The sequence below is a fragment of the Achromobacter sp. Root83 genome (assembly GCF_001428845.1).
GTDB lineage: Bacteria > Pseudomonadota > Gammaproteobacteria > Burkholderiales > Burkholderiaceae_B > Achromobacter.
On the sequence record NZ_LMIU01000023.1, the window covers coordinates 282,308 to 338,990 of the forward strand.

Below are 56,683 nucleotides of genomic sequence, written 5' to 3' on the forward strand. Positions count from 1 at the left end.
CGGCGTGGCCTCGACCAAGGCCTTCACCACCCAGCTCACCGCGCTGTTCCTCTTGACCCTGGCGCTGGCGCAGACGCGCGGCAACCTGACGGACGAGCAGGAAGCCGAGCACCTCAAGGCGCTGCGCCACCTGCCGGCCGCCATCGGTTCGGTGCTGGCATTGGAGCCGCAGATCATGGCCTGGGCCGATCGCTTCGCCTCCAAGGAAAACGCCCTGTTCCTGGGCCGCGGCATGCACTACCCGATCGCGCTGGAAGGCGCGCTCAAGCTCAAGGAAATCAGCTACATCCACGCCGAGGCCTATCCGGCCGGTGAACTCAAGCACGGTCCTCTGGCGCTGGTGACCGAGCACATGCCCGTCGTCACCATCGCTCCGAAGGACGAGCTGCTGGAAAAGCTGAAGTCCAACATGCAGGAAGTGCGCGCGCGCGGCGGCGAGCTGTATGTCTTCGCTGACGCGGACAGCAAGATCCAGAGCGCCGAAGGCATGCACGTGATCCGCATGCCGGAGCACTACGGCAAGCTGTCGCCGATCCTGCACACCGTGCCGCTGCAGTTGCTGTCGTATCACACGGCGTGCGCGCGTGGGACGGATGTGGACAAGCCGCGGAACCTGGCCAAGAGCGTGACGGTGGAGTGATCTATCTTCGAGAAAGGCCTGCGTTAAAAACGGGGAATAAAGCCGGTATTAAGGAATAAAGACGGTATATCGGCAACTCTCAGCAGAGTCTCGTTTCTGCATCCGAAAGTGAGCCATTTCGTGTTTGTGAGCCGCCCTTGAGGCGGCTCTTTTCTTTGCGTTTGACTAAGGTGCAGAAGGCATGCCACCAATCCCGTCCATGTGTGCAGCCCTGCGGCGCACTGCCGAAATGGATTCCCCCTTGCTAGCCAACTCGGCGCCGGTGGCACGCATTTAGAACTGGCTGCGCAGTGTCAGCATCACATTTGCCTGCTCGCCATATACGTTTTGACCGCGGTCGTACATTGCCATGTCGGGCTGAAATGCCCATGGTGGACGTGCGTTGCGCGAATTCTCGCTATCATTCGCGACACCATGCTGACCAAAAATCTACTCCCTGCCGCCTGCGCCGTCGTGCTGTGCGCACTTTCCCTGACCGCCACGGCGGCGTCCGAGGCCTTGCCTTCGTTCGACTGCGCCAAGGCGCGCACGGGAGCAGAAAAAGCCATCTGCGCGAACCCGCAACTCGCAGCGCTCGACGCGAGCATCGCCAAGCGCTACAACGACGCACGCAAATCCCTGGACGCCAACACGGCCGAAGCGTTGTTGCGCGACCAGCGCTATTTCACCAAGGTGCGCGACGACGCCTTCGAGAAGCCGTTCGACAAAGACAAACCGATCGAGGAACTCGCGAGCCGCCTGAAATACCGAGACGCGTTCCTCGCCTCGCTGGACTTGGCCGAACGCAAGGGCTTTACCGGCAGATGGCGCAACCTCTCCGGCGAGATCACGCTCTGGAAGCAGCCCGACGGCGACATCCTGTATGAAGGTTCGGCCGCACAGCCGCACAACGGGCGCTGGTCGTGCAACGTGGAGGCCGCCGGCAAGGCCAAGGGCGAGCGCCTGCGGGTCCAGAGCGTCGACACCGAGGGCTGGGTACTGATCCTGCACCGCCAGGGTGATGGGCTGGTCGTCGAGGAACAGTCGCCCGGCGCGGGTTCATCTGGTCCGCCCTATTGCGGCATGAACGGAACCTTGGCCGGCACGTTCTTCCCGATCCGCTGAGCGATAGCCGAAATGAGTGCCTGCGGGTAGTGGCGGAACCGCCGTACCCGGCACAAGGTCATCGCCAACGCGCGGATTCGAGGCCGGAGAGGCATACGCAATCTTAGGTATCGATGGCGCTTCAATTTCTATTAGTTAGAACTAATCAGGTCATCTGATACGTAAGGGGCGAAAATTCGCGCTCGTTGCACGCATCATCACTGCTTTTTTACTGGGTAAGCATGGCGCGATTGGCGGTTCCCGGCCGGAAGTGGAGTCTCCCTGTTCACGTATCGCTTCTGGTGGGCGAAGCAGGGCCGAGTTCTCTGCGGGATCCATGCGCTTCGGCATAAACGCGGGTAAATTCCGCGCCCAGCAGAAACACCTGGGCCGCGTAATACACCCAGATCAGCAGATCACAAGCGAACCCGCCGCAGCATACGAGGATGCGACGGACGCCTTACCCATGTACAGGCCGATCAGGAACTTCCCGATTTCGAACATGACGGCGGTGACGAACGCCCCTGCCCATACGTCTCGCCACGCAACTGAGACTTGGGGCATAAATCGGTAGATCATCGCAAAAAGCAGGGTGAGTATGCCCAACGTAACCGCTGCGTTGACCGCTTGGAGCAGCGTCTCCCAACCCGGGATGCCGCCGCCCAGCCAACTGCCCAGTGCTGCCAACACTGTGCTGACGACAAGCGAGACAATCAATAAAAACGCCAAGGTCAAAATCAGGCCAAAGGAAAGCAGTCGCGCGCGGATCACGGCCCAGATGCCGGACTGCTTCTTGGCGTTGACCTTCCAGATGCGGTCCAGCGCGCTTTGTAGTTCCGAAAATACAGTCGTCGCCCCGACCACCAACATCACGACGCTGATGACCGTGGCCGCGATGCCCTGCGCGGGTTCTTGCGCGCCCAATACGACGCTTTCGACCGCCTTCCCGCCCTCTGCGCCGACCAAGGCGCTGACTTGGTCCAACAACTGTCCCTGCGCGGCTTCGCGGCCCCAGAAGAACCCGGCGATACCGATCACGATAATAACTAGTGGCGCCAGCGAGAAAACCGTGTAGAACGCGATGGCGGCGCCCATGCTGGGGGCGTAGTCGTCCAACCAGTTCGTTACCGTTTGCTTAACTAACGCATAGAACCGTTTGATAGCCATCTTCCACACTCCCGGCGCATATAGAGACGCAGCAAGTGGCGTGCCGCCCCCTTATCAAACGCCGCTTGGCAGGAGTACGCCGCGGTTCAGGTGCCGCGCGGGGCGGCACCCCACCCGTCAGCGCCGCTCGAACTTCGGCGCGCGCTTTTCTTCAAATGCCTTGCGGCCTTCCTTGGCGTCGGCGGTGGCGAAGCAGATCGCCTGCAGATCGCGCTCGTATTCCACGGCCTTCTCTAGCGGCATCGACAGCGCGGCGCGCAGATTGACACGTGCCGTCTCGGCCGCGATAGGCGCGCGCGAAGCGATGGTGGCGGCAAGCGCCTGCGCGCGCTCGCGCAACATCTCCTGCGGCACCACCTCACTCACCAGGCCCCAGGCCAGCGCCTGCTCGGCGCGGATGGGATCGCCGGTCAGCACCATCAGGGCGGCGTTGCTCGGGCCGATCGCATGGACGAGCTGCGCTGTCATGCCGCCGCCGCCGATCCAGCCCAGCTTGATCTCGGGCGCGCCCAGGCGCGCGTTGTCGGAGGCGATGCGGATATCGCAGGCCAACGCCATTTCCAGGCCGCCGCCGAAGGTATAGCCGTTGATCGCCGCCACCGTGGGCTTTTTCAACATGCGCACGCAGTCGCAGTAGTCGAGCCGATTGCGAAAATCCCAGGGCGTGGCGTAGCGGTCGAGCTCGGTGATGTCCGAGCCGGCGCAGAAGGCCTTGGGGCCGGCGCCGGTCAGGATCACCGCGCGCACCTGCGAGTCGGTGTTGCATTGCTCCACCGCCGCGATCAGCAGGTCGGCCATCTCGGGCGTCATCGCGTTCAGCTTTTCGGGACGGTTGAGTTCGATGATGGCGACATGGCCATCGATACTGAGATTGACGAGTGCGCTCACGTGGAAATCCTTATTGCGGAGTGCTTGGGGCGGCGGTCAGGCTGGCCTGGAAACGCTCGGTCAGGCCGCGCGCCAATGCGTGGGAGGATGCGCGGGCGGCGACGCCGTCGCGCAGGAACTGCGAGGCCTCGGTCTGGAAGGCGATGTAGCCGTCGTGCCGCGGCCGGATCGAGGCGGCTTCGAGCGTGCGGGCCGTGTTGGCATAGAAGCTGCCGCTCGCTGCATTCACGTCCGCATCGGCCCAGCTGCCGCGATGGCTTGGCTGTCCTTCGTGCTGCGGGATGAAGCGGCTTTGGGTATCGGCCGCGAGCAACCACAACAGATGCGCGCGCAACTCCGGCCCCATGATGCAGCGCCGGGATATCGCAATGCCGGTGCCGCCGAGGATGGAGCCGGGCCTGCCCGCTTGGGCCTCGGGCGCGTCGCGGAACGCGAGCGGTTTCGCCACCGCGGAGGTGGCGTAGTTCACATAGCCATAGACGAGCGGGCAGAGCGCGATGTCATCGCGCGAGCTCATGTGGCCGAGCAGCGCGATCGGGTTGTAAGCCAGGGCGTGCACGGGCGTGAGCCGCGCCAATTCGCTGAGCACGTCGCACGCGCCGGCGAGCGTCGCCTCGTCGTGCCAGGCGCCGTGCGGGCGCAGGTCGGTATCGGGCGCGATGGCGGCAGCGATCGACAGCAGCGACAGGAACGGGTGCGGACCGCCCCAGCTGAGCGCGACCGCGCCACTGCGTTGCGACAACGTCAGTACCTCGCGCCAGGTGCGCGGCACGGGGCCGTCGAGCCGATCGGCGCGCGTGGCCATGACCTGCGTGGCGGCGTCCAGCGGCAGCGCCCATTGGCGATCGGCCATGCGATAGCTGTCGTACGACAGCCCGATGCTATCCCGCGCAATCCGCGCCAGCTCGTCGGGCGCGAACACGGTGTCCAGCGCTTGCAGGCAATCGTGCGCCAGGGCTTCGCCCAGATGGGGGTGATCCAGCACCACCAGGTCATAGCGGGCGCAGAGTTCGGCGATGGGCGCCGATTCGAAGCCTTCGAGCGACTGCTTGTCCCAGTGCACCAGCGGCGTATGGGCGGTAGCCGCGTTCAGGGCGTTGAAGCCGCGCGGATGGTCCCAGGTGAGGCCGCGATAGGGCAGCGCGGGTTCGCTCATTCCGAGACCCCGCGCAGCACCGCGCCAGAGGCCGCATGCGCAGCGATCTCGTTGTCGCTGAAGCCAAAATCGCGCAGCACTTCGTCGGTGTGCTGACCGGTGAGCGGCGCGCCGCGCACCACTTGGCTCGGGGTCTTGGAAAAGCGGATCGGAAAGCCCGGCGTCTTGATCCGGCCTTCGGTCGGATGGTCATACTCGACGAACGTGCCGTTGTGCGCGATCTGCGGATCTTCGACCAGATCGGCGTAGCCATACACCGGGCTGCACCAGATGCCGGCGGCATCGAGTTTGGCGAACCAATCGGCGGTCGAGGCTTTTGCCAACGTGTCGCGCACGAGCGCGTAGATCTCGTCGCGCTTTTCCCAACCGTCGCGCTCGGCGGTGTACTCCGCCAGGCGCGGCTCTTCGGTCACGCGCGCCAGCACTTTCATGTCGGGCATGGCGAGCGCCAGATAGCCGTCGCTCGTCGCGAAGGTGCCATAGGGGGCGCGGATGTACACGTGGGCATGCGGCTCGGCACTGCGCACCTGCGGTTTGTGCCCGACGGTATACACCGAGAGCTCCTGCATCTGGATCGTGGTGATCGCATCCAGCATGTTGACCTCGACCTTCTGACCTTCGCCGGTGCGCTCGCGGTGCAGCAGCGCGGCCAGCACGCCCTCGAAGGCGCAATACGCGGTGACGGCGTCCACCACATACTGGCCCGCCGCGCGTGGCGCTTCGCCGGCCCGGCCCGACGACAGCATCGCGCCCGACATCGCCTGCAACAGCAGATCCTGCCCAGGGCGCGTGGCATAGGGGCCGTCTTCGCCGAAGCCCGACATCGATACATAGATGAGGCGCGGGTTCAGCGCCGACAGGGTCTCGTAGTCCACACCCAGACGGCCGGCGACGCCCGGACGGTAGTTCTGGATAAACACATCGGCCTGCGCCGCGAGCTTCTGGATGATCTCCTTGCCGCCGGCACTCTTCAGATCGATCGCGAGCGAGCGCTTGTTGCGGTTCAGCGAGAGAAAGGACACGTTGATCTTGTTGCCCGTGATGCCGCCGGCTGGCGCGTGCCGCTGCCATTCGCCGGCGGGGGGCTCGATCTTGATCACGTCGGCGCCCAGGTCGCCCAGGCGCTGCGCCGCGAACGGCCCCGCCATGGCGATGGAGCAGTCCAGAACCTTGTAGCCAGAAAGAATACTCATGCTTCTACCCTCTGCGTGCGCCGATGCGCGTCAATGCATGACCCAGCCGCCGTCAACTGCCAGCGTCTGTCCGGAAATGAAACCCGCCTCGTCCGAGGCAAGGAAAACGATGGCCGCGGCAATGTCGCCTGCGTGCCCGCGGCGCTTCACCGACTGGCGTTCGAGCACCATGCGGTTGTAGCCCTCGGGATCAGGATGGATCTTCTCGGCGTCGGTGGGAAACGCGCCCGGCGAGATGGCGTTGGCCGTGATGCCCCACTTGCCGAACTCGCGGGCGAATGCGCGCGTGGCGCCCACCATCGCGCCCTTGGATTGCACGTAGGGCAGCAGGTTTTCCCAGCCGCCGGACAGCGTGATCGACGAGATGTTGATCACGCGGCCCCATTGCTGCTCGCGCATGCCGGGCAGCGCGGCGCGGACGATCTGAATAGCCGCCTCCACGTTCACGCGGTGCACGCGCGCCAACTCTGCGTCGCTGTATTCCTCGAACGGGCGCGAGGGGTAGATCGCCGCGTTGTTGATGACCACATCGATCGTGCCCTCGGCGGTCAGCCGCTCAAGGTGCGATTGCAGCGCGCTGGCGTCGGCGAGATCGGCCTGCAGGATGTGGAGGTGGTCGGAAAACCGCGCCGGCACGGTGCTGCGCAAGCGATCGATATGCCCGGCGTGGTTGTCGAGCGCGATCACGCGGGCGCCCGCTTCCAGCAGCGCAATCGTGGTGTCCACACCAAAGCCGCCCGCCGCGCCCGTGTACAGCACGCGACGGCCTTGCAATGAGAAGCGCGCGCTCATGTGCGCCCCGCGATGGGCGCGAAGCGCCCCGACAACGGCGGATAATCGGCCTCGGGCTGCACCGCGATCGCGCGAATGCGTTCTTCGCAGGCCGCGATGTCGGCGGCCGAGCCCAGCACGCTGAACGTGGTGTCGTAGCGGCGCTCGTCGCCATGCTCGAGCCAGATGAGCTCATTGCGCTCGCGCGCCGCGCCCTGGCCCAGCACATGGTTGGTCGAGGGCTCGATGCCCATCGCATACTGTCCCGATTGCAGGTTCTGCCATTGGTACTGGCAAGGGAATTGATGCTTGTAAGTGCTGACCTGCATGCCCAGGGCCAGCTTATCGTTCACCAGGGCCACCGGGACGCTGCCGTCGGGGGCGGCGGCCATCTCGTGCTGCCACACCTGCTCATGAAAGCCCAGCTGCGGCGCCGGCATGCGGCGGTAGCCAACGCCCTGCTTGCGATAGTTCTGCTCGTGCGCGGCCCACACCACATCGCGGATCGGCGCCAGATAGCGCGAGTCGGCGTCCAGCACTGGATAGCCCAGGTTGATGTGATAGCAGAGCATGTGCGGCGTGCGGTAGAAGCCGCGATTCACCACGCGATCCGACAGTTTGATGTCGTTCGTGCCCACCTCGATCTCGATGCGGCGGTGCAGCTCGAGGTGCTCGCCGAACACGGTGCCCTGGCTGACCACGCCTTCGGCCCACAGCACGCAGCGATCGCCGTCCCAGCGTTCGCCGTAGCCGGTCAGGCGCGCGGGAATGGTGCCGACGCGGCCATGGATGGATTGCTTGGCGGTCTTGCGTGGGCCGTACACGTAGTTGCCGGCCGGCGCGTCGTACATGAACAGGATGTGGTCCAGTCCGCAGGTGATCATGAGGCCCGAAAACGAGCGCATCCAGCCCAGCCCGCCTTCGCCTTCGTAGTCATGCAGTCCGGGATGGCGAAAGCCCGACGGCGATTGCCATCCCATGGCGAAGCCGCGGTATTCGCAATCGGCGATGTCCATCGCGCGATCCACCAGCACCGTAAAACGCAGGCCCGTGCCGCTGCGGAACTCCAGCATGCGGATGCCGCGCTCCAGCCCGTCGTCCAGCGTCATCAGGCGTACGCCGGCAAACTGCGCAAGCTGTCCGGTGCGCGCCTCTACGTCGCGGCGCGTCATCCAGGTCCCGTAAATGTCAGGCATGAGTTCTCCCTGGCGGATGCGCGGGCGCGTCCGCCGGTGTCGGTGTTCAGAATCGTGTTCTAGAGGCGCGTCGCGGGCCTTGTTCGAGGATGGCTTCGCGGTGCGCCGGTAGTCTTGTGCCGTGCCGGCCTACAGACCGTTCGCGCGCAGCCGCTCGTCGAGGAATTGCTTGGCGCGCGGCACATCGTCTTCGGTCAAGTGTTCGATGATGATGGGAATGTTGGGGTGCTTCTTCGCCAGGCGCTGCAAATACAGGTCGTAATTGAGCGCGCCCAGGCCCGGCGCCGGCAGTTCGATCTCGCCCACCCCACGGAAGGTATGGCTTTCGGCCGCGCCCTCGTCACCAATGTCGCTGTGCTTTTCCGACTTGTCATCGCCCGAACGCTTCACGTCCTTGGCATGCGCGATGCAGATCTTGTCGGAGAGCGCGTCGAACACCTGATTGAGCGTGCGGTCCATCTGATCGATGTTGTGCGCTTCGAAGTAGTTCGTCGGATCCATCAAGAGGCCCAGGCCTGGGTGATCCACCTCGGCGAACATGCGCAGCGTTTCCTCGACCGAACCCACCACGTTGTTCACGTAGGTCTCGAGGAGGAACACCGCGCCATGGTCATAGGCATGTTGCGACAGCTCGGCGATCACCGCGCGGCACTGGTTCCAGCCTTCCTCGGTCTTGTTCTTGGGGTGATGCACCCAGTCGCTGTCGGTGTCGAACGTGCCGGTTTCCGAGATCACGTAAGGCGAACCCAACTGGCGCGCGTGTGTCAGGATCTCTTTGAGATAGCCGTTGCGGCGTTGGCGCTCGGCGGGATCCGGATGAACGATATTGGTATAGGCCGAGATGCAGGACACCGGCAGGTTGTAGTTGCGGAAGGTGTCGCGGATCTGTGTGCATTTCTGCGCGGTCAGCTGCCCCGGGCCGAGCTCCATGTCCTTGAAATGCAGGTCCAGCTGCACGGTGTTGAAGCCGTGCGAGCGGATCACCTTGGCGGTGCGCTCCAGTTCATAGGGAAAGTAGCCCGAGAAGATTCCGGTCTGGATCATGATGGTTGTCTCCGTCTGTTTTTCTGTCTGGTTATTCAACAGCCGGCAGCCGTACTGTGCGGCCTTCGGCGATGGACGTATACGCGGCCTCGACCAGCGCCATCGTGCGTACGTTGTCGGTCACGCTCAACGCAGGCTCGGTGCCGCTGGCCAGCGCGTACTGCAACTGCTCCATCACGCCGATGAAGGCATGTGGAAACCACATCGTGTCCCACGTCGGAGTCACCCAGCGCCCGTCGGTATGGCCCTCGGCCGCGCGCGAGGCGTAGCTCAGGGTCGACGGCTCGCCGGTGGGCCAGCCGATGGTGCCGCGCGCGACGCCCTCGGTGCCTTCCACGCGCCAGCGGATGTGCTGGTCGTCGGGGTATCCCTCGGCCCGCGGGCCTGACCACACATCTTCGAGCGATAGCGCGAGCAGGCCGTTGCCAAAGCGCAGCATGGTGGTCACCAGCCCATCCTGATGCGCGAACTCGGTGCGCGGATCGGGGCGGGTGACGCTGGTGATCTCGGTGGGCTCGCCAAACAGATAACGCAGGGCGTCGAGGTGATGCACGCTCATGTTCGAGAGCGTCAGCCGGTCATAGCCGCGCAAAAATTCCTGCCAGTGCGGGATCGCGTGCATGTCGATCTGCGCGAACACCGGCGTGCCCAGCACGCCCTGGTCAAGCAGCTGTTTGAGCGTGCGCATCGATTGGTCGTAGCGCATGTTCTGGTTTACCGACAGGATCTTGCCGGCGGCCCGTGCCTCGTCGCGCAAGGCGCGGGCTTCGTCCAGCGACAGGGCAAGGGGCTTCTGTGCCAGCACGCCACGCACGTGCGGGGCGCGCAATGCGGCGCGAATCAGCGCGGGCTGCAGGTCGGGCGGGTACGCGATGTCCACGATCTCGATCTGCGGATCGGCGATCAGGGCCAGGGGGTCCTCATGTACACGGGGGATGCCGTAGCGTTCGGCGACCGCGGCCGCTTTGCTGCGGGTACGCGACGCGATCGCCGCCACCGTGAAGCCGGCCTGCTGGTAGGCCGCCAGGTGGCACTCGGCCATGATCATGCCGGCGCCGATGCAGCCTATGCGAAAGCGCCGTTCCCGAACGGGCGGGTCGGGCACCAGGGTTGGGTGCGACATGTGCTCCTCCTGCCGGCCCGGTATGCACTGTCGACTGCCTGGCATCCTGCCGTGCGGTGTTTGATGTTATTGAGCAGCGATAATCACATCAAAACAATCAGGGGTAAAGGCGGATGCCGCTTATAGGGCAGCAACGTTACCTTTTTGATCTCGAATGATTGCAAATGATTGGTTATGATGGCCTCGCTACCATCGTCCTGATGGTGTCTTGAGAGCCTGGTCCCGCATGCGCCCCACCATTTCCCTCATTGCCCGTGAAGCCGGCATGTCCACCGCCACCGTGGACCGGGTGCTGAACGACCGCGACGGCGTGCGCGGCAAGACACGCGACCGCGTGCTGGCAATCGCCAATCGCCTCGGCTACTTCGTCCAGGGCGCCGATGCCGCCAGCCAGGATGTGCGGGTCGATTTCGTTTTGCCCGCCGGCACCAACAGCTTCATGACCGCGTTGGGCCAGCATCTGCTCGAAGAAGCCGCCACCCGCCCCGATGTGCGGGCCCGCCTGCATCTGATCGAGGGATTCGACGCCAATAAGCTGGCGCAAAAGCTCTACGAGCTGCGCGAGCAGACGCAGGCCGTCGGCCTGGTCGGGCTGGACCATCCACAAGTGCGCGACGCCATCATGGCGCTGCGCGACAGCGGCGTGCATGTGAGTACCCTGGTGTCGGATATTCCGATCTCGGCGCGCCTGGGTTACGTGGGCATCGACAACCGCGCCGCGGGCCGCCTGGCCGCGCTGTTGCTGGGCCGGTTTCTGCCACAGCACACGGAGCGGAAGGTCGCGGTGTTCGTGGGGTCACTGGCGTATCGCGGCCACGAAGAGCGGGAGATGGGCTTTCGCTCGCTGCTGAGCGAAGAGTTTCCGCACCTGCGCATCGCACACATTCTCGAGATCGGCGACGACCGCGACCGCGCCTTTGCCGTCACGCAGGATCTGCTGCGCAAAGATCCGCCGCACGCGATTTACAACATCGGCGCCGGCAATCAAGGCATCGCGCGGGCGCTGAAAGAGGCGCGGCCGGCTGAGGCGCGGCCAAACGAGGCTCGCTCAAGCAAGGCAGCCGCCGCCCATCGCATTGTCTTCGTGGGCCACGACCTCACCGAAGCCACGCGCCGCCTGTTGCTCGATCGCACGATGGACGCCGTGATCGACCAGAACCCGCGCGTCGAGGCGCGCGAGATCGTCAAGCTGCTGGTGGCGGCCGTGAAGGGCGCGCCCGAACCCAGCTACCTGCCGCGGCTTCAGGTCATCTTCCGGGAAAACATTCCCGAGCCGTGATGGTTTCGCGACGGCGCCCAAGGCCGCCGAACCTATGGGCACTGGTGGGGGCGGGGCTGACGTGGTGGTATCGGCGCCGTACAACTCTAACTTTGTATCCTCTTTTTACAATCTAAATTGCGTATTTCAATTTTACGCAGTAGAGTTTGTAAATCTGCATTACAACGTGAGGCTTGTATGTCCGACTTCACCGTCCGCACCGCGGAGCAGCTGCCGGCACTGCTTCAGGCTTTCCGCAAACAGTCCGGGCTGACCCAAGCGGATACCGCCATGCGCCTGGGCATCAGCCAGCAGGCCTTGTCTAATATCGAGCGCCATGCCGACAAGGTCAGCGCCGACCGGCTGCTGAAGCTCCTGAGCATCCTGGGCGTCGAACTCGTGCTGCGCAAACCCGGCGAATCGCCGGCGCCCACGCCGTCGGCCAGCCCCAACTGGTGAGTCCATGGGTCGGCGTTCACACACTCGCACCCTGAATCTCTGGATGAACGGCGAATTCGTTGGCACCTGGAGCGTGCAACCACATGCCGGAGAGGTCCTGCAGTATGCCGACGCTTGGGTGGCATCTCCCCAAGGGCGTCCGCTGTCGCTGTCCCTGCCCTTCACCCCAGGCAATCCGCTGCAGCGCGGCGAGGCCGTGCGCACTTACTTCGAGAACCTGCTACCGGACAGCAAGGAAATCCGGGAGCGCGTCGCACGCCGGTACCAGGCCGGCTCGACCAACGCGTTCGCCCTGCTGGCTGAAGTCGGCCGGGACTGCGTCGGCGCGCTGCAGGTGGTGCCGGGCCCTGAGGCGCCGGACGGCGTTCAAGAGGTGAACGCGATTCCGATGTCCGACGCCGAGATCGCCCAGCTGCTTCGCAACACCTTGGCGCCAGGCCCCCTGGGCCGCGACGCCGCCGAGGACGAAGACTTCCGCATTTCCATTGCCGGCGCGCAGGAAAAGTCGGCCCTGCTCTGGTACGACGGGCGGTGGTGCCGGCCGCATGGCGCGACGCCGACCACTCACATTTTCAAGCTGCCATTGGGCCGGGTCGCGAACATGTCGTTCGACATGAGCGATTCGGTAGAAAACGAGTGGCTGTGCTCGGAAATCCTGCGCGCCTACCAAATGCCTGTGGCGACCACCCAGCCCCTGACGTTCGAGGACATGAAGGTGTTGGCCGTCGAGCGCTTCGACCGGATGTGGTGGGAGAACCCGGAAGGCAAGCGCAGGCTCATCCGGTTGCCGCAGGAAGACATGTGCCAGGCGACGGCAACCCCGCCGCATTTGAAGTACGAGTCCGACGGCGGGCCTGGCGTGCGCCAAATCATGAAGCTGTTGGCCACGTCGCGCGCTCCTGACCGCGACCGGCGCACGTTCTTCCAGGCCCAGGTCCTGTTCTGGATGCTGTGCGCCACGGATGGCCACGCGAAGAACTTCAGCCTTTTCCTGCGCCAGGGCGGAACCTACGAGCTCACCCCGCTGTACGACGTGCTGTCGGCCTATCCCATCATCGACAAGGGGGCGAATCAGCTGTCTCCGTACAAGGCCAGGATGGCCATGGCCGTACGCTCGAAAAACCCCCATTGGGCCATGCACGACATCCTGCGCCGGCATTGGATTGCCGTGGGCACCGAGCACGGCGTGGTGAATCACAACGGTCAGGGGGTGGAAAATGTCCTTGACGACCTGGTGGCGCGCACGCCCGGGGTCGTGAAGACCATCCGCGCGCTACTGCCGGCCGGATTCCCCATGCACGTGGCCGAATCCATTCTCAATGGCCTGCAGGAGGCCGCCGACAAACTGGCGGCTTAGCGAGGTCTCCATTACGGTCCTTTCATCTCCTCCCTCTTCTCCTTCTCCTTTCTTGCTCCATCGCGATGAGACTTGATGGCAAGGAACATGCAGGTGCCCAACACGAGGAGCTTGAACGTACCGAAGACTAAGGGGACCCAAAAATCCATCATTTCCTCTAAACGCTGCTTCCGCAGCTTCATTTACTACTCGTGGGCCAGGCAAAGACGTGGATTGCTTGAAGGACTGGCAACGCCGAACGAGGTCAGGAGTGGTCGGAGCGAACCTTGTACCCCTACAAACTTCCAAATTTTACCGCTAAAATCCATACAAGAAGTTGAATCCTCCAGCTTGTACGTTTTTTTGCCGTGCAAAATTGGTGAAAAACCCATACATCAAGATAAAGACATGTCTCTCTCGCGTCGCCTTAAAAAAGCAAACATGTCTTGGGTGCGCCCCATTACCGCACGCTCGGGCTCTCGATACCAGCAAATCGCCACGCAAATCCTTACCGCGGTGGAGGACGGTGTGCTTCGGCCAGGCGACCGCCTGCCCCCGCAGCGCGAACTCGCCCAGACATTGGGAGTCGACCTCACGACCGTCACTCGTGCGTACGCGGAAGTTCGCCAGAAAGGGATCTTGGAAGCCCAAGGGGCTGGTGGGACCTATGTGGCCTATTCCGGGTTGGAAGCAGGCGGGACGATTGATCTGGGAATGAACATCCCTCCATTGCTCAACAGTGCCGAGTTTTCGCACATGCTTGCGCAAGGCAGTGGCACGACGCAGGTAGCGGCAAGCTCGATGGATCTGATGAGCTATCACGTGGGTGCGGGCGCCCATCGGCATCGTGTGGCCGGGGCGAAATGGCTGCAGCCGATGACTGGCAACACGGACATCGAGCGGATCGTGGTTTGCCCTGGCGCTCAAACCGCTATCGCGGCACTGCTTCTGGCCAAGAGCCAGTCCGGAGATGCCATTGCTTGCGATGAGTTGACCTACCCAGGCTTCCTGGCCGCAGCCCGCTTGCTCCAGCGCCTGGCCGTAGGGGTGAAGGCAGATGAGTTCGGAATGGATCCCGTCGACCTCGAGCGCGTGTGCGAACAACATCGTCCCGCAATGCTGTACTTGAATCCGACGATTCAGAACCCGACTGCGCTGACGCTCTCCACCGAGCGGCGAACAGAGCTGCTGCGTGTTGCAGCGAAATATGCGCTGCCCGTCATTGAAGATGATCCTTACTGGCTGTTGGCCGAGCGTCCGCCGAGCACGATGTTTTCATTGGCCGCCAACACGTCTTCGACTCCGGTTTACTACGTCTCGACGCTATCTAAATGCATAGCACCAGGCCTTCGAACCGCTTACCTGGTCGTACCTGCCGGTGAGCCGTTAAGTCCAGTGCTTGATGCCCTGCGTTCACTGGCGCTGATGCCCACGCCCTGGATGACTGAAATGGCGTCGACCTGGATCGAGTCGGGCGCTGCCGTTCAATGGCTGGCACAGGTCAGGAGTGAGCTGCGGCATCGGCAAACCATCGCAGCATCGATCCTGCCGGGCAATATTCAGGCCGACCCGAATGGGCTTCACCTCTGGCTCCAGTTGCCGCGGCATATCGACTTCTACCGACTGACACAGACGGCGCTACAACAAGGTGTGAGTGTCACCGACTCGGAGTCATTTTCCACGGGGTCCTTCAGCCCCGTGGCGCTTCGTGTGTCATTGGGAGGAGCTATTGATCGAACTCGCCTGACGCACGGGCTGACGCGGCTGGCGGAGTTGCTCAAGGGCGATCTTGCCAGGCGGGTTTCAAGCGTTGTCTGACTTGCCTGGACGTTCAGTGTCACCCCCGCGACTTCGCGTGGCCGATAGATGCAGTGGCGCTGAAGGCCCTACTTCGTCGCGAGGAATGCCGCAACTAAAGCGTTCGCGTGCCCGTGACCGATCTGGTGCTGCGTCTTCAGGCGGTTGACGAGTTCCATGTGCTTCAGCGGACCCGCTTTCTGAAGAATATCCATCCAATGCGCTATCGGCTTGTCGTAGGTCTTTTCGATGGAAGGAAAATATGACGCAGGTCCTTTTACCTTGGATGTCTCGGCCATCGAGGGCTCCTTCAAAGGTGAGAATGGGTTCGTCCAAGGCTTGAGACCAATGCCCTGGCTCGCGGTATTCTGACCGAGTTGCGTGCCCCTGCCTAGGTGACTAGTTTCTTGGTCGACGACCGGCCTTATTTCACGCTCAGGGTCGGCTATCAACCCGCCACCGCGGTCATTCTCGATCTAAGCAGCCTGCAGCAAGTCCACCGCCAGCGCGTCGTCGAACGGAACCTCACCGAGAAACCCGCCACTGCTCACGGCGTCGCGCTGGTCCTCGATGGCGTGCGCGAAGATCACCGCCGGATCCGCCTCCAGCCTGTCGTATAGCCGCTGCAGGTTGGGATAGTCGCGGCGGTCGACAACCTGGTGGTATTCGTTCCATCGTGCGATGCCGATGAAGTACGCGTCGGCCACGGTGCGGTGGTCGCCCATCAGCCAGGGCTGGTCGCCCAGCATCGTCGAAAGATCGGTGTGAACCTTTTGCACCTTGGCGCGGGCGAACTCGGTCAATACGCGCTTCTCGGATTCATCGCTGCCATGCTCCAGCGCATACCACAGGGGCACGTACGCGCCGAAGAAGGACGTGTTGAGGAACGCCAGCGTCTGATTCAACTGATCGAACCCGGGTGTCCCTTGCTTATGCCCCAGGCCGAGGTCGATCCCGAGGGCGCCCAGGTGGTTGAGGATGGACATACTCTCGCTGATCACATGGCCGCTCTCGGTTCGCAGGGTCGGCGTCTCGCCCACCGGGTTGATCTGCCGATAGGCGTCGCTGGTGACGGTTTCGGGCATTTCGATGCGGCTGAGCTGGTAGGGCCGGCCTAGCCATTCGAGCGCGACGATGGAACCAAATGAGCAGCCTGACGGCACGCCGTAGAAGAGGATGGGAGTCATATCAATGTCCTTGGTGAGTGAGCGGCGTTGTCATGTACCGCCCGGACAAGATATCTGAGTAGACTTTGGCCGTGTAGATGGCAATAATTGGACTTATCGTCCACATACAGAGACTTTGTCTTGCTCAACCTCAACGATCTTGGGCTATTCGTGGCGGCGGTGGAACACCAGGGGTTTGCCGCCGCGTCGCGTCGTTTGGGTATTCCCAAATCCACCATCAGCAAGCGCGTGGCGATGCTGGAAGACGAGCTTGCCGTGCGGCTGATTCACCGTACCTCGCGCAACTTCGTGCTGACCGATCTGGGCCGCGACTTCTACGAGCATGCGCAGGCTGCAATGATCGAGGTCGAAGCAGCCGAGGGTGTTGTGCGTCGCCGTCAGGCCGAACCCAGCGGCAGAGTGCGCATGACGGCCTCCGTGCCCGCCGCGCAGCTTTACCTGGCCGATAGCCTCCCGCTGTTGGCGGAGAAGTATCCGAAGCTGCAGTTGCAACTGCACGTCTCGGATCACTTCGTCGATATGCAACAGGGCGGGTTCGACATTGCCGTGCGCAGCCACTTCGCAGCCTTGCCCGATTCGGGCCTGGTGCAACGTCAGCTGATGATCGAGCCCATCATTCTGGTGACGTCGCCCGGCTACCTTGCCGAACACCCGCCGCTGCAGTCGCCTGTTGATCTCCAGCACCACGCGGGATTGATGGCGGGGCCGGGGGTGACAAGCTGGACGCTGTTCGACGACGGCGGGGAGCCCACGCAGGTATCCCCGCGCGTGGTCATGATCGCCGACGAATCCACGGTATTGTCCGGCGCCGCGGCCCGGGGCTTGGGGATAGCGTGCCTGCCCGAGCGGATGTGCCGGGATTTGATCGCGTCCGCGAGACTCGTGCGAATACTTCCGCAGTGGAACGCCGGCAGCGTCACCACCACACTGCTGATGCCGCATCGGCGCGGACAGCTTCCGGCCGTGCGAGCGGCGGTGGAGTTTCTTGTGGATCAGTTCCATCAGTTGCGCTGATCGGGGTGCTGGCGATTTTGGCGACGGGAGGGTTTTTCTGTCGGGCGGGCTCTTGGCGCCGTGCCTGCCGATCTGTGTCGCAATCGCGCACGCTCACAGCTTCTGACGCGTCCCAGCCAAGAGCAGCACGATCAATGCGATGTCCACCAGCAGCAGGTTGCGCAGCAGCAGCCACGCCGCGTCAGGAGTCGTCGGCTCCGCGGTCTGGAACCGGGGTATCCGGGAAAAATCATCCTCCGACAATCCGCGATAGCTCATCACGCGCGGCACGAAGAATTCCCGCCACTCCTGTTCGTATCGGTCGACGTCGTCCATGAACGCGGCATGCCGCGCGACGCTGATGCCGGCGAGATGATCCGCCATTCCCAGCAGCGCCACCGGCGGAGCCAGCCAGATCCAGCGTTCCAGGAACGCTCCCTGGGCAAGGCGCTGTTGATCGAAGCTGCGCATCAAGGGGCGCAACTGCTGGTCCTGATGTTCGAACCTGGGCAGGAAGGTCACCGGCCAGGTATGGCCGTGCGAGATCAAGGGCGCTGATTCGGGGTGGCGGCCATACCAGCCTGCAAGCAACTCGGGCATGCGGACTTCCGCGTTTTGCTGGGCCCGGCGCAGGTCGACGATAGACGCCAGGCGCGAGGGCATCGGATGACGGGCGGCGGCCAGGCTTTCGAGACTGGCTGGCACCGCGTAGGTCAGCAGTAGCCACGTCGTCAGGGCAATCAGAAGCGCGGCGGCGGATGAAACCGGAAAACGCGCCAGCAGGCCGCACAGGGCGATCCAGAAAATGGCATAGGCCGCCAGGCACAACGTCCACCACACCATTGCCGGCCAGGCCGCGGCGCCCGCGTCGAGGGCCATGGATAGGCCGCAAGCCAGGGCGGGCGGCAGGATCAAGGCCGTGGCGCGGATGGCCAAGGCGGCATGAAAGGCCATCCAGGGCCGCGCTGCCTGGGCGCACACGGCACGCCAGACTCCTTGTTCCCGATCTTCCTGCACGGTGCCGGCACACCATCCGATCGCGACCAGGGGCAACAGCAGCGTGACGACCACGGCAAGATCGAACGCGCCATATTGACCGAGCGCGGGGTTGGATAGCGCGTCGCTTCGCCGCCCGTCCGCGTGGCGGCTTTCCACCGACACGGCGACGCGTGTGTTCAGGGTGTCATACCGGGACAGGCTGAGCGCCAGTCCCGGGGCCGTCGGCAGCTGGGCCAGGCCCGCCATGGAACGTCCCAGCGTAAAGGCCTGCATGGCAGCGCTCTTGTGATCCGGGGTCGCGCCGGGCTTTGCGGCGGCGTGTTGCGCCTGTTGAATCAGCGCGTCGCTGGCGGCTGCTTGCCGGACTTGGTCTTGTCGATGCTGTTGCGCGCCGAGCGTTGCCCAAATCGCGCTCAAGGCCAGGATGACCGAGTAGGCCGCCAGGATGGCCATGTTGGCGCGGCTGCGCCGAAAGCGCAGCCATTCCGCCCAGACAATGAGCCTCATGCTTTCCATCTCCGTGCCGCCAGGCATAAGGCGCCACCCGCCACGGCAGCCCACGCCGCCAGCCCCAGCAGGTCCAGCCAGGAGGCGCGCAGAGAGAACGCCAACGGGGGCGCCGTGTAGTGAAAGGGGCGCACGCTTTGCCAGACCGAATCCGCCGCGTACTGTGTTTCGAAAGAGACCTGCCCGGCCGTGTTGTCCTTGTCCCATTCGTCGATGGCGGTGTTGAAGTAACGGCGGTAATGTTCCGCCGCGTCTTCAAAGTGCCGTTGATGGGCAAGCGACGTTCCCGCCAGCGATGCGGAAATCGCCGCAACGGGGATGGCCGGGCTGAACAGGCTGGCCGACCGCAGTATGTTCTGTTGTTGCGTGTAGCGCGCCCACAGTGCATCGAAATGGTAGGCATGGACCTTGTCGGCGTAGGCGTCGCGTTGCAAGCGCCGCGCGGCGTTCACGCCGACCGGCACCTCCTTGAGGGACGTGACGCCGTACTGGTGCAACAGGCCGGCGTCGAAGTCGCGCAACTGCGTGGCCAGGTCCGGGTCGCCCGGCAGTCCGTGTTTGTAGTCGCGAGCGATGGCTGCCCAGAACGCTTGCGCCGAAGGCAGGGGAACCGCTCGCTGGGCAATGGCGCTTGCGGCGCGAGGCACTGCGAACACCGCAACGGCCCACACGATGATCAGCACGAACAGTGCGCCTCGCGTGCCACGGCTGAACGCGCCGATGGCCAGGCCGATCGCCGCCGAGAGGATGTAGTAGCCGGTGTAGACCAGCGCCACCCCCGCGACGCGAGGCAGCATGTCCGCCGTTTGTCCGTGCCACAGCGCATCCGCGCCCAGCAACGCGAAGATCGGCAGGGTGATGGTCAGCAGGCCTGTGACAATGGCAAGCAGCTTGCCCGCCAGGATGGCGCGGTTGGACACGCCCATGCTTTGCAGCATGCGCAGGGTGCCCTGTTCCCGCTCCTGGGCGGCCAGGTTGAAGGCCAGCGCCATGAACAGCAGGGGAAACAGGCTGATCAACAGAAACGCCGGGACGATCTGGCCGAAGCGGATGCTGGGCCCGCCGTCGGCGGCCGGGTCGAAGCGGGCCATATTGCGCCGATGGGGCTCCATCCAGATGGCCTGGCCCACGTAGGGCTGGATGCCGGGGTCGAAGGCGGACAGCGGCGCGTCGGGCTGGAACGCGTACATGCCAAAATGCGCGCCGCGGTGCGGATGCTTGATGCCCTGGCGGTCCCATTGCTCCCGGGTCGTTTCGCCGATGGCGGCGCGCTCGGCCCGCAGCCGTTGTTGCTGCCCCATCGCGGCCAGGTAGACCATGATCCACATGGCCAGCAGTGCCAGGCACAGGATCAGCACGCGGCGGTCGCGGACCATGCCGGCCAGTTCTTTTCGGGCGATGGTGACGATCACGGCAGTTCCCGCGCTTGGGCGAGATAGGCGGCCTCTAGCTCCGCGTGGCTGATGCTGTGCTTGTCGAACTCGCTCACCAGGCGGCCAGCCCGCATGATGCCGATGCGATCGGCCACCTGAATGGCATTGAACAGATCATGCGTCGCCATGAGAATGCCCATCCCGTTCTGCGCCGCACGCTTGAGGTGAGCCGAGAAGTCGTTGGTGGCGGCCGGGTCCAGGCCCGACGTGGGTTCGTCCAGCAGCATGGCGATGGCGCCCTTGGCGTAGGCGATGGCCAGTCCCACCTTCTGCCGCATGCCCTTTGAATAGGCCTGCGTGCGCACGGCGTGGGCGTCGGCCTGCAGACCGGCTTGCGTCAGTCTGGCCGATGCGTCCGCCGTGGAAAGGCGCAGGCCGGCCAGCGCCGCAAAGTAGCGCAGGTTCTCCAGCCCTGTCAGGTAGGGGTACAGGGCGACATTCTCGGGCAGGTAGGAGACCAGGCCGCGGGCGGACCGGGGCCGTTGGTCGATCCGGGTTCCGCCGGCATGGACTTCGCCCGCGCTGGGTTGAACAAAGCCCAGGAAGACACTCAAGGTGGTGGACTTGCCGGCGCCGTTGCCGCCCAGCAGCGCATAAATGCAGCCGGCTGGGACGGTCAGGGAAAGACGGTCGATGGCCTGTGTGGCGCCGTAGCGCACCGACAGATTCCGCGCCTGCAGCGCGGCGGGCGTCGAGGAACTCATACGCGGTTCAAAAGAAGTAGCGCATGTTGACGCCGACGATGTGCTTGGGCTGGGGTGAGATCCACAGCCCGGCGCCGGTGGCGTAAGCGGCTTCGCTGGCATAGCGCTGCGGTTGCAGGATCCAATAGGCGGAAACCTGGTAGCGCTGATAGTCGTAGGTGGCGCGGAGGTCGTAGCGCATGTAGGTGGGCATCGTCTTTTCGCGGAGTGGCGAGCCGCTGTAGTACGGGATGTCCCGCGTCAGGTAGGCATCGGCATTCATGGTCAGGCGCCCCGGCCCCAGCAGGGTGCTGTATTCGACGCCTGCTTTGAGAATGTCCCGGGGCACCGACAGGCGCGCGCCGGTTCCCGGAAGCGGGTTCTTGATCTCCGCCTCCATGATGCGGCCATAGCTGGCGTACAGGCTGAATGCCGAACTGAAGCGATAGCGGGTTTCGAGCTCGTAGCCCACACGGGTGGTTTCACCCACCGATGAATAGGTGTCGGGCGCGGTCAGGACGATCTCGTCGTCGTTTTCGATGTAGTAAACCGATCCCGCCACGCTCCAGTTGTCGGCGGGCGAGGCGGTAAAGCCCATGTCGTACGAGCGCACTTTGGAAGGCGCGATCGATGTGTTGGCCGCCCCGCCGGGCGCGCCCAGGGGGCCCAGCGTGCCGCTCGGGCTGATCTGCTGCGCGGCGGGCGAGCGAAAGCCCTCGGCCACGTTGGCGTAGACATCCAGCGTAGGCAGCACGCTCCAGACGATACCGGCCTTGGGCGTCACGACGGAATCGCGGTATTGGGTCGAAGCGTCCGGCAGCTTGCGATTGCCGATGCTGTAGTCGAAGGCGTCGTACCGAAGGCCGGCCAGCAGCTTGACGTTGTCCACCGGCTTGTATTGCGCTTGCGCGAACACGCCGTAGGTGACCAGGTCCATGTCGAGGTTGACCAGGTAGTTGCCGGTGGGCGTTCCATCGACATAGCGCTGGCGTATGCCGTCGCCTTGGTCGCGCCGAAAATCCATGCCCGCGAAGAGCGAGGCCTTATCGCCGAACACGAAGTTGTTGGCGATGCGGCCGCCATAGAAGTGCCGATCGTCGCTACCCACATTGTGCTGGTCCACGGCAGAAGCGATGCCGCGTTCGCGCTTCAGGTCTTGCGCATACAAGGTGGTGTAGAAGCCTGCCTCGCTGTTCAGGGGGCTGCGATTGAAGACGATGCCGGTTTGCGTGTTCTTTCCAAATCCGGGGGTGTCGTATTGCACATCCCGGGGACCGGCCTTGCCCGATTCCAGATCCGAATGCAGCAGATAGCCTGCGGCGTGGAAGTTTGCATGGTAATGATTGACGCTCAGGCTGTAGCGCCCGCCGTCGAAGGGCGTGGACAGCTTCAGGAAGAAATTCTGGCGCTCGGTGTCGGCTGCCTTGCGGTAGCTGTCGGTGCGATAGACGTCCGCGACGAACAGGGACTGAATGTCCTTGTGGCGGCCCGAATGGACCAGTGTGGCGCGCCTGCCGCCGTAGCTTTCGACGGCCACCCCAACGCTGGACGGCACCTCTTCCCAGGGCGAGCTTATGTCGACCGCGCCCGCGCGGTGCTGGTCGCCGTACAACGCGGAAACAGGCCCTTTGATGACCGTGATGTTGCCGATCATGTCGGGGGTGAGCCATTCCAGAAAGGCCGGGCCGTGCCCGGCGCCTGCTTCGCTGGACGGCAGGTTCTGCGGCACGCCGTCCACATACACGGCGGTGTCGGCGCCGTGCGTGCCTTGCGTGGCAAAGCCTCGCATGCGGAATCCGTTGCCGGTGTCGCCCTGGTCGATATTGTTCGCGACCACGCCGGGTACGCGGCGGAACACATTCGAAATGTCGCGGCCGACGTTGATGGTTTGCAGCTCGGCCGGCGTGATGACGGTCATCGCCGCGGGCAAGCCGGTGCTGTCCAGGGTCAGGCGATTGCGTTCGCCTATCAGGTCGCGCGCCCAGCCTTCGCCGGCGACCTCGATGGGGGCCATGGTGGCGGCCGGCGCCAGAGGTTCGCCAGAGCTCGCATTGGGGTCGGTTTCGGCGGCGCGCGCTTCGTTGGACACCAGGCCGGCCGTCATGGCCAGGGCGGTGAATGCGGGACGCCAGTTACGGTAGGCGGGGTGGGGGGCGTGCGGGCGGCTCGGTGTGTCGGAGCGCAAAGGCATGGGTGAAGTCCGGGGCTGAAACAACGTAGAAAAGCGATGCCAGGACGCGCGGCCTATGCCAAAGGCTGACCACCTCCTGAATTTTGCGAATGATATAACATTTCATAAAATTCAGGGGCGCATTGCTTACCGGTTGGGTTTCAGGGTGCGATTGTCGTCGGCGGCGGAGGACGATGGCCCCGCCGCCGCCGAGGTCCCGGGAGGACGCCTGCCGGTTGCTGCGATGCGTTCCCGGGCCGGCCATTACTGGCCGGAAGGATCAGGCGCGTGCCGGCGCCACCGCGGCGCGCGGGCGCAGCGTCGCCATGATCAGGTAGGTGCTGCCGCCAATCCCAACGCCGAAGAACCAGCCGTAGGTGTTCCACCAGACGGGCAGCAGGCTGGTGAAGTTGGGCAGGAATGTCGAGAACAGGCTGCCGATCCCGGCGGCAATCAGCGCATTGACGTTCCATCCGCCTTCGTAGCGGTATTCGCCGTGCTCGTCGTACAGCGCGGCGACGTTGATGTTGCCCCGGGCCACCAGGTAGTAGTCGACCAGGATGATGCCAAGCATCGGCCCCATCGTGGCGCCGATGGCATTCACGAAATTGGCGGCGTTGCCTTCCCAGGGCGCGAAAGGATAGAGCGCCAGCGCGATGGCCGCGGCGATGTAGCCGCCCTTCTTGAAGTTGATCTGCCTGGGGAACACGTTCGAGATGTCGAACGCCGCCGAGACGAAGTTCGCGACCACGTTGATGCCCAGCGTGGCCACGGCGAAGGTCAGCGCGGCAAGCAGGCCCAGCACCCAGCTATCGAACTTGGCGGAGATCTGTTCGGGATGCAGCAGCACCTCGCCATACACCCTGAAGGCGGCGATCGTGGTCACGCCCGCTACCAGCGAGAAGGCGATCAGGTTGACCGGCAGGCCCCAGAGATTGCCTTTCGTCACGGCCGCCTTGTTCTTGGCATACCGGGAGAAATCGCAGAAGTTGAGATACAGCGCGGCGAAGTAGGTGATCCAGGTGGCGGCCACGGCCGTCAATGCCCAGAACGAACCGGGTTCGCCGCTGACGCCGGCATCCTTGGTCTTGTCGAGCAGCACGCTCATCGGAATGCCGTGGTCGAATGAAAAGCCGCCTGCCTTGATGCACAGGCCCACGGCCAGCACCAGCATCGCGATCCACACCGCGGGGCCGGCCCAGTCCTGGAATTTGCGCACGGTTTCCATGCCCTTCTGGATGATGAGCAACTGCAGCGCCCAGATCACCACGTAGCAAATGACCTCCAGGCCCGAATGGCCGAGGAGCTGGGTGTCCTGGTGGAAGGCCAGGAGGCTGTCGTTGCGCACCAGCAGCGCGACCATTGCGCCTGAAGCGGCCGCCGTCTGCGCGCCGTACCAGAAGCAGGCCACCACCGCCCGCACCACGGCCGCCAGGTTTGCGCCCCACACGCCAAAGGACGCGCGCGCCAGCACCGGATACGGCACGCCGGTCTTCTCGCCGGCGTAGCCGATGAGGTTCATCAGGAAGAAGATCACCAGCGAACCAAGCCCGATCGCCAGCAGGAAGTTGGTGAAGCTGCCGCACAGCAGGAAGAGGCTGGCGGCCAGGTAGTAGCCCCAGAGGCTGTGCACGTCCGATGTCCAGACGTTGAAGATGCTGAATGCCCCCCAGGTGCGCGTTTTGACGGGCGCAAGGTCGTCGTTGTACAGGGCGGGGGAAGGATTGCGAAGCTCCATCGGCGGTCTCCTGAAACGCTTTTTTGTATACAGAGACTGTATGCGTTTTTGACCGCGAATCGTGTACGGATTAACCCGGGGTAGCTTCGAGCCCGCCGGGGGCCCCGGGGGGCACCTCGGTTCAATGTTCCGCTTCCCTCTTACGGTGCGCGAAGTTGAGCGTGACCACCAGGCCCGCGATGACGGAAAACAAGTGTTTGATCGTGTGGCCACTGAGATAGGCGAAGTTCTGGAATATCTGGTGGTCCAGCAGTTCCGACGCTTTGGCCAGTACGTAGAACCCGATAGCCGCGGCGAAATACCAGCGTTCCCTGGCCGGGGTCTTGTTTTGCCATTGCAGCAGCGGAATCAGCAGCAGCGGCATGAACTGCACGTACAGGTACGGGCGCAGATCGCCCGTCTGGTAGTTGTCCGTGTACCACCACCAGGCCACGCTGACGATGGCGGCGGCGGCCCAGAGCACGTCGACCCAGGGGCCGTCTTTCAGGGTGTCGCGCCATACGGCCGACAGGATGCCCGCGCAGGCAAGGGCAATGGGCAGGCGGTCCCAGATCAGGCGGGCGTTGTCGGGCAGCAGGTGATACCAGCCCGACCCGAACGCCGTGAGCACCAGGGCGAAGAAGAACAGGGCGTAGCCCGGGCGGATGGCGTCCAGCGCGTGGTTGTAGCGGCTGTGCAGCACCAGCGACAAGCCATACCAGCCCACCACCGCGAATCCCAGGTTCGACAGGACATCCGCCGCGTTGGGAATACCCAGCCAGGCGCGGTGGTCGGCGAAGTCATGGTAGTGCTCGAGCTGGGCGATCGGCCCGTAGAGGGCCAGTCCCACCGCGACCAGCACCACCACGGCCCAGGGCAGCAGGCGGCGCGCGTTCATCGGGGTCTTGAGGGGCGAACTGGCCTTCGGGAGATCTGACTGATTGCGCATGGGATCCACTCCGCACCTATGGGTTGCCGGCTAGGGATGATAGTAAGGGCGGTCATACCCGCCCTCTACGCATTTATGGGCATTTCTGCGGTTTTTTATGTCCTTGTGTATCCGGCCGCGAGTCCGGTACATACGCACACCCAAGCCGCCGCGGTTTCCGACACAGTCACCTGCAGCAGTCATGTTTCTTTCCTGAACCCGAAGTTTTTTGGAGATCACCATGTCGGATCCGGTAAACGTCCAGCGGCGGCGCCTGTTGGGCACAACTTCCTCGCTGGCGGGCGCCAGCCTGCTCGGCCTTGCGCTGGGTGGAAATGCCCTGGCCCAGTCAGTGGCCCCGGGAGGCGGCGGGGTGGCGCCCGTGATCGGCAACATCCGGCAGATCAAGGCCGGGGGCCTGGACATCGGCTACGTGGATGCCGGGCCCGCGGGCGGGCCGGTCGCCATCCTGCTGCATGGCTGGCCGTACGACATCCACAGCTTCGCCGACGTGATTCCCCGGCTGACCGCCGCGGGCTATCGGGTCGTCGCCCCCTATCTGCGGGGCTATGGGACCACCCGGCTGTTATCGCCGGACGCGCCCCGCAACGGGCAGCAAGCCGTCGTCGCCGTGGACACCATCGCGCTGATGGACGCGTTGAAGATCCGCAAGGCGGTCGTCGCGGGCTTCGACTGGGGTGCGCGCACCGCCTGCATCATGGCCGCCTTGTGGCCCGAGCGCTGCGAGGCGCTGGTCTCCGTCAGCGGCTATCTGATAGGCAGCCCGGCGGCCAACCGCAAGCCGCTGCCTCCGCAGGCGGAACTGCAGTGGTGGTACCAGTTCTACTTCGCCACGGAGCGCGGCGCGGCCGGCTATGCAGCCAACGTCGACGGCTTCAACCAATTGATCTGGCGGCTCGCGTCGCCGAAGTGGCAATTCGACGATGCCACGTACCAGCGCTCGGCGCGCGCGTTCGACAATCCCGATCACGTTGCGGTGGTGGTGCACAACTACCGGTGGCGCCTTGGGCTTGCGCAGGGCGAGGCGCAGTACGACGAGCTTGAGGCGCGCCTGGCGGCGTCGCCCAAGATCGGCATTCCGGCCATCACCATGGAAGGTGACGCCAACGGCGCCCCGCACCCGCCGCCGGCCGCCTACGCCGGCCAGTTCACCGGCAAGTACCAGCACATCGACGTTGGCGGTGGCATCGGGCATAACCTGCCGCAGGAAGCACCCAAGGCTTTCGCCGATGCGGTGCTACGGGCTTCCCGGCTGTAGGTCCAGGCCCTTGGCGGGATCAGCGGGCGCCCGCCAGCCAGCCTGAGACGGTGTCCAGCACACGCTCGGGCTGCTCGCGATGCGGCACGTGGCCGCAATTCGTGAAGATGACCCGCTGCGCGCCCGCGAGCTGTTCAATGCGGTCGGGGTGCACCGTCGATCCGTATTCGTCGCTATCGCCATGCAGCGCCAGAGCCGGGCACTTCACTTTGCGCAGCTGCGCGTCCAGCGTCCAGTCGGCAAAGCCCGGCGATAACCAGGTGTCGATCCACGCGCTGAGCACCCAGGCCGCCTTTTCGCCGTGGTATTTCTTCAGGCGGTCCAGTTGCCCCGGCTGCGCGAAGGATACCCGGGCCTGCGCGATGCCTTCCAGCGTGCGGTCTTCGGCAAAGACCTGCGCAGATTCGGTGATCAGGGCCTGGCAGGAATCGACCGAGGCCGCGGCGCAGGCAATGGCCATGCCCCCGCCCACGCTGTGGCCGAAGGCCGCGAACCGCTCCACGTCCAGGGCGGCAAGCACCGAGCGGAATCCTTCATGGGCCTCGCGGTCGACGAAATCCAGCCCCAGGCGGCCGCCGTGGGGGTCCGAGCGGCCAAAGCCCAGGCGGTCATAAGCGATGACGGTACGCCCCGTCGCGCCGGCGAGTTGCTGGGGAAAGTCGCGCCACAGTTCGACGCAGCCCAGCGAATCGTGGAGCAGGACGATGGGCACGCCCGCCGCATCGGACGCGGCGGGCACCCACCGCCGTGCGAATAGCCGGCCGCCTTCGGCGGGAACGAGAATATCTTGGGATACGACGGACGACATCACGGGTTCTCTCGGAAATGGGTGACGCGGGACGCCTGGGGAAGGCGCCTTGTCTGGCGCTTGCTGCCCGGCAGGCAGACCGAAATAGTAGCGTAGGCGTCGCGGCTTCGGCCGGCGCCGTGCCTGCGCGCCCGCTTTCGTTCGGACCGGTCTGATGCGCATCGCCCACGTATCCAACCCGTGACGTTGCGAATGCAATTGCTACGGCCCGCGGGCGCGCGCGGCGTGAAGTACATGATTTGTCGCATTGAGCGCCGCGCGCGCGTGCCGCTTGCCTTGTGATCCGCCGCTACGCGCCGCTACGATGACCGCACGCATTTTCAGCATCAGGAGAGAAACCATGAAAATCAATGCCCGTCATGCCGCCAGTGCGGCCGTCCTTGTCTTGACGCAGTGCTTCGCGGTTGCCGCGCACGCGCAATTGCTGGACGCGGTGAAGGGCCAGATGGGCGGCGCGAGCCAGGGCGGCGGCGCGGGCAGCGCCATTCCGGGCCTAGGCGGCCTGTCCCTGTCGTCGCTGAGTCCGGCCACCGTCGGCAATGCGGCAGGCGTGCTGGAATTCTGCATGAAGAACAACTACCTGGCTGGCGGCGACGCGCAGGCGATCAAGGACAAGCTGATGGGCAAGGTGTCCGGCGAACCGGCCAAGGCGAAATCCGACTCGGGATACCTGGCGGGCGTGCAGGGCATGCTCAATGGCAGCGACGGCAAGTCGGTCGACCTGAGCGGCGGCGGACTGAAGGAAGAAATCACCCGCAAGGCGTGCGATCAGGTCCTGAAGCACGGCAAGTCGCTCTTGTAAGCGTCTTGCGCGCTCGCTGGCAGGCGTCACCCCGTGGCCTGGCGGCGTGCCGTCCGCCGCGCCGGACTGAAGATGTCTTCCCGGGCCGCCCTGCTCAGCGCCAGCACCGCCGGATGTTGCAGCCGCTGGTCGGTGGTGATGGCATAGAACTGTTCCTTTACCGACTCGGCGGCGCCGATGGCGCGCACCCGGTACTGCTTGCACAGATAGGCCGCGGTGGCCGTGGGTGCGACGAAGAGTCCGGTTCCGGTCTGGCCGAAGGAATTCATCAGCGCGCTGTCGTCGAATTCGCCGACGATGCGCGGGCGGACATCGTGTTCGTCGAACCACTGCAGCAGCCGCGGCCGGATCGCGGCGTCTTCTCCTGGCAGCAGGAAGGGCGCCTCGTCGAGCAGCGCGGGAAAGCGCTTGGGCAGGCGGTCGAGCAATAGCGGCGATCCAAAAAAAGTCAGGCCGCATTCGCCGAGCAGATGGCTGAATCCCCGGACATTCAGGTTGTGAGGCATGGGGCGGTCGGCGATCACCATGTCGAAGCGGTGCACGGCCAGGTCCGCGAGCAGAAAGGGAAGCCGCCCCTCGCGGCAGATCAGACGCACGTCTTCGGCCAGTTCGAGCGCGGGCTCGATCATCCGGTACACCATGGCCTTCGGCATGCCTTCGGCCACGCCGACCTTGAAATCCAGGGCCCGCCGGGCGGGACGCTCGCGCAGGTCGTCCAGCAGTTCGTCGCCCAGGGTGTAGATGCGGTCCGCGTAGAGCAATGCGTGGCGGCCGACGTCGGTGAGCTCCAGGCCGCGGCCCACGCGCCGGAAGAGCTCGGTGCCCAGGGCGGCTTCCAGTTCCTGCAGTTGGCCACTGATGGACTGGGGCGTGCGCTGCAATTGCTGTGCCGCGCGGGCGATGCTGCCGGCCTTGGCGACCATCCAGAAATAGCGCAGATGCTTGTAGTTGAGAGTGACCATGGCTGATCAATCCAAAAAACCTGACTATCGCTTCATCATAGGCGAATTGTTCGAGGAATTAAGCTGATCTAGACTGGTTTCGTGCAGGTTCCCAGCATCACGGGCCGTCGCGCGGCGGGCATGGGCGCGATGGCGGGAGGCGCCAGATGAACCAGGTCGAGACCTTTGCCACGCTGCCGATGTGGGCGGGGTTCGTGGCTTTCGTGCTGGCCGTGCTGGCGCTGGATCTGTATGCGCTGGGCGGGCGCCGCGCGCACCGCGTGTCGTCGCGGGAGGCGCTGGGCTGGGTATTTGCCTGGGGTGCGCTGGCCACCTTGTTCGGCATCCTGATGTGGTGGTTCCTGGATGCCAACCTGGGCCGCGCCGTCGCGCATCAAAAGGTGCTGGAGTTCTATACCGGCTACCTGATCGAACTGTCGCTGTCCGTGGACAACATGTTCGTGTTTTCATTGATCTTCGGCTACTTCGCGGTGCCCCTGGAGCTGCAGCGCCGCGTGCTGTTATACGGCGTGCTGGGCGCCATCGTGATGCGCGTGGGCATGATCCTGGCCGGCGTCTGGCTGCTGTCGAAGTTCGTGTGGCTGTTCTACGTGTTCGGCGTGTTCCTGGTGTTCACCGGGATCAGGATGCTGTTCACCGCGGGCCGCCAGCCCGATATCGCGCGCAATCCGCTGGTCCGCTTCCTGCGGTCCACCATGCGGATCACCAAGGACTATCACGGGCAGTCGTTCTTTGTCCGCATCGGCGGGCTGCGGTATGCGACGCCCATGTTCGTCGTGCTGCTGGTGATCGAGGCGACCGACGTGGTGTTCGCCGTGGACAGCATCCCCGCCATCTTTGCGGTCACGACCGATCCGTTTATCGTATTCACTTCCAACATCTTCGCCATCATGGGCCTGCGGGCGCTGTACTTCCTGCTGGCCGGCATGGTGGCGCGGTTTCACTATCTCAAGTATGGCCTGGCTTCGGTGCTCGTGGTCATCGGCGGCAAGATGCTGGCCGCGCCGTGGGTCCATGTCCCGGTGCACTGGTCGCTGGGGGTGGTGGGGCTGATTCTGCTTGCGTCGGTCGGCGCCAGTTGGGTGCTGCCCGGAAGGGCCGCGGAGAACGCCGCGCGTCCCAAGGTCAAAAAGTCACAAACCGGAGGTCTGCCATGAACACGATCATTCTTGCCACCGATGGGTCGGAATACAGCAACAAGGCGGCCCGCTATCTGGTGGAGAGTCCTTTGCTGAACCGCGATTTCGTGGTGCACGTGGTGCATTGCGAACCCGATGTGGGCGGGGACGTGAAGTCCTTCATCGGCAAGACGGACATCGACGCCTGGCATCACGAAGAGAGCGGCAAGGCGATGAAGTCGGTGGTGGACATCCTGACGGCGGGCAGTGTCGGGTTCGAATGCCACGAGCTTGTCGGCTTCACGCCCGAGAAGATCATCGAATACGCGAAACAGGCGGGGGCGTCGGCGATCGTGATCGGATCGCACCATCACAGCTCGCTGCTGAATGCCATCAGGGGGTCGGTGAGCGGACGGATTCTTGCGCATTCCCCCTGCCCCGTGCTGCTGGTCTAGCGGCGGGCTGGCGGATGGCATGGGAACGGGGGATGGTATCTTCTGCACATCTTTCCGCTACCCGCATCCGACCATGTCCGACGTTACCGTGCCCGCCGATCCGCCGTTTTCCGATGAATCGGCGGGCGTGCACAGACCTTTCATCCAGAACGCCGGCACGCGCCGCACCCTGCATTTCACGCAGAAGGAGATCCAGAGCAGCATGTCCGTGCTCAACCCGGATGCGCTGGAGATCGAATACACGCGCATGATGATGGGCTTCGTGCTGTTCAAGCCCGAGCCCGCGCATATCCTGATGGTGGGCCTGGGCGGAGGCTCGCTGCCCAAGTTCTGCCATCGCTATCTGATGGGCGCGGAGATTTCGGTGGTCGAGATCGATCCGGCCGTCATCGCGCTGCGCGAAGCCTTCATGGTGCCGCGCGACAGCGCGCGCTTTCGCGTGATCCAGGCGGACGCGGCCGACCACCTGCGCGGCCTGTCGGAGCATGCCGACGTGATCTTTCTGGATGGGTTTGGCGTGGGCGGCATACCGGGTGCGCTCTGTTCGGCGGATTTTTACGCCGACTGCCATCGCGCCCTGCGCGACGATGGGATCCTGGTGATCAATTTCCACGTGAATCATCCGAAGCACCACGAATACCTGGACCGCGTGCGCGCGTCGTTCGGTTCGTCGATGTTCGAAGTGGTCGACGACGACATGACCAACAGCATCGTTTTCGCCTGCAAGGGCAGGCTGCTGGACGACCCGGCCGCGGCGGAGCTCAAGCGGCCGGCGTCCATCCCGAAGGACGCCTGGCGCCAGTTGATGCCGACCTTGCGCGTCATCGGCGCGACGCTCGAGCTCAGGTAAGGCGGGGTCCGGGCGCCGTGTGGCGTGACCGCGCGCTAGGCCGGTTCGCTCAGCATGATCGACAGCAGTTCGCGGGTGGCGCGGGACAAGTCGCCGGGCGCCATGGCGTTTGGCTTCGCGCCCAGGGCATGCACCACTGACGACATGGCCTGCGCGACAGCCCTGTCATCCAGCGCCGCCTGCGCCTGCCCGGCCGTGTCGCCCGGCGCCCTCTGGTTCTGCCCGGCACTGTCTTGAAGCACGGGAGGCGGCGCGAGCTGCTTCTTGGCCGTCCTGATCAGGTCCGCCACCGGGTCCGCCTTGCCGCGCGCGTTGGCCCGGTCCGTCATTGCCGTCGCCAGGCTTTTGCCGCCGCCTCGCGTCTTGAGGCCGCTTTGCTCGCTGGCGGCCTCCCAGGCGCTGCGTTGCGCGGCGTAGGCCGTGATCAGCGCGAAACGGTCCGCGTCGATGAGCAATGGCGACTCGGCGACCGCGATCAGCAGGGACTGGTAGGCGGCGTGCGCCGCCGCCGCGTTGTTGCCGATCAGGGCCGCCGACACGTCTTTCCACAGGTGATGAAACGGCAGCGCCGTGGCGGCGGTGAACATGTCCGCGCCCAGCGTGGTGCGCTGTTCGAATGCCATGACGAGGTAGTCGACGTCGTCCACTGCTTCCAGTTGGCCGGACGCGCCCTTGCGGTGCAGCACGCCGTCGACAAGCTGCAGTTCGGACAGCTTGTCCTGGGAGTCCGCGCCGGCCAGCACGCGATACCCGCTGCGGCGCAGCGCGTCGCCGTCGAAAACGCCGAAGCGCACGCTGACGCCGTCGGTGCCGAACAGCTTGGCCAGCGGCTTGAGCAGGCTTTCGCCGGTCTTGACGATGACGCCGCCGGCCGGGCCGCCCAGCATGGTGACGGCCGTGGCGACAAAGTCCAGAATGCCGCGGCTCAGGCTGCTGTCGGCGAAGCGGCACAGGGCGGCGTACATCTCCAGCCCGTCGCTGTTGAATGGAACGTTGCGGGCGACGTAGACGTCGCGAAAGACCACGCGGCTTGCGCCGGCCTGCGGCGCGGAGGCGCCCAAGGCCTGCTGGATCAGGTCATAGCCCACGATGTATGGGATCTCGCGCTTGGCGCCCGCCACGCCATAGCGCAGGAAGAAGGTGCAGAGCGGCAGGAATTCGCTGAGATAGTTGCCCGCCTGGCTCAGCCGCATCTCCACCACCCGGACGCTGAAGTAGCACTGGCCGGGCACGAAGGCGGCGCCATCCAGGCCTGCCAGCGCCTGGCCGCCGCCGGGAGGCGCCTCGATCTCCGCGTAGTAATTGCGTCCCGCGGGCACGGTGGGCAGCAAGGCGCCGGCGCCGTCGCCGGTGGTGGCCTTGATGCCGATGCCCTTCAGCATGCCGAAGAGGGATTCCATGGCGCCTCCTTGAGAAATTTGCGGGCGAGGCCGGCCGTGGGCGCCTGCCCCGGCGGATTCAGTCCCGAACGATCGCCATGGCCGACGCCCAGGTGGGGAGGTCGCCGGCGTCGCCTTGCGCGGCCTTGCAGGCGTAGCGATAGGCCTCGGCCAGCCCTTTCGGCTGGGCGGCGTCCAGATACACGTCATAGAAGCGCTCGATGTACAGGGCGCACGATTCTTCCTCGACCTGCCAGCGGAAGGCCAGCACGCCAGCCGCGCCGGCCCGCATCACTTCCAGGGCGGTGCGCACCGATGCCCCGCTGCATGAGGACAGCACCAGCAGCTTGCATTTGCCGGCCTCCATCCACTGGCCGATGAGCCGGATCGAAAGCTGCCAGCCTTCGCCGTCTTCGCCGGGCAGCACCAGCATCGTGCTGTCGCCCAGCGAAACGGAGTGCCCGGCGAAATGGAAGATGTCGTAGTTGCCTGTTTTCAGGCGTTCTTCGATGCGTTTCTGCAACTCGGCGCCCACCAGCGCGGACTCCTGCTGGTCGCGCACGTCGTCGATGTGCAAATGCCCGGGTGCTTGCGCGGCCAGATCTCTGAGGTGCTGGCGTTCCTTGGCGACGGACCGCAGGGGACCGAACTCGGTGGCCGGCAGCGCTGGCCCGCCGTCTTCCCGCCTGAAAGACACGGTGCCGTAAACCGAACTGGCGTCCATGAACAACAGCCGTACCGGCTGCCCCGGGGCGCGGGCGTCCTGTTCCCAGCGCAGCGCGGGCGCCGTGCCTTCCAGGTGCAGCCGCCTGGCCATGGGAAGCTCCAGGCACAGATAGCGGCCGCTGTCGGCGCCGAATTCCCGGCCCATCTCGAAGGGCAGATTGAACAGGCGCGAGACCTCCTGGCTTGCCAGGTTGAACTCGAACCGCAGATCCAGTCCCGCGAAGGCGCCGGCGCCCGGCGACACCTCTTCGTCGCGCGCGCGCTGGATCAGCTTGGCGATCGGCGCGCCCAGGCTGTGGGTGACCATCGCGCTGAAGACGTCCTCGCCCACGCCGCTCAGGTCTTTCAGCCATTGCGGCGCCTTGGTTTCGCCCGAGTAGGGGCTGAAGGTTTCAATGCGCCCCACCAGCGCGGATATCCGGTCGCGCTCTTTGTAAGGCATGTCCTGCGAGGAGTATTCGTGACGCCCCATCTGCATGCGGTAGGTGATGGAGTGTTCGCCCACCCTGATGATCAGCCGCCGCCGGCGCTTGGGCGCCAGCGGGGTCAGGCAGGTCAGGACGATGGCGACCTCGGCGCCGCTATTCGATACGTTGCTGGGATCGCTGGTCCACATGAAGACCTCGGGCCGTTCCAGCACGTAGCGCTGCACGATCTCTGGCGGGTCGACCGCCAGGACCAGCACGGGGAGGTTCGAGCGCTTCGCGATCCATTCCAGCAGTTCGACGGCGGCGGCGCCAGGCTTGCCGCGCTTGTTCGCGGACCCGAGCCGCGCATCGATGATGGCCAGCCTGGGTTCGATGGGCGGGTCGGATTGCTCCCAGCGCTCCAGCAAGGCCTTCGCGCTTTCCAGCGTGGTCCGCCGGCTCAGCCTGGCGCCCACGAAGGGCGCGATGGCGGGGTACTGCTGCACATGCCGGTGCAGTTGCGCGAGGTTCGTCGCCCAATCGTCTTCGTGCTCGTCGTTCATGCTGACCAGCAGAATCGCATTCGTGCCTGTCGCGGGCTGTTCCATGATGCCTATCCCCCTGTTTCCATGCGCCGGGATGCGCTAGTCGATCCTTAGCGGGAGGATCAGCGTGAAGGACCGCCAGGGCGGCGTCACCGATTCATAGGCCTGCGGCGGCGGCAAGTGCATGTCCGGCAGCGGCGGTTCCGTGACGAGCGCGCCGCCGTGGTCGGCCATCGCCTTCTGGATCTGTTCGATCGCGATGCTGGCGCCGTCATGCGCGGCGCGTTCGGCATTCAGCAGCGCGTCGTCGGGCACCGCATGAACGGGCTGGCCGGTGTCCCAGATCTGTTCGGCGCTCAGCCCGAACCGCACCGTGCAGCCTTCGGGGCCGGCGGCGATGTCGACCGTGAGGCTGGCCTCGTCCGCATTGCGGCAGCGCAATAGGTAGTCGAGCATCGAGCGCGACGCCGCGCTCAACGATTCCGCGTCGCCGGACACGGTCGGCCCGTCCTTGGACGCCGTATTGTTCTGCAGCACGATGCGCCGTTGATCACGCGCGGGCAAGGCGGCGATCACGGTGTTCAAGAGGGCGCCCAGTTCGATATCGGTATGCGAAGCCCGCGCGCGGCGCCGCGATTCGCTGGCGCCGGCCAGGCGTTCGAAAGTGATGTCGGCCTTGCCGATCTCGGCGACGATGCGCTGGCCCAGATCCTGCGCCTGAGCGGCGACCACGTCGGCCGGCGTGCCCTGCTTGGCGTCGTCGTGCAGCAGCACCGTCTGCGAGGTCAGGCTGCACGCCATCGACAGCGAGGTGCGCGTCTGCCGGGCGACCTCGGCCACGGTTTCCCTCAAGTAGCGCAGGTCTCGCGCCCAGTCCAGGTCGGCGATATCCGTGAAGAACCAGATGGACATGTCCAGGCTGGAATCGAGGTCGGTCCGGGTGGCCAGGACGGACCGGGGTTTGCCGCCGCAGCCCCGCAATTCGATGCGCTCGCGCTTCACCGAAAAGCTGGACGTGAGCACCGCCAGCGCGGCCTCGTCGCCTTCTATGACGAAGCCCGTGATCAATCCGGGTCCTCGGCCGCCGGGCGGGTTTTCCGGCTCGCCGCCCAGCATGTCGGTCGCCACCCGGTTCATTTCGATGATCGCCCCTTCCCGGCCGACGAAGACCACCGCTTGTTCGGTTTCGGCCATCAGGCTTTGCTTGGTCTGTCTGAGCAGATGCTGGTCCAGCCCTGCCTCCAGCGACGCGATGATCTCAAGCAGGTCGTCGATGTCGGGGCCCTTGAAGGCATGCGATACCGAGGACTCTACGTCGAGCAGCCAGCGGATGCGGCCGTTCAGATGGATGGGAACGGTCATCGCCGAGCGCAGCGGCCGACTGGGGCCGGTGTAGCCATGCTGCGCATAGGCGGGGTTGCCGATGTCGTCGACCGCCAGCAGGGAGCCTTGCGCCAGCGTGGCGCCCAGCATGCCGCTGCCGGTGGGCTGCTGGTAATTGGCCGGCATGGCGTAGGCGGACGCCAGGCTGTGCTGCGTCACCACCTCGAAGCGCTCATCCAGCCGGTTCACGCGGAACAGCGCCACGTGGTCCCACGAGAAATGCTGAGCCAGCCTGACGATGATTTCGTCGGCCGCCTGGCGCAGCGAGGCAGCCGTCATCACAAGCTGCCGCAGGGCGTCCGCGAATTCGGCCCGTTCGTCGTCGCGTTCTTTCTCGAAGCGCATCAGCACCGGTTCCAGGTCCAGGGAACGCAGGATATCCAGATGCCGCTCGCCATACGATCCAGGCTCGCGCGAGCACAGGCTCAGGGCGGCGCTGTAGCCGCCGGGACGCGTGACCGGCAGCGTCACCGAAGCCTGGATGCCCATGTCCTGGTAGCAGCGCACCACCTCGTTGCCGGGCTCCGGCATGTTCCGCCTGACGAACGCGCCGATCTCTTCAACCCAGGTCCGGCCCGAATCGAGAAAAGTCCGGATGGTGGGCGGCAGGTCCATCCAGCGCGCCGGCCACAGCTCCACGCCTTCCGGCCGCACCGCGATCGCGCGAAACAGCGATACGTCGCAGCCGTAGATGCCGAAGACGGCGTGTTCGAAGGGCACCAGGCGCCGGATCTGCTCCAGGATGCGATCGAGCTTGACCCGCCATCCGCCGATGGAGGGGTCCAGCGCGATGCGCCGGATCTCGTCGCGCGCGGATTCCAGCGTGCGCGACTGGATGACGGCGATCACGCCCAGCAATTCCCCGTTGGGCGCCGGATCGGGCGTCATGACCAGCTCGAACTGGCGGTCGCCTTCGTCGGGCACGGGGATGGCGATGGTCACCGCCACCATCGCGTCGCCCTCCGTGTCCTGCGCGCAGCGCAGGATCGCGCTTTGTACCGGCGGCCCGTCGCTGGAGCGAAAATGCGCCGCCAGCCGGGTGCCGCAGAGTGTCTCGCGCGACAGCCCGAGCGTGCGGGCCGCTTCGGGATTGGCGAACCGGATGACGCCTTGCAGATCCAGCCGGAACACGGCGTAAGGCGTGCGATCGAAGCGCTGCGACTCGGCCTGGCGGAATGGGGCGCCGTCGTTCACCAGCACGATGAGTTCGCCGCTATCCAGCGTGGCGATGGGCACCAGTTGCGCCGGCATGCGTGCGCCGTCCGTGGCGCGATAGACAACGTCGACCGCGCCGTCGCCCATCCGCAATGGCGCGCGCAGCCCGTATACCTGGCCGACGTGGCGGCCCGCGATGTCTTCCGGGTCCAGGGACAGCACGCTGCTGGCCGCCACGATTTCGCCCGACGCATCCTGCAGGATGCAGGGGACGCCAGCCTGGGACAGCACCCGCGACACGTCGTCGGCGTCGCCGGACATGGCGAACTCCCGTGCCGTTGGCGCGGCCTCGCGCGGCATGGCCGGAGCCGCCGGGGCGGGGACGCGCGGCTCGCGGGGCATGGCGGGGACGGCCGGAACGGCGGCGCGGGGCTCGTGGGGCATGGCTGGGGCGGCCGGCGCGGGCGCGCGCGGGCCGTCGTCCCGGGCGGCGGCAGCCGCGCGCAGTGCTGGCGCGGCGGGCGTCTGCACGGGGTCCTGGGCCGCTTGATAGGGTTCCGGCCGTCTCTCTGTCATGTTGAAGCCCTCCAGCCAGGCATCAGCGTTTGATGAACGCGATGACCTGTTGCTGCGTGCCCTTGTCGTTATCGAATCCGCCATGCGTGCTGGACGCCACGGGCTGGATCCTGGACGCGGCGGAATGGCTGCCCGCGGGCGAGACATGCACGGCGTCGCAGGGGATGTTGGCCTTGCGGAAGTACTTTTCCATGCCCAGCAGTTCCGTCGTGGTGCCCCCTTCGAACGACTCGCTCACCAGGTACAGCAGCGAGCGGCGATAGGGTCCGCAGGTGGGGTCGTCTTCCTCCGCGCGATCCGACAGGTGAAACTGCTGATAGCGCTTCACCCGCGTTTTCAGATGCGGAACAACCAGTGTTTCAAAGGTCTGCAGCCTGACCGCGGGGGCCATGAGGCTCAGCGATTCGAGTTCACCGCCGTCCGCCACAAGCCGATGCACGAAGTGGCTGGCGACGATGGCACCCGCCGAATGGCCCACGATGTGCAGGCGCACGCGGCCGCGGCTGACGTGCGACTTGAAGTGCTGGTAGAGCATGATCATGGCGGCCTCGTTGTCGTCACCTTTTCTGGCCGGTTCGCTCATGGCCTCGGCGTTCTGCTTCATCTCGCCCCAGATCACCGTGCCCGGGCGCGCCAGCCAGCGCTCCAGGCGCTGGTTCCACCAGCGTTCCAGCCGTTCGCCTATGCCGCCTGTGGTCCGGGGCACGCCGCTGGCGGCGTCGCGGATGATGTTCCGTACCGTGGTGATGAAGTCGGTTTCCCACATCAGGAAGACGGGGAATATCTGATTCTCGTAGAGCAGAGGTATCCATTCGGCGGCCGCTTCCGCGGCATCGTCCTCGCCCACCAGCCCGCCATGTGCGTAGACGCAGACGTCCATCGGCTTGTCCTTCAATCCCCACTTTTCGCGCGCCGCATTCATGTGCACGTCCACGATGGCCCGCAGGTCGTCCGGGGTGGTTCTGAAGGCGCCGCTGCCGCTGAGCTTGCCGTTATTGCCGACGTTGACGATGAAGGGGGATATCTCGCGGTCGCGCAGCACCTTGCCCGCGGCCAGCGTGACTTTCTTTCCATCGGTGCGCAGGGTGATGCTGTTGGATATTCTTTCGTGTTCGTGGGTGACGACGCCAAGCTGGACCACCCAGCAATCCATGGCGTTGCGCATCCAGTCGTCGTAGGTCAGCACGGCCATGCCGTGCGTGCCCCACGCTTCGCCCCATGAATTCTGGATCAGGAATCCGTCCTGGGTATATCCCACGATCACGAAGGCGTGGCCCAGCACGGCCGTGTCCTGGCCGGCGGTGGGAATGACCCAGAACGGCTGGGTGATGGGCGTGGCGGCCGCCTCTTCCGGAGTGAGGCCATGGCCCGCGTCCCAGCCGTCATGGCACCCCGCGCTGGCATAGAGGATGCCAACCTCGTTGAGCGCCGCATGCATTTCGACGATGCTGCGCGTATCGATGCGGTAGTAGGCGCCCAGCGGCCGCTTGACGGCGTCCAGCCACCAATCGTCTTCCGTGCGCTTGGCCGCGGGAGGCATTTTCATGCCGGGAAACAAGGCCTGGGCGCAGGCGCCGTGCCGGAACCAGCCCTTCAGCGCGCCGCGCAGGCTGGAGCCGCTGTCGTCCTCGGAACCTGGAAATTCATCGTAGCGCCGGGCCATGGAATACAGCATGAAGGGCGAGATGGCGGGCCGAGGATCGCGCTCCGACTTGCGCAAGAGATACTCGACGACGGTGGACAGCGCGAATCCGGTGCAGGCGGATGTCTCCCCCTGATGCTTCACGGTCAGGCCCATCACCGGAACCATTTCCGATTTCGGGGTAACGGAGATATTTGGGCGGAACAGCATGTCGCGGGCGTCGAAGGCATCCGGCTTGGCGGAACGCTCGAAGGACGCCTCGGATGGCGCGCGCTGCGATTCGCGGCGTTTCCTGGTCCGGGGCCGGGCTTGCTTCGCCGGCGGTTCAACGGCGGCCGGCGCGGCCGCTTTCGCGGCTTGCTTTGTCTTTTTCCTGGTCGTGGACTTCGTGGCCGTGCGCGCCGCCGCTTTCCGGGTTGCCATGTGGGTCTCCCCTCTTACTGGGTGCTGCTATGACGTCAGCGCCGGGCTGGCGATGGCCAGGTTCGTGAGCGCGGCTGTCCTTGGGTGGATGCGGCGTTGCGCAGGGCGCGCGCGCCTTCCCCGGTGTCGATATGCTGAAAGATCGTGTTGGCATCCACTGCGAAATGCGGGTCCGGGCGGTTTCTGCGAAACGCCTCGAGCGCGCCCTCGGCGCTGCTGCCTTCCGTTGCTGGATATATATGCGGACCTCATCCGGCTTGCTAGTAGCCGAAAGTATTACTCCGTGAATTTGCAATGGTGCTTTCGCATCAAATCGCCAGGGTCCGTCCCCATCCGTTCGGATGAATCAGGCGCCGTGTCCTGAGTCCAGCGGATAGAGGTTCTTCGCCTCGGGGTAATACACGCCGACCGAGCCCTCCGCGATGTCATGGGCGATTGCCGTCAGGCGCAGCCGGTTGTCTTCTGTCATGCAGATTTCCGTATCAGGATACGCGGCGCATGGCGCCGTCGGTAGAGCCGGCGTGGGCCGCGCAGAGGCGGCTGGCCAGCACGGAGCCGGCCACGGCCACGATGATGGGCACCAGGAATGCCTGATCGACGCGAGTGAATTCAAGGATCAGCACGATGGCCGTCAGCGGCATGCGCATGGACGAAGCCAGAAAGGCCGCGGCGCCGACGATGGCGAAGGCCCCGGGCGGCGAAGCGGGCCATGCCAGGCTCCACACGCCGCCCAATACGACCGCCAGCGACGCGCCGATGGCGATGGCGGGAGTGAGCAGGCCGCCCTCCGCGCCCGCGCGCAGCGTGCCGGCGGTGACCGCCACCTTGAAGACCAGCAGCGTGGCCGCCAGCGCGATGGTCAGTTCGTTGTCGAAGCTCAATTGGGCGGGGCCCTTGCCGTTGCCCAGCAGCGCGGGCAGATAGATCGCCAGCACGCCAAGTATCGTGAAGTTCAGCAGACAGGCCACCGGCAGGCGCCAGCCCCGGGCCGCATTGCGCCGCGCGGCGGCGGTCAGGCGCAGGAAGCCGTGGGCGGCGCATCCGAATACCGGCCCGGCAAGACTGGCCCAGGCGACCAGGCTGACGCTGATTCCCATGGCGGGAACGGTGTACTGGATTTCATTGCCCAAGCCCGCCCAGGCCACGACCGCGCCGATGCAGCAGGCGGCCAGCGCCATGGCGGCGGCGGGCCAGGCAAAGGTGCCCAGCAAGACCTCCAGCACGAAGAGCGCCGCGCCCAGCGGCACGTTGTAGACCGCCGCCAGGCCAGCGCCCGCGCCGCAGGCCACGATCAGGCGCCGCTGTTCGGGTGGGAGGCGCAGCAGCGAAGCGAATCCGCCGCCGGCCAGCGCGCCGACTTCGCGCGGCGCGACTTCGCGGCCCAGCGGAGAACCGAGAGCGACGGTGGCGATCTGCAAAATGGCGTGCGCCAGCGTGGTGGCGGGCGGCATGCGCGACGCCGGATCGCTCACCGCCTGCTTGACGCTGGTCAGAGGGCGGCCGTACCGATAGATCAGCCACCAGCCGCCGCCGGCCGCCAGGCCGCAGAGGACCAGTGCCAGCACGCGGCGCGATCCGCTTGCCGCCTGGACACCTTGCAGGAAGGATTCGCGGCCGATCGCGGGATCGGCGCCGTAGCCGTAGGCCAGATGCTGGACCGCGTGCAGCAGCATTCCCAGCAGCATGCCGCCCAGGCCGGCGAACAGGCCGGTCAGGACCGCGGCGGCAAGCAGCCTGGGGCGCAACCACGACGGATCATCGGGCGAAGCATCGTTCATACCAGGATCGGCTCCCCTCATTCGGCGCCGGACGATGCCGGGGCGCGCGGCGATGAGGCAGTGTATGTCGCCCTTCACGGCGTTGCGCGCCCACACCCCGCAGACCATACCTATTGGTTAGGCGCTAATCCTCGAATTTCTTGTGAACCGTCAAATTGGCCGAAAATTCGGTCTTATTTCAAATAGTATCCAAGTAATTCATTCTATATACTCGCCGTTCTATTCAATGGCGAGAGATGCCGGCCCGCGCGATGGCGACCGGGTCGGCTGGAGAAAATGATGTTGAACAAGGTCGTGAAGATCGGGGCGTTGGCAATCATGTCGACGATCATCGCGGGATGCGCCACCGAGCGCTCCCAAGCCTTGGCCGTGCCCGCGGTGGCGGCGGCCAGCAAGCCGTATGAAGGCGTGCGAAGCCCGATTTCCGTGGGCAAGTTCGACAACCGCACCAACTATCTGCGCGGGGTGTTCTCCGACGGCGTGGATCGTCTGGGTGGCCAGGCCAAGACCATCCTGATGAGCCATCTGCAGCGCAGCGGCCGCTTCCAGGTGATGGACCGCGACAATCTGTCCGAGATCGCCCAGGAAGCCGCATTCAACAAGAAAGCGGCCCAGATCAAGGGCGCGCGCTATGTGGTCACCGGTGACGTGACCGCCTTTGGCCGCAAGGTGACGGGCGACCAGCAGCTTTTCGGGATTCTCGGCCGTGGCAAGGAACAGGTGGCCTATGCCAAGGTGGATTTGAACGTGGTGGATGCCACCACGTCGGAAGTGGTCTATTCCGCCTCGGGCGCCGGCGAATACAGCCTGTCGAACCGCGAAGTGATCGGCTTCGGCGGCACCGCCGGTTACGACTCGACGCTCAACGGCAAGGTCCTGGACCTGGCTATCCGCGAAGCCGTCGACCGCCTGGTCGACGGTATCGAACAGGGCGCCTGGCAGCCCGCCAAGAATTGATAGGGGAATCCCATGTCGAATCAACCTGAATGCCGCCCGGCAGCGCTGGCACGCGTGGGCCGCGGTCTGGCGATCGCGGCGCTGGCGGGCCTGTTGTCGGCCTGCGCGCAGCAGCCCAAGCCCATGTATAGCTGGCAGTCCTACCAGGGCTCGGTCTACACCTACCTCAAGGACGACGGCGCGGACTACGCGACGCAGACCCTGGCCCTGGAAAAGAACATCGAGACCGCCCGCGCCTCCAACACCGAACTGCCGCCCGGGTTCCGCGCGCATCTGGGCATGCTGTACATGAAGATGGGCGACGGCGACAAGGGCGTCGAGCAGATGCAGGGCGAGAAGGTGGCGTTTCCGGAGTCCGCCCCGTTCATGGACTTCCTGCTGCGCAACGCAGGCAAGCCGCAGGCGCAGCAGGCGGTCGCTCCGCAATCGGCTGTTCAGCCCGCCGTGGGTTCGCCCGCCGCGGGTTCGCCGGCCGCCAAATCGCCCGACGCCGGGCAGGCCGCGCCCGCGCAAGCCGGCACATTGAAGAAGGGATCGTGATGATGAGCAGAATTTTCCGCGTGGGCTTGCTGGCGGCCGTCGCGCTGCTGGCGGGATGCGTGGCCCCGCCCCAGAAGCACCTGGACTACACGGCCTTCCGCGAAAGCAAGCCCGCTTCGATCCTGGTCCTGCCGCCCTTGAACACCTCGGTGGACGTCGCCGCGTCCGCGGCGGTGCTGTCGCAGGCCACGCGTCCGTTGGCGGAATCCGGCTATTACGTGATACCGGTGGGCGTCATGGACGAGACCTTCAAGCAGAACGGCCTGATCTCGCCCGACGATATCCATGAGCTTCCCGCCGTGAAGCTGCGTGAGATCTTCGGCGCGGACGCCGCGCTGTACATGACGGTCAAGCAATACGGATCCAGCTACGCCGTGGTGTCCAGTTCGGTGACGGTGTCGATCGATGCCGAACTGCTTGATCTGCGCAACGGCGCCAAGCTGTGGAGCGGCAGCAAGCAGGTGGTGCATGCCAACAACAACAGCGGCGGCGGCCTGCTGGGCATGCTGGTCCAGGCCATGGTCGACCAGATCGTCAACAACCTGTCGGACCGCAGCTACAGCGTGGCGGGCATGACGAACAACCTGCTGCTCACCGCCGGCCAGCCCGATGGCCTCTTGTACGGTCCGCGTTCGCCGCGCTACGAAGGGCAGTAGCCCGCCTCTCGCCGGATGACGGCTTTCCGCCCGCGCGCCAGGTCTTTGGCGCGCGGGCGGTTTCGTTTTGGGGGCGTACCCTTCAGCCGCGCCGGATCAGGGGGTGCAAGCGCTGGGCCCAGCCGAGCAAGGCATGGTCCTCGTCCGGCCGAGCCACCCATTGCACGCCCACCGGCAAACCGTTATCCGCCTGGCCGGTGGGCAGGTGCAGCGCGGGCCAGCCCAGCAGCGACCAGACGCGGTTGAAGAGCGACGATCCGGTCGAGTGCATGTCCGCGGGGGCCTCGGACGGCGCGCTGGGCGTGACGATGAAATCAATCTCTCCAAAGCGCTCCCGCCAATCGCGCGCGAGCCGTTCACGGCTTCGCTGCAGCGACGCGTATTCGGTGTGCGATATGCCCAGGCCGCGCTCGATTGCCTTGCGCAGCGCGGGCGAAAGCAGGCCGGCCCGCGGGCTGTGCAGGATGGGCAGCAGGCCGCGCGCCAGCTCGGCGTGCATGGTCTGGGCATGGATGTGCAGCAGCGTTTCCAGATCCGCGTCCAGCTCGGGCGAGACGACAGTCGCGCCGTGTTCACGCAATCGGGTGACGCAATCCTCGAGCGCCCCGCGGGCGGCGGCGCTGAGCTCTCCAATCGCGCCGCAAGGCAGCAGCGCGACGCGCGGCGAGCCATCGGGCGCGTCGCCCGCTCGTTCGCCGCCGGCGCGCATGCCGCCCGCGCGTACTCCCGATTCGGGCAGCAGCACCGATGCCACCTGCCGGGACTGTTCCACCGTGCGGCTGAACCAGCCGATGGTGTCCAACGAATCGCACAGCACGCTCATGCCCAGCCGATGCACGCGGCCAAAGGTAGGCTTGAAGCCCACCACGCCGCAGAACGCCGCCGGCCGGATCATCGAGCCGCCCGTCTGCGTGCCCAACGCCAGGTCCACCATGCCCGCGGCGACCGCGGCCGCCGAACCGCTCGACGAGCCGCCGGGCGTATGCGCCAGGTTGTGCGGGTTGCGGGTCGGGCCCGGCGTGACGTAGGCGAACTCGGCGGTCACCGTCTTGCCGATGGGAACCGCGCCCGCCGCGCGCAACTGCGTCACGCAACTGGCGTCCCATGTGGCGGGCGCGGGCGGTTCCAGGGCCGAGCCGGACCGCGTGGGCATGCCGCCGACATCGATGACGTCCTTGACGCCAAATGCAGCGCCGGCGAGCGCGCCCTGCCCGGCTGGCGCCCGCGGCACGCTGGCTTCATCGGCCAGGCACACCCAGGCCTGGATACGCGCATCGCCTGTCTTGCTGCGGACATACGCCTCTTGCGCGCTCAGCATTATTGGACCTTGATCTGCTTCTGGCGGATCAGTTGGGTCCAGCGCTCGCTTTCGCTGGCGATAAAGGCCTGGAACTGTTCGGGCGTGCCGCCGGCGACCTCGCCGCCTTGCGACTCCACCACTTCGCGGTACTGCTTGTCCTGCAGCGCGCGATTGATGTGCTCATTGAGCGTCTTGATCACATCCGGCGGCGTGCCGGCGGGGGCGATCACGCCAAACCAGTTGGACACGACCATGTTGGGCAGGCCCAGCTCCTTGAAGGTCGGCACGCCGGGCAGCCCGGGAACGCGCTTGTCCGAGGCCACGGCCAGCATCTTGATGCGGGGGGCGGGACCGCTTGCGTGCGGCAGGAACAGGCTGGGCAGTTCGATGTAGAAGTCGACGTTGCCGGCGATCAGATCGTTGACGGCGGGCGCGCCGCCCCGGTAGGGCACGTGCGTCGCGTTGGCGCCGGTCTGTTCCTTAAACAGTTCCGTGCTCAGGTGCGATGCGCTGCCGGCGCCCGTGGACGCGTAGTTGAGCTTTTCGGGATTGGCCTTGCCGTCGCTGACCAGCGCGGCCGGATCCGCATAGGGCGACTTGGCGCTGACGCCCAGCGCCATGGGGCCAAGTTCGATCAAAGCGACGGGCGCGATGTCCTTCGCGGGGTCGAAGGGCATCGCGTAGAGCGCCTGGTTGACCGCCATGGGCGCGAAGTTGCCCAAGCCTATCGTGTAGCCGTCGGGCTTGGCCGTCGCGATCTGGCCGGTGCCGATATTGCCGCTGGCGCCGGGCTTGTTGTCGACGACGACCGGCACGCCCAGCGTATCGCTGAGCTTCTGCGCCAATTGGCGCGAGCGCGTGTCGGAGCTTCCGCCCGCCGCGTAGGGCACGATGAACTTGATGGCCTGGGTGGGATAGGCGGCTTGCGCCCAGGCGCCGGCCGAGGCCAGGCACAGGCCGGCGGCAAAGGCCCCGGCCAGGAGTTTGATAGTCGTGGATGCAGCAGGCATGGCATTTCCCTTGTCGTGGGGGTGCGGGACCCCGGCGTTGATTGTCAGCGCATAGTAGGAAGACGCCATTAGGATGTCTAATACCTTATTCTCCCGATATTGATTCGCCAGGAAAATAAATGCTGATCGATAGCCGCTTGCTGCAGGTGTTCTCGGTGGTCGCCGAGGAATTGCACTTTGGACGCGCCGCGCAGCGGCTGCATCTGAGTCAGCCGCCTTTGAGCCAAAGCGTGCGCAAGCTGGAGGAAGCGCTGGGCGTGCAGCTTCTGGAGCGCACCACGCGCACCGTGCGGCTGACGGCGGCGGGCGTGGAGCTGCAGCGGCGCATCCAGCAGATGGAGGCCGAGCATGAGGCGACGGTTCGGCACGTGCGGCAGGCGGCCAGCGGCGAGGCCGGCCAGCTCACCATCGGCCTGACGCCAAGCGCCGCGTATTCGAATGTGCCACAGGCCCTGTTCGCCTTCCGCCAGCGCTATCCCGGCGTGATGCTGGACCTGCAGGAAATGAATTCAAGCGAGATGCCGGACGCGCTGCACCAGCGGCGGCTGGACCTGGCACTGCTGCGCCCGCCATTCGCGGACGCGGACCTGGCGCCCGTCCTTTTGTATTCCGAGCCGATGGTGCTGGCGCTGCGGCGCGACCATCCGTTGGCCAGCAAGCGCTGGGTGACGATGGAACAGGTGCTGGACCTGCCGCTGGTGGGTTATGCGCGCGAACGGTCGCGCTATTTCAGCCAGGTGCTGCGGCAGATGATCGAGGCGGCGGGCAAGCCCGCCAACATCGTGCAGGAGAGCATGATTCCCACGATCCTGACCCTGGTCGAAGCGGGGTTTGGCGCGGCGGTGGTGCCGGCTTCGCTGGCGCGGATGCGCATGGATATCCTGGCCTATGTGGGCATCCGCGGGCGGGGCGCGTTCCGCGCGGAACTGGCCGCCGCCCGCCACCCCGACCATCCGAATCCGGCGGTGGACGCCTTCGTCGCGATCATGCGGGAAATCAAGCAGCAGGCGGGCTGAACAGGGCGTTCTTTGCCCGCGGCCCCGGCCGGCTTTCGTCTGCACTCAGTCCCAAGCGGCGGCCAGGCCTTGCGGGCTGACTTCACGGCCGTCGCGCTCCAGTTCGGAGATCCGCGCCATGTCGTCGTCGTCCAGGCGCAACTGCTGGGCGAGCAGGTTGCTGGCGAGGTTGTCGCGCTTGGTCGACGACGGAATCACGGCATAGCCCAACCGCAGCGCCCAGGCCAGCGCGACCTGCGCGGGCGTGGCGTCGTGACGCTGGGCGATCTGGCCGATGACCGGGTCCTTCAGCACTTTGCCGTAGGCCAGCGTCATGTACGAAGTGACGTGAATGCCTTGTTCCTTCAGGAACGCGGTGAGCTTGCGGTTCTGCAGATAGGGGCTGAGTTCGATCTGGTTGGTGGCGATCTGCTCGCGGCCCACGGCGGCGATGGCGGCCTGCGTCTGCGCGATGGGGAAGTTCGAGATGCCGATCTGGCGGGTCAGGCCCTGCTGCCGGGCCTCGGCCAGCGCGGTCATGAACTCGTCGACGGATACGCCGTTGTCGGGCGCGGGCCAGTGGATCAGGGTCAGGTCCACGTAGCTGGTGCGCAGCTTGGCCAGGCTGTCCTTCAGGCTGGGAACGAGCTTGTCCTTCGCATAGTTCGGCACCCAGATCTTGGTGGTCAGGAACAGGTCTTCGCGCGCCACGCCCGATTCGGCGATGGCCTGGCCGACGTCGGCTTCGTTTTCGTAGATCTGCGCGGTATCGATGGCGCGGTAGCCGACGTCCAGCGCGTTGCGCACCGAATCAATGGCGGCCTGGCCTTGCAGGCGGAACGTGCCAACGCCGAATGCGGGGATGCTCATGTAAAAAATCTCCTTGGGGTATGGGATGCAGACGGGCAATGTCTGGGAATGGACGTAGTGTGCCTGCCAGATACTTGCCAAAAAAGACCGGTATGGTCGAAATACTTTTGATATAACGTCAAATATGAGAACCACACTCGACGAAATGCAGGTCTTCATCGCCATCGTGGACAGCGGGTCCATCACCGCTGCCGCCGATGTGCTGGGACAGACCATTTCCGCCACCAGCCGCACCATGAGCCGGCTGGAAGAGAAACTGCAGACCACGCTGATGCGGCGCACGACGCGGCGCCTGGAATTGACTGAAGAGGGCAAGGCCTATCTGGAACAGGCGCGGCGGATCATTGCGTCGGTGGAAGAGGCCGAAGAACTCATGAACCTGCGGCGCAACCAGCCGGCGGGGCTGCTGCGCGTGGATGCGGCATCGCCTTTCATGCTGCACGTGATCGCCCCGCTGGTGCCCGGCTACCGCAAGCGCTATCCGCAGGTGGAACTGGAACTGAACAGCAACGAGGGCAATATCGATCTGCTGGAGCGGCGCACTGACCTGGCCATACGCATCGGACGGCTGAAGGACTCGTCGCTTCACGCGGTGTCCCTGGGCAGCAGCAGGGTGCGCGTGCTGGCAAGTCCCGGCTATCTGGCGGAACACGGCACGCCCAGGCGCGTGGCGGACCTGGCGTCGCATGCCTTGCTGGGGTTCAGCCAGCTTGAATCGCTGAACGAATGGCCGCTGCTGGATGCGGACGGCCAGCCCCTGCACATCAAGCCGCACGTCCGCTCGTACAGCGGCGAAACCCTGCGGCAGCTTGCCCTGAACGACGGGGGCATCGTCTGCCTGTCGGATTTCATGACGCGCGGCGACCGCAAGGCCGGCACGCTGCAGCCGCTGTTCGCGAAGCAGACGCTGGACATCAAACAGCCGATCAACGCGGTGTACTACCGCAACACGGCGATTTCGTCGCGCATCAAATCCTTCATCGACTACATGGTCGAGGCCGTGGGGCCGGACGGGTTCGCGGAATAGGTCCGGGGCGACGCCGGGGGCCAGGCGGCGCCACCGACGCTCATGCGCCGGCGCGCGTCACAGCAGGCCCGCGTTGCGCGCGTGCGCCACGGCCTGCGTGCGGCTGTCGGCGTCCAGCTTGACGTTCAGGTGGCGCAGATGCGTGCGCACCGTGCTTTCGGAGACGAACAGCTGTTTGGCGATGGCGCTGTTGGAGTGGCCTTCGGCCAGCAGGCGCAGCACGCGAAGCTCCTTGGGGGTCAGCGCTTCCGCGCACGTGGCGCCGGCGCGTTCCGGTGGCGGGGGAGCAGGCTCGGTGCCGGTGTGCTCGCGCAACCGCTGCCACCAGTCCCGCGCGGCATCGCCGGCGAGCCACGCGCTGCCCGCCGGCGTGGCGGCAAAGCGCTGGATCAATCGTATCAACGCCGAGCCTTCGTCCACCAGCACGCGGCACAGACCCTCTGCCCGCGCCGTATCCAGCAGCGGCGCCAGTTGCTCGAAGGCACGGGCGTCGTCGTCCATTCTTGCCAGCGCCACGGCGCGAAAGAGCTGCAGCTTGTAGGCGCGGCGGATGCGGCGGGTGTCCCGGGCCTGGGCGATGTCCGCGTCCAGGCCGCGCAACGCGGCGGCGGGGTCGCCCTCGTAGGCTTCCCAGCGCAATTGGCCCAGGCGGGGATACAGCAGGTCGTTCGCCGGCAGGCGCAAGGCTTCGACGCGGCTCCAGAGATCGGCGTCGTCGGCGCGGCGCAGTTCGTCGCGCGCGGCCTGCGGATGGCCCTGCATGAGCAGCACGCGGGCGCGCTCCACGCGGGCGCTGGCGGCGATGCGCGGCAGCCGGCGCTGATGGCCCAGGTATTCCAGTTCGCCCAGCAGGTAGAAGGTCTGTTCGACGTCGCCCTCGTAGAAGGCGACGCGGGCAAGCATCAGGTAGCCCAGGATCAGGTGGTCGGGCAGCCCGACGTCGCGCCCCAGCGGCACATACGCTTGCAGCAGCCTGGCGGCCTGCGGCAGGTCTCCTGTTTCGTAGACCCAGGCGGCGTACAGCACGCCGGCCCAGGCGTTGCCGTTGGCCTGCCCGTACGCGCCGTTGCGCGTCGAACGCACCGCCATGCGAAAACGCGCGCCCGCCTGGCGCATGCGCCCTTCCTGCAAATCGATGATGCCTTCGACGGCCTCCGAGTACATCAGGTTGAAGCTGCTTGCGGCGCGGCTTTGCGCCCGCCTCGCGGTGTCCAGCAGTGCGCGCGCCTCGTGGTAGCGGCCCAGCACCGCGCTGACGTTGGCCATGGCGTTGACCAGCGCGGTGTCGGTGAAGGACAGCGCGTCTCCCAGCGCCGCGACGCTGGGCATGCCGGCCGCATAGGCCTCTTCCTGGCGGTCCATCATGGACAGCAGCAAGGGCTGCAGCGCCCGCACATGGGCGCGCACGGCGGCATCGCCGCTGCCGGCCAGTCCCAGGTCCGCCAGCAGCAGCGAAGCTTCGCTGGGGCCGCGCGTGAAGCAGGTGGACCACACCTGCACCGCCATCAGCAGTGGCCGGGTCGCCAGCACCGCGGGCGGCAATTGCGCGAACCAGCGCGACAGGAGCCGCATCCGGCCTTCGGCCAGCAGGGCGTCGGCATGGGCCTGCAGCAGCGTCAGCGCGCGGTCGAAGTCGCCGCCGTCGATCGCGTGGTCGATGGCGGGAACGGGCCGCCCCTGCCCGTCGTACCAGCGCGAGGCGGCCAGATGCAGGCTTGCGATGTCGCCGGGCGCCTGCGCCCGCAACTGCGATTGCAGGTAGCTGGCGAACAGGCTGTGATAGCGGTAGCGGTGCTCGTCGGCGGCGGTGCGCGTGAGCAGTACGTGGCCGTTTTCGAGCTGGGTGAGCAGGTCCGCGCAATCCAGTTCCGGCAGCAGGGCCTGGCACAGCGGCGCGCTGAGCTGCTTGAGGATGCTGGTGCGCAACAGGAAACGCCGCAGCGTCGGCGTTTGGCTGGCAAGCACGTCCTGGGCCAGATAGTCGGCAACCGATTGGTCGCTGCCCGAGAAGCGTTCGATGAAGCCGGCGGCCGAGGGCTGCCGCGCCAGCGACGCGGACGCCAGGCACAGGGCGGCGATCCAGCCCTCTGTCTTGCGATGCAGCAGTTCGATCTCGGCCGGGGTCAGCACCGGCCGCTGGCGCGCGAAGAACTGGCTGGACTCGTCCATGGAAAAGCACAGCTGGGCGGCATCTATCTCCAGCAGCCGGTTCGCCGCGCGCAGCCGCCCCAATGCCAGGCCCGGCGCGTGCCGCGAGCCGATAAGCAGCCGTCCGTGCGCCGGCAGGCGTCCGATCAGGTCCTGCACCAGATCCAGCACGGCGGGGGCGGTGATGGCCTCGAACTCGTCGAGCACCAGCGCGAAGGGCGCGGCGTGCGAGGCGACCGCCTCGACGAGCGCCAGCGCCAGCGCGTCTTCGGCGTCGCCGCCGTCGGGTGGCAAGGCGGCGGGGCCGGACAGCGTGCCCAGCGCCGCCATCAGGCAGCGCAGGAAGCGGGGCAGGTCGTTGTCGGCGCGGTCCAGCGTGAGCCAGGCGGTCCGCGTGGCCCCGGCCTGCAAGCGCGCCTGGCATTGCGCCAGCAGCGTGGTCTTGCCGTAGCCGGCCGGCCCGCGCGCCACCACCACCTTGGGGCCATCGGGCCGGCAGATCTGTTCGCACAGCCGCGATCGGGCGATGTGGTCGCCGTGCGCCGCGGGAGCGCTGAACTTGCCGCTGGCCAGCGCGTGTTCGACCGAGAACGAATGACGCATGAGCTGCCTGTGTAAGGGGTTGCGGTTCGTGGCGGATCGCCCGGGTAAACCCGCGCGCACCCGGAAAATCGTCGCTTTGGACGAAGGCGAAAGCGCGCGCCTACGATACAAAAGGACGCTCCCAGGAGCAATACACAAACCGCTGCAAAGACGGCGTAAACCGATAACGGAGACAAGTCCATGGCAATCCTGAAACTGACGCTCGCGCTGGCGGGCGCGGCCCTGGCCGCAAGCGGCGTGCAGGCCCAGACGGCGGCCGGCCCCGTGAAGATAGGCATCATGGCCGACATGAGTTCCGCCTATTCAGACATCGGCGGCAAGGGCCTGGTGGAGGCCGCGCGCATGGCGGTGCAGGACTTCGGCGGCTCGGTGCTGGGCAAGCCGGTGGAAGTGGTGTTTACCGACGGGCAGAACAAGGTCGACGTGGCCAGCGCGGCCGCGCGCCGCTGGTTCGACCAGGACGGCGTGGACATGATCACCGACCTGCCCACGTCGGCGCTGGCGCTGGCCATCAGCGAACTGGGCCGGGAAAAGAAGAAGGTCGTCATGGTGACCAGCGCGTCCACCTCGGAGCTGACGGGCAAGGCGTGTTCGCCCTACACCGTGCACTGGACCTACGACACCTACGCGCTGGCCAACGGCACGGGCGCCGCGGTCACCGAGCAGGGCGGCAAGAACTGGTTCTTCATGACGGCGGATTATTCCTTCGGCTATGCCTTGCAGGGAGACGCCTCCGCGGTCATCGAAAGGAAGGGCGGCAAGGTGCTGGGCGCGGTGCGCTCGCCGCTCAATACGCCCGATTTCAGTTCGTACCTGCTGCAGGCGCAAGGCTCCAAGGCGGGCATCATCGGCCTGGCGCTGGGCGGCAATGACGTGATCAGCGCGATCAAGCAGGCGGCGGATTTCGGCATCGGGCGTCCCGGCGGTTCGCAAAGGCTGGTGGCGCTGCTGGCCTTCCTGTCCGACGTGAAATCCATCGGCCTGCAGTTGGGCCAGGGCCTGTTGCTGACCGAGGCCTTTTACTGGGACCAGACCGACGCCACGCGCGCCTGGTCGCAGCGCTTCCAGGACAAGATGGGCCGCAAGCCCACCATGACCCAGGCCGGCACTTACGGCGCGGTCACGCACTACCTGAACGCGGTCAAGGCCGCCGGCACCAAGGACGCCGACACGGTCATGGCCAAGATGCGCGAGACGCCGATCAACGACTTCATGACCAGGAACGGCAAGCTGCGCGTGGACGGGCGCGTGGTGCGCGACATGTACCTGTTCGAAGTGAAGAAGCCGGCCGACTCCAAGAGCGAATGGGATCTGTACAGGCAGGTCGCGGTGATTCCGGGCGACGTGGCCTTCCGTCCGCTGGACCAGGGAGGCTGCGCGCTGGCCAAGCCCGGAGGCGCGGGATGATCAGCTACGAGATCACGGCCTTCGGCGAGCCGCTGGCGCGCAGCGACCGCCCCACTCCCGCGCCCGCCGGCCGCGAAGTCCTGCTGCGGGTGCTGGCAGCGGGCGTGTGCCACACCGATATCCATACCTGGGAAGGCTCATACGACCTGGGCGGCGACAAGCGCCTGCGCATGGCGCAGCGCGGCGTGGCCCTGCCGCTGACGCTGGGCCACGAGACCGTGGGCGAGGTGGTCGCGGCGGGTCCCGATGCGCCGCGCGGCCTGCAGCCGGGACAGCGCTTCCTGGTGTATCCGTGGATCGGCTGCGGGGAATGCAGAATATGCCGCCGCGGACGCGAGAATCTTTGCGCCGCGCCGCGATTTCTCGGGATCTTCCGGCCGGGCGGCTACAGCGACCACATCATGGTGCCGGACGCGCGCTACCTGGTCGGCATCGGCGATCTGCGGCCGGAGCAGGCCGCGCCCTACGCGTGTTCGGGCCTGACCACCTATGGCGCCATCCTCAAGATCGCGCCCGAGGTGTTGGCCGAAGAGGCAGTGGTGGTGATCGGCGCCGGCGGCCTGGGCCTGATGTGCGTGACCTTGCTGCGCGCGCTGGGCTGCCCCAATGTCGTCGTGCTGGAGCCCGACGGCGCGCGCCGGGGCGCGGCGCTGGCCGCGGGCGCGCATGTCGCCGTGGACGCCAACGCGGACACCGCGCTCGACCAGATCCGGCGGGCGGCGGGCGAGGTGTGGGCGGTCATCGATTGCGTGGGCGCCGCCCGCACCGTGCAGCAGGGCATGGATCTGCTGACCAAGGGCGGCCAGCTCATTCTGGTGGGGCTGTTTGGCGGCGAACTCTCCTTGTCGCCGGCACTGCTGCCGATGCGCGCGATCAGCATCGAAGGTTCCTATATCGGCAACCTGGAAGAACTCCACGCGCTGATGGCGCTGGTCCGCGAACGCAAGCCGCGCGCCATTCCCACGGCCTGCCGCTGCCTGGACGAGGCGCAATCCGCGCTTGCCGACCTGGCGGCGGGCCGCGTCGTCGGCCGTCTGCTGCTCAGTCCATCCCCGGCCACCCCTGCACAGGCATTTCAGCCATGACCCTGAATCTGGATAGCGATTACACGATGACGTTGAACGGCCTGGGGGAATCTTCTCCGCAGACCTTTGACGTGCTCAATCCCGCCACCGAAGCGCGTATCGCGGCGGTGCCCGACGCGTCGCTGGACCAATTGAACGCGGCCATCGCCGCGGCCCGTGCCGCGTTCGTGCCCTGGCGCGGCCGTCCCATCGCCGAGCGCCAGGCGGCGCTGCGCGGCATGGCCGACCGCCTGGAGGCGAATGCGGAAGGGTTCATGCGCCTGCTGACCCGCGAGCAGGGCAAGCCGCATGCCGACGCGCGTGCCGAGGTTGGCCGTTGCGTCGCGTGGCTGCGCGCGTTTGCCGCGCGCGAGCTTCCGGTCGAACGCCACGGCGACGGCGCGGGCCATCTGTTCGAAACGCGGCGGGTGGCGATCGGGGTGGTGGCGGCGATTGCGCCGTGGAACTTCCCGATGACGCTGGCGATCTGGAAGATCGCGCCGGCGCTGCTGGCGGGCAATACGGTGGTGCTCAAGCCTTCGCCCTACACCCCGCTGACTTCCCTGAAGATGGGCGAACTGTTCCGTGACCTGGTGCCGCCCGGCGTGCTGAACGTGATCAGCGGCGGCGACCGCCTGGGGCCGTGGCTGACGGAGCATCCCGGCATCGACAAGATCGCCTTCACCGGGTCCACCGCCACGGGGCGCCGCGTGATGCAAAGCGCGTCGGGCCGGCTCAAGCGCGTCACGCTGGAGCTGGGCGGCAACGACGCCGCGATCGTGCTGCCCGACGTGGATGTGAAGGACACGGCGGGCAAGCTGTTCTGGGGCGCGTTCCGCAATTCGTCCCAGTACTGCCTGGCCACCAAGCGCCTGTACGTGCACGAATCCATCTATGACGCGTTCGCCGACGCGCTGGCGGGTTACGCGGCGGGCGTCGTGGTGGGCGACGGCGCGCAGCCCGGCACGGGACTCGGGCCTATCCAGAACCGCGTGCAGTTCGAACGCGTGAAGGACCTGATCGCGGACGCGCACCGTACCGGCGTGCGCTTTCTGACCGGGGGCGACGTCCCCGAGGGCAAGGGCTATTTCGTGCCCGTGACCATCCTGGACAATCCGCCGGACGATGCGCGCAGCGTGGTCGAGGAAGCCTTCGGGCCGGTGCTGCCGCTGTTGAAGTACCGCGACATCGACGAAGCGATCCGCCGCGCCAACGACACCGAATACGGCCTGGGCGGTTCGGTCTGGTGCAGGGACGAGGCGCTGGCGCAGTCGATCGCCCGGCGGCTGGAGACCGGCACGGTGTGGATCAACCATATCCACGCCATGTCGCCCGATGTGCCCTTTGGCGGCCATAAGCAGTCCGGGCTGGGCGTGGAGAACGCGCAGGACGGACTGCTGGAATACACCAACGCGCAGACGGTTGCGGTGCTGGCGTAGGCTGTCAACGTTGGGCGTCAAACGTCAGGCCGCATAGCGGCTGGCGTCGCCATTGCGGCTGCGCTGGCCTGGCCACACCCGCAGGACCAGCGCGGCGGCCGCGGCGCCCGCCGCCGTGATGGTGACGCCGGTCCAGCCCCAGCGGGCCAGCGCCAGGCTGCCCAGCGCGCCGCCGGCGGCCATGCCGATGAACACGCCCGTCATCAGGATGGCGTTGAGCCGGCTGCGGGCGGCGGGGTCGATGCCGTAGACGATGCTCTGGTGGGCGATCAGCGAAGTCTGGATGCCCAGATCGAAGCCGATGGCGCTGCCGCCGATCAGCCACAGCGCGGCATGTGGCGGCAGCAACGGCAGGAAGATCATGGTGGCGAATGACACCATGGTCAGCCCGGCGCCCAGGCTGGCGACCGCCAGCGGGCCGCGGCTGTCGGCGACCCGGCCGGCCAGCGGCGCGGCCAGGGCGCCGGCGGCGCCGGCCAGACCGAACGCGCCCGCGGCTCCCGCGCCCAGGTGGAAGGGGGCGTCATGCAGCATCACCGCCAGGGTGGACCAGAAGGCGCTGAACCCCAGCGACAGCAAGCCCTGCGCGGTGGCGGCGCGGCGCAGCCCGGGATGCTGCCGCCACAAGGTCAGCAGCGAACCCAGCAGCGC

The 56,683-nt window shown here is 65.9% G+C and carries 49 protein-coding genes (2 of these 49 cut by a window edge); 20 read left to right on the forward strand and 29 right to left on the reverse strand.

Features of this window, described 5'->3' with window-relative positions; all coding sequences use genetic code 11:
- Both glmS and ASE30_RS20905 read left to right on the forward strand, forming a co-directional pair.
- Positions 1-640, forward strand: the end of a protein-coding gene (glmS, locus tag ASE30_RS20900; RefSeq protein ID WP_057286192.1) for a glutamine--fructose-6-phosphate transaminase (isomerizing). 1,193 nt of this gene lie to the left of the window's left edge; the window shows 640 of its 1,833 coding nt (coding positions 1,194-1,833); the start codon falls outside the window, past its left edge; the stop codon is at positions 638-640.
- Positions 641-1,054: 414 nt separating this feature from the next.
- On the forward strand, positions 1,055-1,744 hold the full coding sequence (locus ASE30_RS20905; RefSeq protein WP_057286193.1) for a lysozyme inhibitor LprI family protein: 690 nt from the start codon (positions 1,055-1,057) through the stop codon (positions 1,742-1,744).
- Between the two features lie 387 nt (positions 1,745-2,131).
- Here the strand turns inward: ASE30_RS20905 and ASE30_RS20910 are convergent, their stop codons facing one another.
- From ASE30_RS20910 to ASE30_RS20945, 8 genes are all read right to left on the reverse strand, one after another.
- A complete protein-coding gene (locus ASE30_RS20910) occupies positions 2,132-2,890 on the reverse strand; it encodes a YihY/virulence factor BrkB family protein (protein ID WP_235515304.1) in 759 nt (252 codons plus the stop codon).
- Between the two features lie 117 nt (positions 2,891-3,007).
- A complete protein-coding gene (locus ASE30_RS20915; protein ID WP_057286194.1) occupies positions 3,008-3,778 on the reverse strand; it encodes an enoyl-CoA hydratase/isomerase family protein in 771 nt (256 codons plus the stop codon).
- Between the two features lie 10 nt (positions 3,779-3,788).
- Positions 3,789-4,934, reverse strand: a complete 1,146-nt coding sequence (locus ASE30_RS20920) for a hypothetical protein (protein WP_057286195.1) — start codon at positions 4,932-4,934, stop codon at positions 3,789-3,791.
- Positions 4,931-6,127 carry a CaiB/BaiF CoA-transferase family protein gene (locus tag ASE30_RS20925; RefSeq protein ID WP_057286196.1) on the reverse strand — a complete coding sequence of 399 codons (1,197 nt, stop codon included), beginning with the start codon at positions 6,125-6,127 and terminating at the stop codon, positions 4,931-4,933. Before ASE30_RS20925 ends, ASE30_RS20920 begins: the two co-directional genes overlap by 4 nt.
- Before the next feature lie 30 nt (positions 6,128-6,157).
- Positions 6,158-6,919, reverse strand: a complete 762-nt coding sequence (locus tag ASE30_RS20930) for an SDR family NAD(P)-dependent oxidoreductase (RefSeq protein ID WP_057286197.1) — start codon at positions 6,917-6,919, stop codon at positions 6,158-6,160.
- Entirely contained in the window at positions 6,916-8,094 is a 1,179-nt protein-coding gene (locus ASE30_RS20935; protein ID WP_057286198.1) for an aldose 1-epimerase family protein, read from the reverse strand. The genes ASE30_RS20930 and ASE30_RS20935 overlap by 4 nt, the downstream gene beginning before the upstream one ends.
- 129 nt (positions 8,095-8,223) lie before the next feature.
- The gene (locus ASE30_RS20940) at positions 8,224-9,138 is read right to left on the reverse strand and encodes a sugar phosphate isomerase/epimerase (RefSeq protein ID WP_057286199.1); all 915 of its coding nucleotides are present in this window, start codon (positions 9,136-9,138) and stop codon (positions 8,224-8,226) included.
- 31 nt (positions 9,139-9,169) lie between these two features.
- Positions 9,170-10,261 (reverse strand): Gfo/Idh/MocA family protein, encoded by a 1,092-nt coding sequence (locus ASE30_RS20945; protein ID WP_057286200.1) that lies wholly within the window; start codon positions 10,259-10,261, stop codon positions 9,170-9,172.
- A gap of 226 nt (positions 10,262-10,487) precedes the next feature.
- On the opposite strand from ASE30_RS20945, the gene ASE30_RS20950 reads away from it, so the two are divergent.
- From ASE30_RS20950 to ASE30_RS20965, 4 genes are all read left to right on the forward strand, one after another.
- On the forward strand, positions 10,488-11,540 hold the full coding sequence (locus tag ASE30_RS20950; RefSeq protein ID WP_057286201.1) for a LacI family DNA-binding transcriptional regulator: 1,053 nt from the start codon (positions 10,488-10,490) through the stop codon (positions 11,538-11,540).
- A gap of 177 nt (positions 11,541-11,717) precedes the next feature.
- Positions 11,718-11,978, forward strand: coding sequence for a helix-turn-helix domain-containing protein (locus ASE30_RS20955; protein ID WP_057286202.1), 261 nt, complete (start codon positions 11,718-11,720; stop codon positions 11,976-11,978).
- 43 nt (positions 11,979-12,021) lie between these two features.
- A complete protein-coding gene (locus ASE30_RS20960) occupies positions 12,022-13,335 on the forward strand; it encodes a type II toxin-antitoxin system HipA family toxin (RefSeq protein WP_235515306.1) in 1,314 nt (437 codons plus the stop codon).
- Between the two features lie 87 nt (positions 13,336-13,422).
- A complete protein-coding gene (locus tag ASE30_RS20965; RefSeq protein WP_235515308.1) occupies positions 13,423-15,132 on the forward strand; it encodes a PLP-dependent aminotransferase family protein in 1,710 nt (569 codons plus the stop codon).
- A 68-nt stretch (positions 15,133-15,200) separates the two neighbouring features.
- On the opposite strand, the gene ASE30_RS20970 is transcribed toward ASE30_RS20965, so the two are convergent.
- Positions 15,201-15,410 carry a DUF4287 domain-containing protein gene (locus ASE30_RS20970; RefSeq protein WP_057286205.1) on the reverse strand — a complete coding sequence of 70 codons (210 nt, stop codon included), beginning with the start codon at positions 15,408-15,410 and terminating at the stop codon, positions 15,201-15,203.
- A gap of 177 nt (positions 15,411-15,587) precedes the next feature.
- Positions 15,588-16,298, reverse strand: a complete 711-nt coding sequence (locus tag ASE30_RS20975; RefSeq protein WP_057286206.1) for a glutathione S-transferase family protein — start codon at positions 16,296-16,298, stop codon at positions 15,588-15,590.
- A gap of 120 nt (positions 16,299-16,418) precedes the next feature.
- Between ASE30_RS20975 and ASE30_RS20980 the strand changes: the two genes are divergently transcribed.
- Complete coding sequence (locus ASE30_RS20980) at positions 16,419-17,312, forward strand: LysR substrate-binding domain-containing protein (RefSeq protein WP_057286207.1); 894 nt, start codon at positions 16,419-16,421, stop codon at positions 17,310-17,312.
- A gap of 93 nt (positions 17,313-17,405) precedes the next feature.
- Here ASE30_RS20980 and ASE30_RS20985 read toward each other — a convergent pair whose 3' ends face one another.
- From ASE30_RS20985 to ASE30_RS21010, 6 genes are all read right to left on the reverse strand, one after another.
- A complete protein-coding gene (locus tag ASE30_RS20985) occupies positions 17,406-18,797 on the reverse strand; it encodes a DUF3526 domain-containing protein (RefSeq protein ID WP_057286208.1) in 1,392 nt (463 codons plus the stop codon).
- Complete coding sequence (locus ASE30_RS20990) at positions 18,794-20,209, reverse strand: DUF3526 domain-containing protein (protein ID WP_057286209.1); 1,416 nt, start codon at positions 20,207-20,209, stop codon at positions 18,794-18,796. Before ASE30_RS20990 ends, ASE30_RS20985 begins: the two co-directional genes overlap by 4 nt.
- Positions 20,206-20,934: an ABC transporter ATP-binding protein gene (locus ASE30_RS20995; protein WP_057286210.1), complete on the reverse strand. Its 729-nt coding sequence runs from the start codon at positions 20,932-20,934 to the stop codon at positions 20,206-20,208. The genes ASE30_RS20990 and ASE30_RS20995 overlap by 4 nt, the downstream gene beginning before the upstream one ends.
- A gap of 7 nt (positions 20,935-20,941) precedes the next feature.
- Positions 20,942-23,104 carry a TonB-dependent receptor gene (locus tag ASE30_RS21000; RefSeq protein ID WP_235515310.1) on the reverse strand — a complete coding sequence of 721 codons (2,163 nt, stop codon included), beginning with the start codon at positions 23,102-23,104 and terminating at the stop codon, positions 20,942-20,944.
- Between the two features lie 259 nt (positions 23,105-23,363).
- Positions 23,364-24,821: an NCS1 family nucleobase:cation symporter-1 gene (locus ASE30_RS21005; RefSeq protein WP_057286212.1), complete on the reverse strand. Its 1,458-nt coding sequence runs from the start codon at positions 24,819-24,821 to the stop codon at positions 23,364-23,366.
- A 121-nt stretch (positions 24,822-24,942) separates the two neighbouring features.
- A complete protein-coding gene (locus tag ASE30_RS21010) occupies positions 24,943-25,749 on the reverse strand; it encodes a hypothetical protein (RefSeq protein WP_057286213.1) in 807 nt (268 codons plus the stop codon).
- Between the two features lie 220 nt (positions 25,750-25,969).
- On the opposite strand from ASE30_RS21010, the gene ASE30_RS21015 reads away from it, so the two are divergent.
- Positions 25,970-27,007: an alpha/beta fold hydrolase gene (locus ASE30_RS21015; RefSeq protein ID WP_057286214.1), complete on the forward strand. Its 1,038-nt coding sequence runs from the start codon at positions 25,970-25,972 to the stop codon at positions 27,005-27,007.
- A 19-nt stretch (positions 27,008-27,026) separates the two neighbouring features.
- Here the strand turns inward: ASE30_RS21015 and ASE30_RS21020 are convergent, their stop codons facing one another.
- Entirely contained in the window at positions 27,027-27,815 is a 789-nt protein-coding gene (locus ASE30_RS21020; RefSeq protein ID WP_057286215.1) for an alpha/beta fold hydrolase, read from the reverse strand.
- Between the two features lie 340 nt (positions 27,816-28,155).
- Here ASE30_RS21020 and ASE30_RS21025 point away from each other — a divergent pair, with 340 nt between their 5' ends.
- Positions 28,156-28,617, forward strand: coding sequence for a DUF2501 domain-containing protein (locus tag ASE30_RS21025; RefSeq protein ID WP_057286216.1), 462 nt, complete (start codon positions 28,156-28,158; stop codon positions 28,615-28,617).
- 26 nt (positions 28,618-28,643) lie between these two features.
- On the opposite strand, the gene nhaR is transcribed toward ASE30_RS21025, so the two are convergent.
- The gene (nhaR, locus tag ASE30_RS21030) at positions 28,644-29,579 is read right to left on the reverse strand and encodes a transcriptional activator NhaR (protein WP_057286217.1); all 936 of its coding nucleotides are present in this window, start codon (positions 29,577-29,579) and stop codon (positions 28,644-28,646) included.
- A 146-nt stretch (positions 29,580-29,725) separates the two neighbouring features.
- Between nhaR and ASE30_RS21035 the strand changes: the two genes are divergently transcribed.
- The 3 genes from ASE30_RS21035 (at position 29,726) to ASE30_RS21045 (ending at position 32,002) form a co-directional block, all read left to right on the forward strand.
- The gene (locus ASE30_RS21035; RefSeq protein ID WP_057286218.1) at positions 29,726-30,736 is read left to right on the forward strand and encodes a TerC family protein; all 1,011 of its coding nucleotides are present in this window, start codon (positions 29,726-29,728) and stop codon (positions 30,734-30,736) included.
- A complete protein-coding gene (locus ASE30_RS21040; RefSeq protein ID WP_057286219.1) occupies positions 30,733-31,152 on the forward strand; it encodes a universal stress protein in 420 nt (139 codons plus the stop codon). The genes ASE30_RS21035 and ASE30_RS21040 overlap by 4 nt, the downstream gene beginning before the upstream one ends.
- A 73-nt stretch (positions 31,153-31,225) precedes the next feature.
- Entirely contained in the window at positions 31,226-32,002 is a 777-nt protein-coding gene (locus tag ASE30_RS21045; RefSeq protein WP_057286220.1) for a fused MFS/spermidine synthase, read from the forward strand.
- A 35-nt stretch (positions 32,003-32,037) separates the two neighbouring features.
- Here ASE30_RS21045 and ASE30_RS21050 read toward each other — a convergent pair whose 3' ends face one another.
- From ASE30_RS21050 to ASE30_RS21070, 6 genes are all read right to left on the reverse strand, one after another.
- Positions 32,038-33,402 carry a hypothetical protein gene (locus tag ASE30_RS21050; protein ID WP_057286221.1) on the reverse strand — a complete coding sequence of 455 codons (1,365 nt, stop codon included), beginning with the start codon at positions 33,400-33,402 and terminating at the stop codon, positions 32,038-32,040.
- A 58-nt stretch (positions 33,403-33,460) separates the two neighbouring features.
- Positions 33,461-35,122, reverse strand: coding sequence for a CHAT domain-containing protein (locus ASE30_RS21055; protein WP_057286222.1), 1,662 nt, complete (start codon positions 35,120-35,122; stop codon positions 33,461-33,463).
- Between the two features lie 36 nt (positions 35,123-35,158).
- Positions 35,159-38,173, reverse strand: coding sequence for a PAS domain-containing protein (locus ASE30_RS21060; protein WP_057286223.1), 3,015 nt, complete (start codon positions 38,171-38,173; stop codon positions 35,159-35,161).
- Positions 38,174-38,195: 22 nt separating this feature from the next.
- Entirely contained in the window at positions 38,196-40,238 is a 2,043-nt protein-coding gene (locus tag ASE30_RS21065) for a C1 family peptidase (protein WP_057286224.1), read from the reverse strand.
- A 346-nt stretch (positions 40,239-40,584) separates the two neighbouring features.
- Complete coding sequence (locus tag ASE30_RS29780) at positions 40,585-40,707, reverse strand: hypothetical protein (RefSeq protein WP_255367027.1); 123 nt, start codon at positions 40,705-40,707, stop codon at positions 40,585-40,587.
- Positions 40,708-40,720: 13 nt separating this feature from the next.
- Positions 40,721-42,016, reverse strand: a complete 1,296-nt coding sequence (locus ASE30_RS21070; RefSeq protein WP_057286225.1) for a chloride channel protein — start codon at positions 42,014-42,016, stop codon at positions 40,721-40,723.
- Positions 42,017-42,295: 279 nt separating this feature from the next.
- On the opposite strand from ASE30_RS21070, the gene ASE30_RS21075 reads away from it, so the two are divergent.
- Genes ASE30_RS21075 through ASE30_RS21085 form a run of 3 tightly spaced genes read left to right on the forward strand, consistent with a single transcriptional unit; the run spans position 42,296 to position 44,169 of the window.
- Positions 42,296-42,973: a CsgG/HfaB family protein gene (locus ASE30_RS21075; protein WP_057286226.1), complete on the forward strand. Its 678-nt coding sequence runs from the start codon at positions 42,296-42,298 to the stop codon at positions 42,971-42,973.
- Between the two features lie 12 nt (positions 42,974-42,985).
- Complete coding sequence (locus tag ASE30_RS21080) at positions 42,986-43,513, forward strand: DUF4810 domain-containing protein (RefSeq protein WP_057286227.1); 528 nt, start codon at positions 42,986-42,988, stop codon at positions 43,511-43,513.
- Positions 43,513-44,169 (forward strand): DUF799 domain-containing protein, encoded by a 657-nt coding sequence (locus ASE30_RS21085; protein WP_057286228.1) that lies wholly within the window; start codon positions 43,513-43,515, stop codon positions 44,167-44,169. Before ASE30_RS21080 ends, ASE30_RS21085 begins: the two co-directional genes overlap by 1 nt.
- Before the next feature lie 82 nt (positions 44,170-44,251).
- Here the strand turns inward: ASE30_RS21085 and ASE30_RS21090 are convergent, their stop codons facing one another.
- Together ASE30_RS21090 and ASE30_RS21095 are read right to left on the reverse strand one after the other, a co-directional pair.
- The gene (locus ASE30_RS21090) at positions 44,252-45,487 is read right to left on the reverse strand and encodes an amidase (RefSeq protein WP_057286229.1); all 1,236 of its coding nucleotides are present in this window, start codon (positions 45,485-45,487) and stop codon (positions 44,252-44,254) included.
- Entirely contained in the window at positions 45,487-46,479 is a 993-nt protein-coding gene (locus tag ASE30_RS21095) for a tripartite tricarboxylate transporter substrate binding protein (protein WP_057286320.1), read from the reverse strand. Before ASE30_RS21095 ends, ASE30_RS21090 begins: the two co-directional genes overlap by 1 nt.
- Before the next feature lie 119 nt (positions 46,480-46,598).
- Here ASE30_RS21095 and ASE30_RS21100 point away from each other — a divergent pair, with 119 nt between their 5' ends.
- Positions 46,599-47,495 (forward strand): LysR family transcriptional regulator, encoded by an 897-nt coding sequence (locus tag ASE30_RS21100; protein WP_057286230.1) that lies wholly within the window; start codon positions 46,599-46,601, stop codon positions 47,493-47,495.
- Between the two features lie 45 nt (positions 47,496-47,540).
- On the opposite strand, the gene dkgB is transcribed toward ASE30_RS21100, so the two are convergent.
- The gene (gene dkgB / locus ASE30_RS21105; RefSeq protein WP_057286231.1) at positions 47,541-48,344 is read right to left on the reverse strand and encodes a 2,5-didehydrogluconate reductase DkgB; all 804 of its coding nucleotides are present in this window, start codon (positions 48,342-48,344) and stop codon (positions 47,541-47,543) included.
- 124 nt (positions 48,345-48,468) lie between these two features.
- On the opposite strand from dkgB, the gene ASE30_RS21110 reads away from it, so the two are divergent.
- Entirely contained in the window at positions 48,469-49,371 is a 903-nt protein-coding gene (locus tag ASE30_RS21110; RefSeq protein ID WP_057286232.1) for a LysR substrate-binding domain-containing protein, read from the forward strand.
- 57 nt (positions 49,372-49,428) lie between these two features.
- On the opposite strand, the gene ASE30_RS21115 is transcribed toward ASE30_RS21110, so the two are convergent.
- Complete coding sequence (locus ASE30_RS21115) at positions 49,429-52,122, reverse strand: LuxR C-terminal-related transcriptional regulator (RefSeq protein ID WP_082601662.1); 2,694 nt, start codon at positions 52,120-52,122, stop codon at positions 49,429-49,431.
- Positions 52,123-52,302: 180 nt separating this feature from the next.
- On the opposite strand from ASE30_RS21115, the gene ASE30_RS21120 reads away from it, so the two are divergent.
- Genes ASE30_RS21120 through ASE30_RS21130 form a run of 3 tightly spaced genes read left to right on the forward strand, consistent with a single transcriptional unit; the run spans position 52,303 to position 56,032 of the window.
- A complete protein-coding gene (locus ASE30_RS21120) occupies positions 52,303-53,529 on the forward strand; it encodes an ABC transporter substrate-binding protein (RefSeq protein WP_057286233.1) in 1,227 nt (408 codons plus the stop codon).
- Positions 53,526-54,614, forward strand: a complete 1,089-nt coding sequence (locus tag ASE30_RS21125) for an alcohol dehydrogenase (protein ID WP_057286234.1) — start codon at positions 53,526-53,528, stop codon at positions 54,612-54,614. Before ASE30_RS21120 ends, ASE30_RS21125 begins: the two co-directional genes overlap by 4 nt.
- Positions 54,611-56,032, forward strand: coding sequence for an aldehyde dehydrogenase family protein (locus ASE30_RS21130; RefSeq protein WP_200964458.1), 1,422 nt, complete (start codon positions 54,611-54,613; stop codon positions 56,030-56,032). The genes ASE30_RS21125 and ASE30_RS21130 overlap by 4 nt, the downstream gene beginning before the upstream one ends.
- 24 nt (positions 56,033-56,056) lie before the next feature.
- Here ASE30_RS21130 and ASE30_RS21135 read toward each other — a convergent pair whose 3' ends face one another.
- A protein-coding gene (locus ASE30_RS21135; RefSeq protein WP_057286235.1) for an MFS transporter crosses the window boundary here: on the reverse strand, positions 56,057-56,683 show its 3' portion. It continues 597 nt past the right edge of the window; only the last 627 of its 1,224 coding nucleotides appear in the window; its start codon lies beyond the right edge, outside the window; it ends in the stop codon at positions 56,057-56,059.

Bases quoted from the DNA above. Each gene is read 5' to 3' on its own strand.
- ASE30_RS20905 (WP_057286193.1), top strand. From the start codon at position 1,055: ATGCTGACCAAAAATCTACTCCCTGCCGCCTGCGCCGTCGTGCTGTGC.
- ASE30_RS20910 (WP_235515304.1), bottom strand. From the start codon at position 2,890: ATGGCTATCAAACGGTTCTATGCGTTAGTTAAGCAAACGGTAACGAAC.
- ASE30_RS20920 (WP_057286195.1), bottom strand. From the start codon at position 4,934: ATGAGCGAACCCGCGCTGCCCTATCGCGGCCTCACCTGGGACCATCCG.
- ASE30_RS20925 (WP_057286196.1), bottom strand. From the start codon at position 6,127: ATGAGTATTCTTTCTGGCTACAAGGTTCTGGACTGCTCCATCGCCATG.
- ASE30_RS20930 (WP_057286197.1), bottom strand. From the start codon at position 6,919: ATGAGCGCGCGCTTCTCATTGCAAGGCCGTCGCGTGCTGTACACGGGC.
- ASE30_RS20935 (WP_057286198.1), bottom strand. From the start codon at position 8,094: ATGCCTGACATTTACGGGACCTGGATGACGCGCCGCGACGTAGAGGCG.
- ASE30_RS20940 (WP_057286199.1), bottom strand. From the start codon at position 9,138: ATGATCCAGACCGGAATCTTCTCGGGCTACTTTCCCTATGAACTGGAG.
- ASE30_RS20945 (WP_057286200.1), bottom strand. From the start codon at position 10,261: ATGTCGCACCCAACCCTGGTGCCCGACCCGCCCGTTCGGGAACGGCGC.
- ASE30_RS20950 (WP_057286201.1), top strand. From the start codon at position 10,488: ATGCGCCCCACCATTTCCCTCATTGCCCGTGAAGCCGGCATGTCCACC.
- ASE30_RS20955 (WP_057286202.1), top strand. From the start codon at position 11,718: ATGTCCGACTTCACCGTCCGCACCGCGGAGCAGCTGCCGGCACTGCTT.
- ASE30_RS20960 (WP_235515306.1), top strand. From the start codon at position 12,022: ATGAACGGCGAATTCGTTGGCACCTGGAGCGTGCAACCACATGCCGGA.
- ASE30_RS20965 (WP_235515308.1), top strand. From the start codon at position 13,423: ATGCAGGTGCCCAACACGAGGAGCTTGAACGTACCGAAGACTAAGGGG.
- ASE30_RS20970 (WP_057286205.1), bottom strand. From the start codon at position 15,410: ATGGCCGAGACATCCAAGGTAAAAGGACCTGCGTCATATTTTCCTTCC.
- ASE30_RS20975 (WP_057286206.1), bottom strand. From the start codon at position 16,298: ATGACTCCCATCCTCTTCTACGGCGTGCCGTCAGGCTGCTCATTTGGT.
- ASE30_RS20985 (WP_057286208.1), bottom strand. From the start codon at position 18,797: ATGAGGCTCATTGTCTGGGCGGAATGGCTGCGCTTTCGGCGCAGCCGC.
- ASE30_RS20995 (WP_057286210.1), bottom strand. From the start codon at position 20,934: ATGAGTTCCTCGACGCCCGCCGCGCTGCAGGCGCGGAATCTGTCGGTG.
- ASE30_RS21000 (WP_235515310.1), bottom strand. From the start codon at position 23,104: ATGCCTTTGCGCTCCGACACACCGAGCCGCCCGCACGCCCCCCACCCC.
- ASE30_RS21005 (WP_057286212.1), bottom strand. From the start codon at position 24,821: ATGGAGCTTCGCAATCCTTCCCCCGCCCTGTACAACGACGACCTTGCG.
- ASE30_RS21010 (WP_057286213.1), bottom strand. From the start codon at position 25,749: ATGCGCAATCAGTCAGATCTCCCGAAGGCCAGTTCGCCCCTCAAGACC.
- ASE30_RS21015 (WP_057286214.1), top strand. From the start codon at position 25,970: ATGTCGGATCCGGTAAACGTCCAGCGGCGGCGCCTGTTGGGCACAACT.
- ASE30_RS21020 (WP_057286215.1), bottom strand. From the start codon at position 27,815: ATGTCGTCCGTCGTATCCCAAGATATTCTCGTTCCCGCCGAAGGCGGC.
- ASE30_RS21025 (WP_057286216.1), top strand. From the start codon at position 28,156: ATGAAAATCAATGCCCGTCATGCCGCCAGTGCGGCCGTCCTTGTCTTG.
- nhaR (WP_057286217.1), bottom strand. From the start codon at position 29,579: ATGGTCACTCTCAACTACAAGCATCTGCGCTATTTCTGGATGGTCGCC.
- ASE30_RS21035 (WP_057286218.1), top strand. From the start codon at position 29,726: ATGAACCAGGTCGAGACCTTTGCCACGCTGCCGATGTGGGCGGGGTTC.
- ASE30_RS21040 (WP_057286219.1), top strand. From the start codon at position 30,733: ATGAACACGATCATTCTTGCCACCGATGGGTCGGAATACAGCAACAAG.
- ASE30_RS21045 (WP_057286220.1), top strand. From the start codon at position 31,226: ATGTCCGACGTTACCGTGCCCGCCGATCCGCCGTTTTCCGATGAATCG.
- ASE30_RS21050 (WP_057286221.1), bottom strand. From the start codon at position 33,402: ATGGAATCCCTCTTCGGCATGCTGAAGGGCATCGGCATCAAGGCCACC.
- ASE30_RS21055 (WP_057286222.1), bottom strand. From the start codon at position 35,122: ATGGAACAGCCCGCGACAGGCACGAATGCGATTCTGCTGGTCAGCATG.
- ASE30_RS21060 (WP_057286223.1), bottom strand. From the start codon at position 38,173: ATGACAGAGAGACGGCCGGAACCCTATCAAGCGGCCCAGGACCCCGTG.
- ASE30_RS21065 (WP_057286224.1), bottom strand. From the start codon at position 40,238: ATGGCAACCCGGAAAGCGGCGGCGCGCACGGCCACGAAGTCCACGACC.
- ASE30_RS29780 (WP_255367027.1), bottom strand. From the start codon at position 40,707: ATGACAGAAGACAACCGGCTGCGCCTGACGGCAATCGCCCATGACATC.
- ASE30_RS21070 (WP_057286225.1), bottom strand. From the start codon at position 42,016: ATGAACGATGCTTCGCCCGATGATCCGTCGTGGTTGCGCCCCAGGCTG.
- ASE30_RS21075 (WP_057286226.1), top strand. From the start codon at position 42,296: ATGTTGAACAAGGTCGTGAAGATCGGGGCGTTGGCAATCATGTCGACG.
- ASE30_RS21080 (WP_057286227.1), top strand. From the start codon at position 42,986: ATGTCGAATCAACCTGAATGCCGCCCGGCAGCGCTGGCACGCGTGGGC.
- ASE30_RS21085 (WP_057286228.1), top strand. From the start codon at position 43,513: ATGATGAGCAGAATTTTCCGCGTGGGCTTGCTGGCGGCCGTCGCGCTG.
- ASE30_RS21090 (WP_057286229.1), bottom strand. From the start codon at position 45,487: ATGCTGAGCGCGCAAGAGGCGTATGTCCGCAGCAAGACAGGCGATGCG.
- ASE30_RS21095 (WP_057286320.1), bottom strand. From the start codon at position 46,479: ATGCCTGCTGCATCCACGACTATCAAACTCCTGGCCGGGGCCTTTGCC.
- ASE30_RS21100 (WP_057286230.1), top strand. From the start codon at position 46,599: ATGCTGATCGATAGCCGCTTGCTGCAGGTGTTCTCGGTGGTCGCCGAG.
- dkgB (WP_057286231.1), bottom strand. From the start codon at position 48,344: ATGAGCATCCCCGCATTCGGCGTTGGCACGTTCCGCCTGCAAGGCCAG.
- ASE30_RS21110 (WP_057286232.1), top strand. From the start codon at position 48,469: ATGAGAACCACACTCGACGAAATGCAGGTCTTCATCGCCATCGTGGAC.
- ASE30_RS21115 (WP_082601662.1), bottom strand. From the start codon at position 52,122: ATGCGTCATTCGTTCTCGGTCGAACACGCGCTGGCCAGCGGCAAGTTC.
- ASE30_RS21120 (WP_057286233.1), top strand. From the start codon at position 52,303: ATGGCAATCCTGAAACTGACGCTCGCGCTGGCGGGCGCGGCCCTGGCC.
- ASE30_RS21125 (WP_057286234.1), top strand. From the start codon at position 53,526: ATGATCAGCTACGAGATCACGGCCTTCGGCGAGCCGCTGGCGCGCAGC.
- ASE30_RS21130 (WP_200964458.1), top strand. From the start codon at position 54,611: ATGACCCTGAATCTGGATAGCGATTACACGATGACGTTGAACGGCCTG.